At 73.7% G+C, this 57,671-nt stretch carries 44 protein-coding genes; 32 read left to right on the top strand and 12 right to left on the bottom strand.

Annotated elements, in window-relative coordinates:
- Nucleotides 1-177: 177 nt before the first annotated feature.
- The 3 genes from ACFV2S_RS25105 to ACFV2S_RS25115 all read left to right on the top strand — a co-directional run bounded on the left by ACFV2S_RS25105 (nucleotide 178) and on the right by ACFV2S_RS25115 (nucleotide 1,842).
- The gene (locus tag ACFV2S_RS25105) at nucleotides 178-855 is read left to right on the top strand and encodes a hypothetical protein (RefSeq protein ID WP_385563209.1); all 678 of its coding nucleotides are present in this window, start codon (nucleotides 178-180) and stop codon (nucleotides 853-855) included.
- 127 nt (nucleotides 856-982) lie between these two features.
- The gene (locus ACFV2S_RS25110; RefSeq protein WP_385563212.1) at nucleotides 983-1,393 is read left to right on the top strand and encodes a head decoration protein; all 411 of its coding nucleotides are present in this window, start codon (nucleotides 983-985) and stop codon (nucleotides 1,391-1,393) included.
- A 14-nt stretch (nucleotides 1,394-1,407) separates the two neighbouring features.
- Nucleotides 1,408-1,842: a hypothetical protein gene (locus ACFV2S_RS25115; protein WP_385563215.1), complete on the top strand. Its 435-nt coding sequence runs from the start codon at nucleotides 1,408-1,410 to the stop codon at nucleotides 1,840-1,842.
- Between the two features lie 811 nt (nucleotides 1,843-2,653).
- On the opposite strand, the gene ACFV2S_RS25120 is transcribed toward ACFV2S_RS25115, so the two are convergent.
- From ACFV2S_RS25120 to ACFV2S_RS25140, 5 genes are all read right to left on the bottom strand, one after another.
- The gene (locus ACFV2S_RS25120) at nucleotides 2,654-4,042 is read right to left on the bottom strand and encodes a serine/threonine-protein kinase (protein ID WP_385563218.1); all 1,389 of its coding nucleotides are present in this window, start codon (nucleotides 4,040-4,042) and stop codon (nucleotides 2,654-2,656) included.
- A complete protein-coding gene (locus tag ACFV2S_RS25125) occupies nucleotides 4,039-4,848 on the bottom strand; it encodes a serine/threonine protein kinase (protein ID WP_385563221.1) in 810 nt (269 codons plus the stop codon). The genes ACFV2S_RS25120 and ACFV2S_RS25125 overlap by 4 nt, the downstream gene beginning before the upstream one ends.
- 501 nt (nucleotides 4,849-5,349) lie before the next feature.
- Complete coding sequence (locus tag ACFV2S_RS25130; RefSeq protein WP_385563224.1) at nucleotides 5,350-7,386, bottom strand: family 43 glycosylhydrolase; 2,037 nt, start codon at nucleotides 7,384-7,386, stop codon at nucleotides 5,350-5,352.
- Nucleotides 7,387-7,395: 9 nt separating this feature from the next.
- Nucleotides 7,396-8,907 (bottom strand): peptidoglycan DD-metalloendopeptidase family protein, encoded by a 1,512-nt coding sequence (locus tag ACFV2S_RS25135; protein WP_385563227.1) that lies wholly within the window; start codon nucleotides 8,905-8,907, stop codon nucleotides 7,396-7,398.
- Between the two features lie 4 nt (nucleotides 8,908-8,911).
- Nucleotides 8,912-9,901 carry an alpha/beta hydrolase-fold protein gene (locus tag ACFV2S_RS25140; RefSeq protein ID WP_383794982.1) on the bottom strand — a complete coding sequence of 330 codons (990 nt, stop codon included), beginning with the start codon at nucleotides 9,899-9,901 and terminating at the stop codon, nucleotides 8,912-8,914.
- Nucleotides 9,902-10,079: 178 nt separating this feature from the next.
- On the opposite strand from ACFV2S_RS25140, the gene ACFV2S_RS25145 reads away from it, so the two are divergent.
- The 3 genes from ACFV2S_RS25145 (at nucleotide 10,080) to ACFV2S_RS25155 (ending at nucleotide 15,066) form a co-directional block, all read left to right on the top strand.
- Nucleotides 10,080-10,784, top strand: coding sequence for a hypothetical protein (locus ACFV2S_RS25145; RefSeq protein ID WP_385563230.1), 705 nt, complete (start codon nucleotides 10,080-10,082; stop codon nucleotides 10,782-10,784).
- 242 nt (nucleotides 10,785-11,026) lie between these two features.
- Nucleotides 11,027-12,823, top strand: a complete 1,797-nt coding sequence (locus ACFV2S_RS25150; protein ID WP_385563233.1) for a DUF4157 domain-containing protein — start codon at nucleotides 11,027-11,029, stop codon at nucleotides 12,821-12,823.
- Between the two features lie 131 nt (nucleotides 12,824-12,954).
- Nucleotides 12,955-15,066: a DUF4157 domain-containing protein gene (locus ACFV2S_RS25155; RefSeq protein WP_385563236.1), complete on the top strand. Its 2,112-nt coding sequence runs from the start codon at nucleotides 12,955-12,957 to the stop codon at nucleotides 15,064-15,066.
- Nucleotides 15,067-15,376: 310 nt separating this feature from the next.
- On the opposite strand, the gene ACFV2S_RS25160 is transcribed toward ACFV2S_RS25155, so the two are convergent.
- Complete coding sequence (locus ACFV2S_RS25160) at nucleotides 15,377-16,633, bottom strand: hydrolytic protein (RefSeq protein WP_385563239.1); 1,257 nt, start codon at nucleotides 16,631-16,633, stop codon at nucleotides 15,377-15,379.
- 236 nt (nucleotides 16,634-16,869) lie between these two features.
- Between ACFV2S_RS25160 and ACFV2S_RS25165 the strand changes: the two genes are divergently transcribed.
- From ACFV2S_RS25165 to ACFV2S_RS25245, 17 genes are all read left to right on the top strand, one after another.
- Nucleotides 16,870-17,715, top strand: a complete 846-nt coding sequence (locus tag ACFV2S_RS25165) for a response regulator transcription factor (RefSeq protein WP_385563242.1) — start codon at nucleotides 16,870-16,872, stop codon at nucleotides 17,713-17,715.
- A gap of 241 nt (nucleotides 17,716-17,956) precedes the next feature.
- Entirely contained in the window at nucleotides 17,957-21,148 is a 3,192-nt protein-coding gene (locus ACFV2S_RS25170; RefSeq protein ID WP_385563245.1) for a hypothetical protein, read from the top strand.
- A complete protein-coding gene (locus ACFV2S_RS25175) occupies nucleotides 21,145-21,906 on the top strand; it encodes a DUF4255 domain-containing protein (protein WP_385563248.1) in 762 nt (253 codons plus the stop codon). The genes ACFV2S_RS25170 and ACFV2S_RS25175 overlap by 4 nt, the downstream gene beginning before the upstream one ends.
- 23 nt (nucleotides 21,907-21,929) lie before the next feature.
- The gene (locus ACFV2S_RS25180; RefSeq protein WP_385563418.1) at nucleotides 21,930-24,140 is read left to right on the top strand and encodes an ATP-binding protein; all 2,211 of its coding nucleotides are present in this window, start codon (nucleotides 21,930-21,932) and stop codon (nucleotides 24,138-24,140) included.
- A 238-nt stretch (nucleotides 24,141-24,378) separates the two neighbouring features.
- Nucleotides 24,379-25,926 (top strand): phage tail sheath family protein, encoded by a 1,548-nt coding sequence (locus tag ACFV2S_RS25185; protein ID WP_385563252.1) that lies wholly within the window; start codon nucleotides 24,379-24,381, stop codon nucleotides 25,924-25,926.
- 35 nt (nucleotides 25,927-25,961) lie between these two features.
- Complete coding sequence (locus ACFV2S_RS25190) at nucleotides 25,962-26,402, top strand: phage tail protein (RefSeq protein ID WP_352021032.1); 441 nt, start codon at nucleotides 25,962-25,964, stop codon at nucleotides 26,400-26,402.
- Entirely contained in the window at nucleotides 26,399-26,926 is a 528-nt protein-coding gene (locus tag ACFV2S_RS25195) for a hypothetical protein (RefSeq protein ID WP_385563256.1), read from the top strand. Before ACFV2S_RS25190 ends, ACFV2S_RS25195 begins: the two co-directional genes overlap by 4 nt.
- Complete coding sequence (locus ACFV2S_RS25200) at nucleotides 26,923-27,081, top strand: DUF6760 family protein (protein WP_352021034.1); 159 nt, start codon at nucleotides 26,923-26,925, stop codon at nucleotides 27,079-27,081. Before ACFV2S_RS25195 ends, ACFV2S_RS25200 begins: the two co-directional genes overlap by 4 nt.
- A 4-nt stretch (nucleotides 27,082-27,085) precedes the next feature.
- Nucleotides 27,086-30,265 (top strand): hypothetical protein, encoded by a 3,180-nt coding sequence (locus tag ACFV2S_RS25205; RefSeq protein ID WP_385563260.1) that lies wholly within the window; start codon nucleotides 27,086-27,088, stop codon nucleotides 30,263-30,265.
- Between the two features lie 49 nt (nucleotides 30,266-30,314).
- Complete coding sequence (locus tag ACFV2S_RS25210) at nucleotides 30,315-30,740, top strand: phage tail protein (protein WP_383797984.1); 426 nt, start codon at nucleotides 30,315-30,317, stop codon at nucleotides 30,738-30,740.
- Between the two features lie 146 nt (nucleotides 30,741-30,886).
- The gene (locus ACFV2S_RS25215) at nucleotides 30,887-31,612 is read left to right on the top strand and encodes a LysM peptidoglycan-binding domain-containing protein (RefSeq protein ID WP_385563264.1); all 726 of its coding nucleotides are present in this window, start codon (nucleotides 30,887-30,889) and stop codon (nucleotides 31,610-31,612) included.
- Nucleotides 31,609-33,426 (top strand): VgrG-related protein, encoded by a 1,818-nt coding sequence (locus ACFV2S_RS25220; RefSeq protein ID WP_385563268.1) that lies wholly within the window; start codon nucleotides 31,609-31,611, stop codon nucleotides 33,424-33,426. The genes ACFV2S_RS25215 and ACFV2S_RS25220 overlap by 4 nt, the downstream gene beginning before the upstream one ends.
- 57 nt (nucleotides 33,427-33,483) lie before the next feature.
- The gene (locus ACFV2S_RS25225) at nucleotides 33,484-33,801 is read left to right on the top strand and encodes a PAAR domain-containing protein (protein ID WP_383797993.1); all 318 of its coding nucleotides are present in this window, start codon (nucleotides 33,484-33,486) and stop codon (nucleotides 33,799-33,801) included.
- Complete coding sequence (locus tag ACFV2S_RS25230) at nucleotides 33,801-34,223, top strand: GPW/gp25 family protein (RefSeq protein ID WP_383797996.1); 423 nt, start codon at nucleotides 33,801-33,803, stop codon at nucleotides 34,221-34,223. The genes ACFV2S_RS25225 and ACFV2S_RS25230 overlap by 1 nt, the downstream gene beginning before the upstream one ends.
- Nucleotides 34,223-36,190 carry a putative baseplate assembly protein gene (locus tag ACFV2S_RS25235; protein WP_385563273.1) on the top strand — a complete coding sequence of 656 codons (1,968 nt, stop codon included), beginning with the start codon at nucleotides 34,223-34,225 and terminating at the stop codon, nucleotides 36,188-36,190. The genes ACFV2S_RS25230 and ACFV2S_RS25235 overlap by 1 nt, the downstream gene beginning before the upstream one ends.
- Entirely contained in the window at nucleotides 36,187-36,765 is a 579-nt protein-coding gene (locus ACFV2S_RS25240; protein ID WP_385563276.1) for a phage tail protein, read from the top strand. The genes ACFV2S_RS25235 and ACFV2S_RS25240 overlap by 4 nt, the downstream gene beginning before the upstream one ends.
- Nucleotides 36,758-38,902: an NADase-type glycan-binding domain-containing protein gene (locus ACFV2S_RS25245; protein ID WP_385563279.1), complete on the top strand. Its 2,145-nt coding sequence runs from the start codon at nucleotides 36,758-36,760 to the stop codon at nucleotides 38,900-38,902. The genes ACFV2S_RS25240 and ACFV2S_RS25245 overlap by 8 nt, the downstream gene beginning before the upstream one ends.
- A 492-nt stretch (nucleotides 38,903-39,394) precedes the next feature.
- Here the strand turns inward: ACFV2S_RS25245 and ACFV2S_RS25250 are convergent, their stop codons facing one another.
- Together ACFV2S_RS25250 and ACFV2S_RS25255 are read right to left on the bottom strand one after the other, a co-directional pair.
- A complete protein-coding gene (locus tag ACFV2S_RS25250; protein ID WP_385563283.1) occupies nucleotides 39,395-39,922 on the bottom strand; it encodes a hypothetical protein in 528 nt (175 codons plus the stop codon).
- An 82-nt stretch (nucleotides 39,923-40,004) separates the two neighbouring features.
- Nucleotides 40,005-46,208 carry a DNRLRE domain-containing protein gene (locus ACFV2S_RS25255; protein WP_385563286.1) on the bottom strand — a complete coding sequence of 2,068 codons (6,204 nt, stop codon included), beginning with the start codon at nucleotides 46,206-46,208 and terminating at the stop codon, nucleotides 40,005-40,007.
- A gap of 728 nt (nucleotides 46,209-46,936) precedes the next feature.
- Here ACFV2S_RS25255 and ACFV2S_RS25260 point away from each other — a divergent pair.
- The 7 genes from ACFV2S_RS25260 to ACFV2S_RS25290 all read left to right on the top strand — a co-directional run bounded on the left by ACFV2S_RS25260 (nucleotide 46,937) and on the right by ACFV2S_RS25290 (nucleotide 52,927).
- The gene (locus tag ACFV2S_RS25260; RefSeq protein WP_385563289.1) at nucleotides 46,937-47,782 is read left to right on the top strand and encodes a HipA family kinase; all 846 of its coding nucleotides are present in this window, start codon (nucleotides 46,937-46,939) and stop codon (nucleotides 47,780-47,782) included.
- Complete coding sequence (locus ACFV2S_RS25265; protein WP_030686313.1) at nucleotides 47,779-48,162, top strand: DUF3037 domain-containing protein; 384 nt, start codon at nucleotides 47,779-47,781, stop codon at nucleotides 48,160-48,162. Before ACFV2S_RS25260 ends, ACFV2S_RS25265 begins: the two co-directional genes overlap by 4 nt.
- Nucleotides 48,163-48,330: 168 nt before the next feature.
- Entirely contained in the window at nucleotides 48,331-49,092 is a 762-nt protein-coding gene (gene fabG, locus ACFV2S_RS25270; protein ID WP_383795653.1) for a 3-oxoacyl-ACP reductase FabG, read from the top strand.
- Between the two features lie 32 nt (nucleotides 49,093-49,124).
- Nucleotides 49,125-49,892, top strand: a complete 768-nt coding sequence (locus ACFV2S_RS25275; protein ID WP_385563294.1) for an SDR family oxidoreductase — start codon at nucleotides 49,125-49,127, stop codon at nucleotides 49,890-49,892.
- Nucleotides 49,893-50,040: 148 nt separating this feature from the next.
- Nucleotides 50,041-51,618 carry an ABC transporter substrate-binding protein gene (locus ACFV2S_RS25280; RefSeq protein ID WP_383795658.1) on the top strand — a complete coding sequence of 526 codons (1,578 nt, stop codon included), beginning with the start codon at nucleotides 50,041-50,043 and terminating at the stop codon, nucleotides 51,616-51,618.
- 81 nt (nucleotides 51,619-51,699) lie between these two features.
- Nucleotides 51,700-52,383: a uracil-DNA glycosylase gene (gene ung, locus ACFV2S_RS25285; protein ID WP_385563297.1), complete on the top strand. Its 684-nt coding sequence runs from the start codon at nucleotides 51,700-51,702 to the stop codon at nucleotides 52,381-52,383.
- A gap of 70 nt (nucleotides 52,384-52,453) precedes the next feature.
- On the top strand, nucleotides 52,454-52,927 hold the full coding sequence (locus ACFV2S_RS25290; protein WP_385563300.1) for a hypothetical protein: 474 nt from the start codon (nucleotides 52,454-52,456) through the stop codon (nucleotides 52,925-52,927).
- 25 nt (nucleotides 52,928-52,952) lie between these two features.
- Here ACFV2S_RS25290 and ACFV2S_RS25295 read toward each other — a convergent pair whose 3' ends face one another.
- The 3 genes from ACFV2S_RS25295 to ACFV2S_RS25305 all read right to left on the bottom strand — a co-directional run bounded on the left by ACFV2S_RS25295 (nucleotide 52,953) and on the right by ACFV2S_RS25305 (nucleotide 54,810).
- Nucleotides 52,953-53,441, bottom strand: a complete 489-nt coding sequence (locus ACFV2S_RS25295) for a hypothetical protein (RefSeq protein WP_385563303.1) — start codon at nucleotides 53,439-53,441, stop codon at nucleotides 52,953-52,955.
- A 125-nt stretch (nucleotides 53,442-53,566) separates the two neighbouring features.
- A complete protein-coding gene (locus ACFV2S_RS25300; RefSeq protein WP_385563306.1) occupies nucleotides 53,567-54,094 on the bottom strand; it encodes a DinB family protein in 528 nt (175 codons plus the stop codon).
- 98 nt (nucleotides 54,095-54,192) lie between these two features.
- Nucleotides 54,193-54,810, bottom strand: coding sequence for a TetR/AcrR family transcriptional regulator (locus ACFV2S_RS25305; RefSeq protein WP_385563309.1), 618 nt, complete (start codon nucleotides 54,808-54,810; stop codon nucleotides 54,193-54,195).
- Nucleotides 54,811-54,931: 121 nt separating this feature from the next.
- Between ACFV2S_RS25305 and ACFV2S_RS25310 the strand changes: the two genes are divergently transcribed.
- Together ACFV2S_RS25310 and ACFV2S_RS25315 are read left to right on the top strand one after the other, a co-directional pair.
- Complete coding sequence (locus tag ACFV2S_RS25310) at nucleotides 54,932-56,158, top strand: FAD-dependent monooxygenase (protein WP_385563312.1); 1,227 nt, start codon at nucleotides 54,932-54,934, stop codon at nucleotides 56,156-56,158.
- A gap of 60 nt (nucleotides 56,159-56,218) precedes the next feature.
- Nucleotides 56,219-57,124, top strand: a complete 906-nt coding sequence (locus ACFV2S_RS25315) for a Gfo/Idh/MocA family protein (protein ID WP_383799144.1) — start codon at nucleotides 56,219-56,221, stop codon at nucleotides 57,122-57,124.
- A gap of 7 nt (nucleotides 57,125-57,131) precedes the next feature.
- On the opposite strand, the gene ACFV2S_RS25320 is transcribed toward ACFV2S_RS25315, so the two are convergent.
- Nucleotides 57,132-57,575: a nuclear transport factor 2 family protein gene (locus ACFV2S_RS25320; RefSeq protein WP_385563317.1), complete on the bottom strand. Its 444-nt coding sequence runs from the start codon at nucleotides 57,573-57,575 to the stop codon at nucleotides 57,132-57,134.
- Between the last annotated feature and the right edge of the window lie 96 nt (nucleotides 57,576-57,671).

Raw genomic sequence — 57,671 nt, forward strand, 5'->3', positions numbered from 1 at the left:
CGCTCTCGGGCGCTCTGTGTCTGGGGGGGGGTGGGGGGCTTGACTGAGCGGGGCTTCTCCCCCTCCGGCGCGGGTGCGCAGATGCCCCCCCCCCCCGTCGTGCTGTCCGACTCTTCCTCAACGTCGTTAGACTGATCATCGGCGTGGGGGCGCTGGAGACCCGTGGACGGTTCACGCATGACGCGCCCTTCGCTCCCCAACCCGCTTGCCCCGGTCGGGTACCGCCGTGATGGGCGGCCCATCTACCCGATCCTGGGCGCCTCGCCCGAGCACGACCCGAACAAGCCCAACGACGATCCGGCAGCCGACGGTGTCACGCAGGACGACCTCTCCCGGCTGCTGGCCCGGGAGAAGACCCAGGGCGGCCGGGCCGCCGTGAAGAAGCTCCTCGACGGCCTCGGGTTCGCGGACACCGAGAAGCTGACGGAGTTCGTCACCTCCACGCGCGACGCCGAAAGAGCCGCGCTCTCCGAGGTCGAACGCCGAGAGCAGGCCGCCGAGGACAAGCTGCACGCGGCCGAAGCCCGCGAGGCCAAGGCCGTCGCCCGGGAGCGCGCCGCCATCCGCCGTGCCGCCCTCGCCGGTCTCGGGGCCGCGGGGGAGGACCTGGGCGACGCAGTCCTACTGATCGACCGCGCTCTGGACGGCCAGGATGACGCCGACGAGGAGACGGTCGCAGCGGCTGCCGAGCAGCTGGCGGAGCGGCGGCCGGAGCTCTTCGGCACCGGGCGGGTGACGGTGCCGCCCGCGCCGGGTGGCTCGCCCGCCGGGGGGCCGCCCCCGCGCGGCGCGACCCCGCCGAAGCCGGGTGCAGCCGGGCTCGACATGGCTCGCCGGCGCGGCTACATCAGCTGATCGATCCCTCTCCCACCGGCGGGACAAGGCCGGACCAGGGGACCACGCCCCTCCCGCTTCGTGGACGGCGCTACCAGGAGGTGAGCGCGCGGACTCCCGCCATCGCGTCCCTGGGAGGGGCACCTTCATGCTTCAGCCGATCACGACGCAGCGCAGCGTCACGGCGAACACCGAGTGGCTCGGCGGCCGACACGGCACCGATGACACCGACACGATCACCCTCGACATCACCCGCTTCACGTCCGGTACGCACTACGTGCCGTCGACCGACACCAGCCAGCCGTACAGCCTGTTCAAGTCCGGCGTGCCGGTCGGCAAGATCACCGCCTCCGGCCTCTACGGCCCCTTCGACAAGGCCGCCGCCGACGGCCGGCAGGTCCTCGCCGGGTTCGTGCTCGCCGAGACCCTGTTCGAGCCCACCGCCACCAAGGTGCCCGCCGCGCTGCTCTGGCACGGCACCGTGCGCGTTGCGAAGGTCCCCGGCGGCTTCACCCCCGCCGACGTCACCTCGACCAACGCCCTGATCCGGTACGTGTAAGGAGCCGCTGAACCATGACCCTCCAGGACCTGATCAAGGACGTCACCACCCGCGACCTGACCGTCTTCGCCCGAGCCGTGCCGACGCCGGACGAGTGGACGCTCACCACGGGCGACAGCCCCGTCTTCCCCGCCCTCAAGCTCCAGAGCACCATGTGGGAGATCAAGGACTCCGGCCGCTACGTGAACGCGGCCAAGTTCCGGGCGTACGACGCCAGCGCGCCGCTCGCGACCCGCGAGGCGTGGGAGACCACCCGCAAGGGTGGCCTGCCCGTCATCTCGCAGAAGCTCACTGTCAGCGAGCAGGAGATCATCCTCGACGAGATGCAGCGCGGCGCGCACGACGCGGCTTGTCGACGCGCGCCCACCGGCCGCGATCAAGGTCACCGTCGTGCAGCAGCAGCCGAAGGCCCTGGTGGGATCGATGCCGATCACCGTCCATGGCCGTGACACCTCCCCGCAGGAGCTTTCAGGGGAGATCATGCGGCGGCTACGCAACGCGCAGCGTGGGGGGCGAATCTGATGATGCCCCTTGCCGAATGGCAGATCGACTTCGCCGGCGTACATATCGGTCGCGACACCCCAGTAGCTGTATCGAACGTGGAGGGTCTCGGGGCTGCCGAACTGCGCACACAGGATGTGCTGAACCCCGCCGACGACGGAGCATTTCCCGGAGTGGATCTGTACGCACCGCGTACGGTCCGGATCGAGGCGGCCATCCGGACTCCGGGCGACCCGGCCGCCGCTCTGGACAAGCTGGCGGAGATCGAGGCCGTCGCTGCTGACGCGAAGGTCCGGCGTACTGCCGGCGCCCTCGCGCAGCTGCGCCTGCGCTGGCCTCGCCGCGAGACCAAGGTCCTTTTCGGACGCATCCGGCGAGCCGAAGCGGTCTCCACCTCCCAAGCCATCCATGGATGGATCCCCCTGGACCTGGAATTCACCGCCCTCGACCCGCGGATGCACGGCGACTCGATCTCCAGCATCACCCTGCCTCTGGACATCAGCCACAGCGGCGGAGGATTCCGCGCCCCGCTCGTGACACCCATCACCACCGACATCGCAACCCTGAAGCCTCGGCGTTGGTGCGGTTGCTGCGTTGCACGAGCCGTTGCGCAACACCCAGCGGGTACCAGGTCGGGTCTCAATGTCGATGTGCTCCGTCGAGTGGGTCTCGCCTCGACCTCTTCCAGCGCGTCAGGGAACCGTCACTCCGTGGGAACAGGCCTGTGTGATGACACGGCACTCTTTCCCGACGGCCCGATCAGCGCGCGCCCCGGGGGCGCGGGCACCCCGGCAGGGCGGGTCTGTCCTTCGTGCGGACGGCGGGGAGCCAGGCCGCGGGGTAGGGGGAGCCGTGCGGGAGGCGGATGCGGAACCAGAGGGTGGAGGTCAGGTCCTCCTCGTCGATGACGGGCTGTCCGTCGGGGAGCCGGCAGTCGGCGGTGAGGAGATCGCCGTGCCACACCCGGGTCGGGACGACGTTGCCCGCGGCGTACGGCCGGAGGGGATCGATCGCCAGGCCCAGGCTGCACTGCCGCTCCCGGTCCGCCCGGTCCTGGCAGCCGCGCTCCGCGTTGAAGACCGTGACGGCGGCACGCCCCGGGGCGGACCCGCCCGCCCGGACCGCGTCCGAGCCCAGGGCCGCGCCCGCGGTCCCGCAGAGCACCGCCGCGAGGACGGCGGCGCGCCTCCGGCCCCGCGGCCGCCGGGGCCCGGTCCCCCGCGCGTACGGGCCCTCCCCGGCGGCGATGCGGGCGAGGAGGCTCTCGGCCGTGTGCGGGGCGCGTTCCGCGTGGGTCGGTGCCAGACAGTCGGCCGCCAGCGCCCTCCAGAACGGCGGCACCGCGAGGTCCATGCGCAGCGGCGCACGCCCCTCCCCGTACTCCTCCACGGCCGCGCCCCGCGCCACGGGCGTGGCACCGGGGAACGGCGACGCCCCGGAGGCGAACACCTCGTGGATGACGACCCCCAGCGCCCAGATGTCGGCACTGGGCCTGACCTGCACGCCGAGCTCCCCGAGCGGGGCCCTCCAGCGCTCGGGCGGAAGGTAGTCCAGGGTGCCGAGGGGAGGCACGTACCCGTGCGTCCCGGTCAGCTCCGTGGCGAGGCCGAAGTCCGAGAGCTTCACCGAACCGTCCGCGCCCAGCAGGACGTTCTCCGGCTTCAGGTCCGCGTGCACCCAGCCCGAGCGGTGGAGATGGGCCAGGCCCTCGCAGATGCCCGCGATCAGCCGCCCCCGGTCGGCCCCGGACACCCCCGCGTCGAGGAGTTCGCGCAGACTGCCCGCCGCCCGCTCCATGACCAGCACGATCGCGCCGTCCACGGCGGGCAGGTCCGGTGCGGCGAGGACGAAGGACTCCCGGAGGCCGATCAGCCGGGGATGGCCCGCCCTGCGCCCGAGTTCGACCTCGCGGCGCGCCGACTCCACGATCCTGCGAGCCTGACGCGGCGCGAGCCCGGCCGTCGGCATCACCTTGAGCGCGACCTCGCCGGTCCCCGCCTCCCGCGCCGGCCGCGCCGCGTACACCGTGGACCAGCCCCCGGTGCCGATCAGGCCGGTGACCACCCAGTCGCCCACCCGGTGGCCGGGCGGGATCAGCTCCGCACGCTCCTGCCCCGTCGTGTCGGCGCGGTCGCCGGGCGGCGTCATCGCGGTTCCTGCCGCTCCCGCCCGCCGCCCCCCGCCAGGGACGGCAGCAGCGCGAGGTGCTCCTCCCGCACCAGACCGAACCGCAGCGCGAGCCCGACGATCTCCTCCCGCTTGCCGTTGCGGCGCTCGCCCTTGCCGGGCTCCCGGTCGTCGAGGACGCCGATGCGCAGCTTCTCCTCGGCGAGGTAGTCGATGTGCGAGCTGATCGCCCGCGCGGTCGGCGCGCCGCCCGGGACGTGCCCCCGGAGCCGCTCGACGATCTGGGGCGTGGTGGGGACCGCCACACGCGACTGGTCGCGCAGCCGGGGTTCGCAGAGCGCCACGAGCACCAGGAAGTACGTGGCCGACTCGTCCAGGGAGTACGCGGTGACCGTGCGGCTCCCCCAGGGGGCGCCCCTCGCGTCCGGGTCCAGATAGACGTGGTCGGGCGCGAACACCTGGAAGGAGACGGTGAGGTCGCCGCGCGTCGGCAGCACCACGCGCGCGAACTCGAAGGGGACGGGCGCCCCGACGCGCCGGGGCGGGACCCTCAGGTACTCGCCCGCGCCCTCGGGGTTCTCCACCAGGTAGCTGTGGCTGGTGCTGTGGTTCGTCAGCTGCCAGTGGTCGTCGGTCGCGCGGATCTCCCCGGCGAGCCGGGAGATCGCCGCGTCGGCGAGCCGGAGCTCGACCGGGGTCGTCGCCGAGCCCCGGCCGAAGCGGGCGACCTCGCCGGGGCCGAGGCGCAACGTGACCGCTTCACCGCACGGTTCGCCGTCTCCGGCGCCACCGTTCCCCCGCGGCAGATGGACGACTACGCCGCTCACCGCTCCCCCTCTTCGCCCCGTCGCGGTTGTCGGACGAGCGGAACGATACTCACCAGTCAGGAGAGTTCACCGGCGTGCTTCGGCCACTTCGGCAGGGACCGGGCGGGGCCGCCGGAGGGGCGGCTCCGGCGGCGCGCGGAAGCCTCCGCGGGACCCGGTCCTCCGTGCCCGCCGACGCCTTCCGCGAGACGTGCGGCGCTGTGACCCAGGCCACCCGGGTGCCGTGCCGTGGCGGTGATTTGATGCCGTTTCCGGGCCTCTGCGGCGCCGGTCCGCAGGCGGCCGTACGGGGACGCGGCGGCGGCGGACGCGGCGGCGGCGCGCCGCCGCCGGTGCCCCGTACGGGTCGTCCGGAGCGGCGCCCGTCCCACGCGAGGTGGGACAGGTCACCGGCCCCGGAGGGGAGTAAGGGCCGATCCGGGAGGTTCGTGGGGGGCCCGAACCTCCCGGATCACCCGCCGAGCATGGCGCGATCCGTACGCGCCGCTGCGAGCCCCGTACTCAGAGTGCGGGACTGCCCGCGACGAGGGGCGCGATCGCGCGGTCGCCGAAGGACGTCCACGCGAGCCATCCGCCGCCCGGCCGCTCCTGGACCCGGGTCCGCACCCGGCCCCCGGCGGTGACGGCGAAGACGTGCAGGCGCCCGGTGGAGTCGAGCGCGACCGACGGCGTCGCGGCGAGACCGACGCCGGGCTCGCCGAACTCCCCGCCGGAATCCCAGCTCCCGCCCGGCACCGTCTGCCGGCGGTGACTCAGCCGGGCGCCACCGGGGCTCAGCGAGAACGCCTCCAGACGGCCGTCGGCGCCGGCGGCGAGCGCCGGGGCGGCGGCGCTCCAGCCGAACAGCGGCTGCCACTCCTCCCAGCCGCCGCTCGGCACGGCCTGCCGCCGGACGAACGTGCCAAGACCGGACGGGCCGACGGCCGCGACCGTGAGCCGGCCGCTGCCGTCCCGCGCCGCCCTCGGCGCGCCACCGGCCGCCGTACCGAAGGGGTTCCACGCTCCGGTCCAGGCACCGCCGGGGGACTCCTGCCACCGGTGGCGGATCCCGGAGCCGCCGGCCGCGAGGACGAAGACCTCCAGGCGGCCGTCCGCGTTGGCCGCCACCACCGGCGGAGCGCCCGCCGCGCCCCCGAAGCCCGGCTCCCACGCGTCCCAGGCGACCGAGCCGGGGGACCGCTGCCGCCGCCGGGCGAACGAGGCCGCGCCCGGGGCCGACGCGAAGACCTCCAGGCGGCCGTCCGCGTCGCGGGCGACGGCGGGCGCCGCTCCCGCCGGGCCGCCGAACTCCTCCCAGTCGGACCAGCCGCCGTCCGGCCGCTGCACCCGGTGGTGCAGGTTCACCCCGCCCGGGGCGAGCGAGAACACCTCCAGTCGGCCGTCCGCGTTGCGCCCGAGGGTGGGAACCGCTCCCGCGGGCCCGCCGAAGGACTCCCACTCCGACCAGGTGTCGTCCGCCGGGTCGAGCTGGACGCGCCGCAGCATCGAGCGGTCGGCCGCGTCGAGCGCGAACACCGTGAGCCGCCCGCCGGGATCGAGCCCCGCCACCGGGTTCTCCGGGCTCTGCCACGGCGGGGGAGTGTCCCGCCACTCCACGGGCGCGAGGTACAGCCCCGGCCCGAACCAGCCCGCGGCGCTCGCGTACCACGCCTCCCCGTCCGCGAACACCTCCACCGCGTGCCCCGGGACATGGCCGGCGGCGCCGGCCAGGCCGAAGCGGAACGGATCGCGCGAGGCCAGCACGTCGGTGCCGGTGTACCCGTTGCGCGGCCCGATGAACAGGTAGTACCAGCCGTCCCGTTCGACGACGTACGGCGACTCGGTGACCGAGACGGTCGTCTCCGTGCTCGCGTCGGTGAACGCGACGGCCGGCTCGCTCCAGCGCACCAGGTCGGCCGACCGCCGGCAGGCCACGACGTGGTGGCCGCCCGGGGCGGAGAGCTCGGTGTAGTACATGACCCACTCGCCGCCGACCCGCAGCACCATCGGGTCGCGGGCGACGAGCCCCCGGAAGAGCGGACCGGACGGCTCGCGGGTCCAGGTGAACAGATCGGTGGAGGTGGCCAGGTTGATCGCCGCGCCGCGTCCGTCCGCACCCCCCGCGGCGTAGAACATCCAGAACCGGCCGTCCGCCTCCACGACGTGCGGCGCCCACAGGTGTTCCTCGCCGAAGTAGGACGGCTCGACGGTGAGCGCGTCGGGGTGCGGGGTCCACGGTCCGTGCGGGGCCGGAGCCGAGGCGTGGGCGAAGGAGATCTCCGCCGTGCTGTCCGGGGCCTCACCGGGCGCCGCGCGCTCCCCGACGATGCCGAACAGGTGCCAGCGCCCCCGGGCCCTGATCAGCGTGTGGTCGTTGAGGTAGCGCGGTCCGGCGGGGGTGGAGGGGTCGTGGACGAGGGCGAAGGGGCCCGCCCCGATCCACCGGGCGGGCGGGACGGCCGGGGCGGCCGCGGCCACGGCCCGGGCGGTGCCCGGTACCGTGAGCGCGCCCACCCCGGCGGCGCCGCGCAGCAGGTTCCGTCTGCTGATCGGAAGCAAGGTCACTCCTCAGCCGAGTCCGGGTCCCGCGGTGCTGTTGACCCAGACCCAGGACGACCAGCTGGTGAAGCCGGTCTGCCAGATGTGGAACGTGCCGGACGTGCTGGTGCCGAAGACCTCGATCCGGCCGTCGGCGTTGGAGGCGGCGGTGACCTCGGTGCCGCCGCCGCCGAAGGTCTCCCACGGGCCGTACGGGGCGTTCACCCCGGTCTGCCAGGTGTGCATCGCCGTCTCGCCGTTCATGGCGAAGACCTCGACGCGGCCGTCGGCCGTGCGCTCGCTGCTGAGCCGGGAGTCCGCGGGCCCTCCCGTGGACTCCCAGCCGGACCAACTGGCGTTACCCGTCTGGTACTTGTGGAAGACGCCGACCGGGCCCGAGGCGAAGACCTCGATCCGGCCGTCGGCGTTGTGGTCGACCGTGAGGTCCCGGCCGCCGCCGCCGAAGTCGTCCCAGGCGGACCAGCCGCCGTTCGGGGCCGTCTGGTACTGGTGCTGGAAGGTGCGGTCGTTGAGGGCGAACACCTCCAGGCGGCCGTCGGGCGACTTCTCCATCTCGATCCGGCCGTCGACGGGCCCGCCGCCGGTCGGTTCCCAGGCGGACCAGCCGCCGTTCGGCGCCAGCTGGTACCGGTGGAAGACGCCGACCGGTCCCGAGGCGAAGACCTCGATCCTGCCGTCGGCGTTCACCCCGGCCGCGACGTCACGGCCGCCGCCGCCGAAGTCCTCCCAGCCGGACCAGCCGCCCGAGGGGGAGAGCTGATAGCGGTGCCGGAGGGTGTTCCCGTCGATCGCGAACATCTCCAGGCGGCCGTCCGCGTTCGGAGCGATCGCCAGCTCGGCGTTGACCGGCCCGCCGAGCCGCTCCCACTCCGACCAGTCGCGGTTCGCCTCCCGCTGCCAGGCGTGGTGGACGCCGTCCGCTCCCGCGGCGAACAGCTCCAGGCGCCCGTCCGCCGACCGCGCGGCCACCACCCGGCCCGACTCCGCCGGGTACACCAGGGGCCTGGGGTGCGGCCCGCTGCCGGGGACGCAGGGCAGGGTGATGCCGCCCTCCGCGAGGTAGAGCTCGGGGTCGATCCCGTACGAGAAGGAGTCGTCCCCCCAGATCCGCAGGTGGAGGTGGGAGCCGTCGGCGTTGCCCTCGGCGCCCATCAGGGCGATCTGCTGGCCGGCCGTGACGTGGTCGCCGACCGAGACGTCCCGCCGGTACATGTGCCCGTACTCGGAGGTCCGGCCGTCCGGGTGCCGGATGCGGATCCACTGGCCGTAGTCGCCGACGTACCCGGAGATGGTCACCTCGCCGTCGCCCACGGCGTGGATCGGCGTGCCGATGTCGGCGGCGATGTCGACGCCGTTGTGCCCGGGATGGAAGGGCTGGCTCACGAAGCCGATGCTCGGGCAGGCGGTGCCGGAGCCGGTGGCCGCGGCCACGGCGGGGGGCGAGGCGGCCAGAGCGGGCAGCAGGGCGGCCGCCGCCGCGAGAAGCCACGTCAGGGGGCGCCGGGAGAGTCCGCGGAGCACGCGCTCACGCCTTCCTGAGCCGGTCGACGATGCCGTCGATGTCGCGCTGCATCATGTCGTGGCGGATGAAATGGCCGCCGGGCAGCTCGTACCACTCGTGCGGGATGCCCGCGTTGCCCAGGAGGGACCGGAACTCCCGCTGGCCCCAGAGCACCTGGGTCTCGTTGGCCGTGTCGAACCAGTTGATCGGGTCCGGGCTGGTGCCGGCGACGAGGAAGACCCGCTTGTTGCGGTAGCTCTCGATCCGCTGCACCGGGTTGTCCGCGCTGACCCGGGCCTCGTCCCAGAGCGGCGCCCCGTAGACCGTGCCGCCGTTCAGGTCGAGCGCCGCGGAGCTCGCGTTGGCCCAGTGGGCCACGAGACCGTTGTCCCGGCGCAGGCTGGCCGGGCCGGAGTGGGCGCTCACCGAGGCGAAGTGGCCGTAGTACTTGGCGGCGTACTTCAGCGCGCCGAAGCCGCCCATCGAGAAGCCGGACACGGCCCGGCCGTCGTACTCGGCGAACGTGCGGAAGTTCGCGTCGACCCACGGGATGAGCTGCGAGATGTGGAACTGCTCCCAGTTCCGCGGGCCGACGTTGGAGCTCACGGGGTTGGAGTACCACCCCGCGTGCCCGCCGTCGGGCATGACGACGATGAGCGGCCTGCCCGCGGTCCAGGCGCGGACGCCCTCGCGGTCGAAGGTGATGAAGTCCTGGTCGGTGCCGCCGCCGTGGAACAGGTACAGCACCGGGTACCTGCGTCCGCTCCAGTGGTAGTCGTCCGGCAGGAGCACGTTGACGCCGGGGTTCCATCCGATGGCGGACGTCTGGAAGCGGTAATACCACATGCGCGCGTCGGCCTCGTTGCGGTCGACGATGCGGAGACCGAAGCCGTCCCCGACGGCGGCGGCCGGCGAGGCCGCCGCCAGCATGCCTGCGCCGCCCAGGGCCATCGCGGCCGAGAGGCCTCCTGCGGTCTTGAGGATGTTCCGGCGGGTGGGGTTCTGCGCGCTCAACGTGACCTCCGGGTGGGGAGCCTGACGACGGTCCGGACCGTAGCAACGCGACCGCGCCGGGTGACCCCGGAAGATTGCGGACTGACAGACGGGGGCCCTTCGGGTAGGAGAATGTCCGTCGAGGGAGGCGCCGGACCGGGCGTCCGTCGCCGAACCGCACTCGGAACGAGGCAGGACCATGAGCAAGCAGGTCGTCACCGTCTGTCTGCCGCCGTGTGAACCGCACGAGGTGCGGGAGGCGCTGGCGGCGGCGATGGCCCCGTTCGCGTACGACGCGCAGTTCGGCAAGCCGGACGAGGAGTGGCAGGGGGAGTGGGACTACTGGCTCGTGGACGCGTACGGCTGGGACTTCACCGTGCGGCCCGGTCATGAGGACGATCCGCGGATCGTCCGGGACGCGGACGCCCGGCCACGTCCCCGCTCGTTGTGCGACGGGGGTCCGAAGGGCCTGCTCGACCTCGACACGGGCCGCGCCGTCGCCGCCCGGGAAGCCGGAGAGCGGTGGGACGCCTGGCGGGTCTTCGCCGCCGGTTTCCCGCCGAGCCTGCCGTACGCGCACTTCGCGCGGAGGGCGGCCGAGGATCCGGGCTGTACGCAGGACCGGGTGGTGGCGGACTTCGGCGCCCAGCCCGTGATCCGCGCGCTCGACCAGGACCCGTCCCTCGAGGAGCGGTTCACCTGGGACCCCGTGGCCTGGTTCGGCGAGGACCGTGCCGCCTTCGTGGCGCGGGCGGAGGCGGACGTCCTGCCGAGCTTCGCCCTCCTCACGCTCGACGGCGTCTGGCTGGACGGCAGTTCACACCAGGCCAACGTGCGCTTCAACGCCTACGTCGACGGCCTTCCGGACAGCACGCTCCTCGTCCGGGTGATGTACCACTCCTGAGCACTCGGCGGCCGGCGCCGCGCGGGCGCGGTCGGCGGAGGGCAGGGCCGGGGCACCCGGGTCTGCCCTCGTGGACCTGGACCGGACGTCACGGCGGGCGGTAGACCTCGGTCCCACAGAGGGCGGGAACGGCCGAAGGGGGTCCGGTGTCGGCGAGAGCCAAGGGTCGGGGAGGCGCGTCCGCCGAGCGGCCGGCCGGGGTCGCCGCACGGGCCGAGAGGGAGCGTACGGGTCAGAGCCCCGTGCCGGCCGAGGCGACCGGGACGGCCGTGGCGGGGCCCGCCGGCATGTCGCCCCTGCGGGCCGGGGAGCTGCAGCCGGTCATCGGGAACGCCGCCGTGGCCCGGGCGGTGCAGCGGGCCCGGCACACGCACGACGCCGACTGCGGCCACGGCGAGGACACCGCGCCGCGCTCGCTCGTCCCCGAGGTGCTGCGGCGGCCGGGCCGGCCGCTCGCCGAGCCGTTGCGCGCGGAGATGGAGGGGCGGCTCGGCGCGGACTTCTCCGACGTGCGCCTGCACACCGGGGCCACCGCACAGCGCTCCGCCACGGAGATCGGCGCCCGGGCGTACACGTCGGGTGCTCATGTGGTGATCGGGCCGGGTGGGGCGGACAAGCACACGCTGGCGCACGAGCTGACGCATGTGATCCAGCAGCGCGGCGGTCCGGTCTCGGGCACCGACAACGGGGCCGGGCTGCGCGTCAGCGATCCGGGCGACGCGTTCGAGCGGGCCGCCGAGGCCAACGCGAAGCGGGTGATGTCCGGTCCGGCGGTCCAGCGGGCCGCCCACGACGGGCACGACCGCGCTCCGGGCCGACCGTACGGAGGCCACGGGGACGCGCCGGTTCAGCGCAAACTGGGTTTCGAGACCGAGGTGAGCCTGCCCGTGCAGGACGCCGCGGGAGCGAAGTACCCGGGCGACACGGATCTCGCCCAGAGCACCAGCCAGGACTTCAAGGTGGTGTCCGACAAGCGTTCGCTGCAGACCGGCGAAGGCTACTCGAACATCGAGTTCGTGACCGGAGCGGTCGAGGTCGTCGGAGCGAGGAACGAGTCCGGCCGGGAACAGCTGGTCCGGCTGGCCGACGAGATCAAGCGGGTGCGGGACGGCTTCTACGCCGCCGCGGACGGGACGCCGCTGGCCGCCATGCCCCTGGACCTGCAGATCCTTCCGGCGGGCGCGGGGGCGCGCGTGGCACCGGGCCTGCCGTACACCGAGGACGCGGGCCAGGAGGGCCTGGGCGACGGCCTCTTCGTGCACTACTCGGTCGGCGTACCGCTGCGGGGCATGCCCCTGTTCTTCGACCACCTGCGGGAGGCCGCGCCGAACGTACCCGGCGCGACGAGCCGGCGGGCCCGGTTCCGGCTCGGGCAGGCGAAGGACTTCGCCGCCGACGTCCTGGCGCGGTACGAGACCTGGCGGGCGGCGAAGCCGACGAAGAAGCGCAAGCGGGTGGAGACGGACGCCCTCGACGGCTTCGCCCAGCTGTTCTTCATGCAGATCGCGGCGGTGGCCGACTACCTCGCGGAGGACAAGGACAAGGGACAGATCAAGAACCTGACGGCCGTGCTGTCCCGGTCCCGCCTGTCGGACGTACGGGCGCTGCTCGACGAGGAGTTCCGCACCTTCCTGACGGCCGACCACGAGAAGGTCCTCGACCGGCTCGCCGACTATCAGGAGGACTCCGGAGGCGCCAGGAAGCTGCAGTTCCGCGAGACCGCGACCCGGCACATCGAGGACGAGCCGGTCTCGCTCATCGACTTCGCCAACTCGGCGATCCTCGGCAGCACCCGGGTGGACCAGCAGAGCGTGTTCGGCGGGATGAACCAGATCGCCCCGCACCCGGAGGCGGGCGCGACGATGGTGCCGTTCGAGATCCGCACGATCGGGTCGTACAAGAAGACGTGGGACGAGCTGAAGGCCGAGCTGGACCACCTCGCGCGGTGGGCGGACGAGGCCTACCAGCACGACCGCGGTCAGGCCGGCACCGCACGCAGGGCCCGGGGCGAGGGCGGGACCGAGGGCAGTACGGCCTGAGCCGGACGGCCGGAAGGTACGGGCGGCACCCCGGGCCTTCCTCCGGTTCTGCCCGAACGGGCATGGCCGCGCGTGCGGATCGGCGGTATCCATGACGTGACCCACCGCGTCTCCGGAGAGGCAGAGACCCCATGCGCATCCCCGCCCACGGCAAGGACCCGGCCGACGCCTCGAAGGACAGCACCAGCGGGGCCCGGCCGACCCGTCGGGCCGAGGAGCGGCCGGCCGCCGTGTCGCCGCGGGCGAATCCGGCGGCCGACACCCTGCCCGCGCTCCAGCGCGCCGTCGGCAACGCGGCGGTGGCCCGGATGCTCGCGCAGCGCAGGGCCGCCGGCGCCCAGGAGGAGGAGAGCGGACCTGGCGCGGCCGGTGGGGGCCCGTCCGTGCACGAGGTCCTCCGCTCGCCGGGCCGGCCGCTCGCCGAGCCGTTGCGCGCCGAGATGGAGGGGCGGCTCGGCTCCGACTTCGGCGATGTGCGCCTGCACACCGGTCCGGTCGCGCAGCGCTCCGCGGAGGAGCTGGGCGCACGGGCGTACACGTCGGGCTCCCATGTGGTGATCGGGCCGGGCGGAGCCGACAAGCACACGCTGGCGCACGAGCTGACGCATGTGATCCAGCAGCGCGGCGGTCCGGTCTCGGGCACCGACAACGGGGCCGGGCTGCGCGTCAGCGATCCGGGCGACGCGTTCGAGCGGGCCGCCGAGGCCAACGCGAAGCGGGTGATGTCCGGTCCGGCCGTCCAGCGGGCCGCCCACGACGGGCACGACCGCACCCCTGGCCACGACCACCGGTCCGGACACGGCGGCGGCACGGGCGTGGTGCAGCGCAAGGGCCACGAGGAGCTCGGCAAGGGGCTGCCGGCCGGCGGCCCGCCCGCCCCGTCGGGCGGCGGCGGCCTGATGGGACGCTTCAAGGCCTCGTTCAACCGACCGCAGGCCGATCCCGGGGGCGCGCTCGTCGCCCGGGTGCGCGAGGGCATCAGGGCGTACGACCAGGATCCGAACCGGGACGCGATGCACTGTCTGATGGTGCTGACCGAGCTCCAGCACGTGATCGCCCCGGAGGTGGAGGGCGCCGCCGGCGCGACGGCCGAGTTCCTGACCGCGGCCCTGACCGCGGTCGACGGCGAACTCGCCGTGGTACGCGGTCAGATCACCCGTGACGACGATCTGCCCGACGCGGCGCGCGAGCCGTTCCGCGCCATGACCGAGGACGGCATGCTGTGGAACCGCGAGGAATGGGCGGACAGCGCCGCCAGGTTCCGGATGAAGGGGCCGAGCTACTTCCGTGAGCTCTCCGAGATGAACCGGGCCGGCATGGCCAAGGAGATCGGGCAGCAGAGCGACGCGGCCTGGGTGTCCGACGTCCGCACCAAACTGGGCGCGGCGCTGCGGCAGAGCGTGCTCACCCACTACACGCCCAGGGAACGGGCGGAGCAGATGCTGTCCCTGGGCCACATGAAGTCCAAGACCGAGCTCCTGAAGGCGAATCCGGAAGCCGCGAACAACTCGGAGGCGTACGACAAGCACGTGCTGGCCAACGAGGGCTTCGTCTTCTTCTTCCTGGAGGTCCCGGGCAGTCCGTTCCGCGAGACCCGGTTCGGCGGCTCCGAGCCGGCCCGCATCGAGATCCCGCTGGCCGCTTCCCCGCTGATGTCACAGGGCTGGCTGATGCTGAGCGACTTCGCCCAGCGCGAGTTCCCCACCCTGCGGGCCAGGCCCGACGACCCGGCGCGGACGCAGAGCCGGCTGGCCACCCGTACCGACGCCTTCTCGCCCGAGTACAGCCGGTCGGTGCGGAGCTTCGACCTCGGTTCCGCCCGGGGCGGGGCCAAGATGGACATGGACGCCATGATGGACGAGATGGGCTCCGAGCAGGACGCGGACCGGCGCGGCCTGGTCCCCCTGGTGATGGGGCAGGCACTGGCCGACGAGTTCAGCGAGATGACGTACGGGGACGGGGCCCAGGCCCAGGTCCAGGAGGAGCGTTTGCGGTCGAACACCCTGATGGGCACGGACATCGTGCCCGGACTGGTGGAGCGCGGGATCGTCGAGATCCTCCGGATCGAAGGGGTCAACCCGCAGCTCGCCGCCCGGCTCAAGGCGATGTCCGGCGACGAGCTGATGCGCTATCTGCTGAAGGACCTGCTGCGGCCGCAGGCGATGCTGCCGAACACGGTCGACCTCAGCGGCGCGCGGGCCGTGACGGCCTCAGGCCGGCAACTGGGGGTCCCGGTCTCGTAAAGGAGCTGCGCCCGCGCGCGCCGCCCCGTAACGTGGAACGAAACACGCCCGTCACACTCCCGCAATGGCGAGACCGTGACGGGCGTATCCGCTTCTGACATACCTGAGCGCAGGTTTCGGCCTTCCTGCGAGGCCCGCCATGCGCCGGTCGGTGGACCGGTGGAGCCCCTTCCCGGTCGTGCCGTGCGGAACGTACATCTGCAAACAGGACGGGACCGCTCCGCCCGGAAGCAGTCACTTCCGGCCAGCGCGGTCCCGTACCGGCTTGCGAGGGCGTGGAACTCACCGAGGATGGGTGGAGCCGCCCGGGTCACCTGAGGTCGCTGAGCACTCCGCTCACGTTGAGCACCTCATGGCATTGCCGCGCCTGCGTCCCGGTGGCCGGGGTGCCCGGCTTCGCGCAGGTCACCTGAATGGTCACGGTCTGGTTCTCGACGATCTTGATAGGGGTGACCCAGTGGTAGTCCTGATTGCGGAAGGTCTCCAGCGCGATCGTGGTGATCTTCCGGTCGCCGAACCGGATCGTCATCACGCCCTCGTCGCCCTGGAAGTTGGCGACGACGATGTCCGTGATGTCGAAGGCCTTGTCCTTCGGGACGGTGTACGTACCGGTCTCGGTGCGGCCGCCGGCGGTCTCCAGGTCGATCGTGGTCGAGCCCTGCGCGCCGCCGCCGGCCCCGCCGGTGCCGGTCCCCCCGCCGGAGCCGCCGCCCTTGCCGTTGCCGTTGCCGCCGGGCCGGCTGCCGTCACCGGTCCCGGTGGTGGGCGGTGCGACGCTCGGCGGCGCGCTGGGCGCGGGCCGCTTCTGGACGAGTTCGTCGGCGGCCTCCCGCGCGGTGCTGCGCACCGCCGGGCGCACCAGGGCGAACCAGGCGACGACCAGCGCGATGATCAGCGCCAGGAGCGCCAGCAGCCAGCGCGGGAAGACCGGTATCTGGACGAACTCGACATCGAGCGGCGGCCGGGCGAGCGCCGGGTCCCGGGGCTCCTCGGCATCCCGGTCCTCGGTCACGTCCACGGTGAAGGGCAGGGTGACGGCGGTGCCGAACCAGATCGGCCGGCCGGTCGCGACCCGCAGGCCGACCTCGGCCGACTCGCCGGGTTCGAGAGCCTGGGCGGTGGGCCTGAAGTCGAACTTCAGCTCCTCGCCCGGCTGCCCGGCCGCGAAGCCCACCCGCACGGGTGCGTTGCCCTCGTTGCGGACGGCGATCCGGTAGCGCCCGCGAAGCCAGCCGCGCCGACGGCGCGGGACGGCGGCGGTGCGCAGTTCCCGGAACTCCTCGATGTGGACGACGGTTTCGGGGACCCGCACCGCCTCGGGATGCTCGGTGGGCAGCACGCGCACGGCGAGCGGCACGTCGCCGGCCCGCACCTGGGACGAGCGCGGCGGTGCCAGACGGATCGTCACCGTCTCGGAGGTGCCCGGATACAGCGAGACCCGCGCGGGTTCCACCGTCGTCCAGGCGGCGCAGTCGCCCACCACCTCCAGGCTGTACGCCTCGACGATGTCACCGTCGTTGCGGACGGTCAGGCTGGTGAGTGCGGTGCCGCCCGGCGTCACGGACACCCGCGGAATCTCGGGTGCGGGCGCGCCGGGGCTGGAAGAGGCTGCTGGAGACGTCACCCCGGCGACGCTATCGGCGACCGCCCCCGCCGCTCCATGGACCAGAGGGCAACCCACCGGGCAACGGCGGTGCCCCGGTGGACTTCTCCGTGACACGTGAGTCCGCCGCACCGGAACTCATCCGCACCACCACGCATCTCCCTATCCCCCCTCACCTCTCATCCGACAGGGAACGACACATGATCCGAACGCAGCCGCACCGCTCCGGCGGCCCGACCGGCTCCGGCCCGTCCGCCACATCCGATCCGTCTCTCACGTCCTCACCCGCCCCCTCCACCTCATCGATCTCCTCCACCCCCTCCGCCTCGGCGGCCTCCCCGGAGGCCTCGACCCCGCGGATACCCGTCCAGCTCCCCGGCTCGCCCCAGGGCGGCCGGGCGAAGGCGGAGCCCCGTTCGACGCGGCGCGTCTCGGTCGCGGTCTACGCGGCGGACCCGGTGCTGCACGTCGGCGTGGTCCACCAGCTCCGTCAGCGCCCGGAGATAGAGCTGGTCGAGAAGGCGCGGCCGGAGGGCGCGCAGGTCACGCTGGTGACCGTGGACAGCGTGGACGACGAGACCGTGGCGCTGCTGCGGCGGCTGCGGCAGGACCCGCGCACCCGCACCGGTCTGGTGGTCGGCACCTTCGAGTCCGGCGACGCGCTGCAGCGTGCGATCGAGGGCGGGGTCACGGCCGTGCTGCGGCGTGCCGAGGCCGACCAGGACCGGCTCCTTCGGCTGGTGCTCGCGATGGCGAACGGAGAGGGAGTGCTCCCCGGCGACCTGCTGGCCCGGCTCCTGCACCACGTCGGCACCCTGCAGCGCGCCGCGCTCGACCCGCACTCCCCGTCGCTGTCCACGCTGACGGCACGCGAGGCGGACATGCTGCGGCTGGTGTCCGAGGGACTGGACACGGCGGAGATCGCGCGCAAGACCTCGTACTCCGAACGGACCGTCAAGAACGTCCTGCACGAGGTGATCACACGACTGCAGCTGCGCAACCGCACCCACGCGGTGGGCTTCGCGCTGCGCAACGGGCTGATCTGACAGCTCGCCCCCGCAGGCCGGCCGCCGACTCCCCTCGGCGGACCCTTCGTCCGGCCCCGGTGGTGCCCCCTCGTGCGGCGTCCAGGGGCGCGACTGCCCGAAAGCGCACCGCGCGTTTCCCCCGAGTCCGGCCGCCCGGCCCTGCCCGGCGGTCCTTCGAGACCCGAGAGTGGACCTGTCGTACGTCTCGTACGCCGTACGCGATGTGAACGGAACGCACCGGACTGTGAGGTGGACCCTGATGAGCACGGGTGGCTCCGGTGGCCGGCGGTACCGCTGGGGAAGGGCTGGGGCACCACTGCTGCTCCTGGTGCCCCTCCTCGCGGTGACCGCGGCCTCCGACCCGGACCGGGCCGAGGCGGGCCCCCGGGCCGCCGACGCGGGTGATGTCCGGATGGCGTTCGCCGGAACCCGGCACCGCAGCCTCGGCACGGTGGCCTCGGACGAGTCGAGCCCGCCGCTGTTCGGGCCGGGGCCGACCCACATGGACGTGCAACCCGCGGCACTCGGCGACCAGTTGGTGTTCGCCAGTCGCCGTGACGAGCGCGACCCGCAGATCTACCTGCGGACCGCGGACTCCGCCGTGCACCGGCTGACCAGCGGTCTCGACGCGGCGAACCCGCGGCTCGCCCCGGACGGCCGGTCGGTCGTGTTCGACGCGACCGGCCCGGACGGCGGACAGCGCGACATCTGGCGGGTCGGCACCGACGGCACCGGCCTCACCCGGCTGACCGAGACCCCCGCCAACGAGGTCCACCCGACGGTGTCGCCGGAGGGCGGCCGTCTCGCGTACGTGAGCGACGAGGACCCGGCGGCCGGACCCCAGGTGTACGTCCGCGCCCTGGACGGCGGCCCGGCCGCCCTGGCGAGCGACCCGGGCGACGGCAAGGCGTCGGAGCCGGTGTGGAACCCGGTGGACGACGCCGAGAACCGGAACCTGATCGCGTACACCGCCACCGGACCCGAGGGCCCGCGCCTGCGGTGGACCGACGGGACCGTCAGGGGGCCGCTGCTCGCGGGCGCCCAGGCACAGTGGCGGACCCACGGGGCAGCCTGGCTGCCCGACGGGGACGGAGTGCTGTTTCTCAGCCCCGACCGCACCTGTGAGTGCGAGGGCGACTGGGACCACGTCTTCCGGGTCCCCGCGCACTCGGAGGCCACCCCGGATCTGGTGCTCAGCGAGGACCGGGAGGTCAGCGAGGTCACCTGGCTCGGACCGCGCGACGGCGGCAGCCCGGTCGTCGAGCGCATCACCGCGGCCGGGCCGCACAAGGTCACCCTCCAGGACGCCAGACTGGACGGCGCCGATCCGCGCGACCTGCACGTCGAGATCCTCGACGAGGACCCGGCGGCCGACACCAACACCGACCCGACGAAGGACCCGCTGTTCCAGCCGGGTGCCGGGTTCGACCCCTGGACCGAACGGCAGAACTACACCCCGGACGGCCGCCGGATCGTGCTGACCCGGTTCGAGGGTCCCAAGGACGCGCGGATCGAGCGGATCTGGATCGTGGACGCCGACGGCACCAACGAGTCGGTGCTGCCCCTGCAGGGGCGCGGCCCGAGCGACCGGGACACCGACCCGACGTTCTCGCCGGACGGACGGTTCCTGGCCTTCACCCGTACCTCTCCCGGCGCGGACGGGGGCGCGGGCCGGAGCCGCATCCTGATCGCGGAGGTCTCCACCGGGGCGATCACAGGTGAGATCGTGCCGCCGGCCGGTGAACAGGCGGGCGGCGACGCCCAGCCCACCTGGTCGTCCGACGGCACCACGCTCGCCTTCACCCGCGACCTGGTGATCAACGGCAACGGGGCCAACAAGCACGTCTGGACCGTCCCGGTGGACCGGCTCGGACAGCAGAGCGACCTGAGCGCCAGGATCTGCCCGGCCGGCTGCGAGGTCATCGACGACAGCCCGGCCTTCTCACCGGACGGCACCACCCTCGCGCTGAACCGGAAGAGCGGCGGCGGCCGGACCGACGAGCGCAACGGCATCGTGCTCACCTCCCTCACCGGGGACGGCTGCCGGGTGCTGCTGCCCGAGTCGGCCCGTGACGTGCCCGGCGCCTGCGGGCGCGAACTTCCGGAGAACCCCGGACCGTTCCAGCCCCGGGACGCCGCCTGGACGTCCGACGCGAAGAGCCTGATCGTCAGCGTGCGCCCGGAGCGGAGGCCCAACAGCCCGGAGAAGCTGAAGAAGGTGGACGTGGCCACCGGAAAGCTCGTCGCCCTCACCGTCGACCTGCCGGGCCGCCAGAAGGAGCCGACCGTCCAGCAGTCGGTGGACCTCGCGGTCCTCGCGCCCGGCACGGTACCCGAGTTCACGGTCGGCACGCCCGGCACCGTGCGGGTCGACGTGGTCAACCGCGGCCCGGCGGCCTCGCCCGGCACCCGCCTCACCCTCGCGCCGCCCACCGGTCTCTCCGTCACCGGGATCAGCGCGCCCGGAGCCACCTGCGACCCCGCGGCCCTCTCCTGCGTCCTCGGCATCGTGCCGCCCGGCACCACGGTCCCGGTGACCGTCACCCTCACCGGGCTCGTCCCCGGAGACCAGCCCGTCGACTGGAACGTGACCGGCACCGTCCTCGACCCGAACCCGACCGACAACACGGGGCGGACGGTGGTCCCGGTGCGCCCGGCACCGGAACCGACGCCGACCCCCACCACCCCGACCCCGACCCCGACCACGCCGTCCCCCACGCCGTCGACCCCGACGCCCACCGCACCCACCCCGACGACGACCCCGCCTCGGCCGACTCCCGCCCCGCCCCCGCCGCCGGTCCAGGAGGCCGGCCCCGGCCTGCGGATCACCGCCCGCCCCGAGCCGGGCTACGTGGGCGGCCGGGTCGTGGTCACGTACACCGTCAGCAACGGCCGGGACGCCCTCGCCACCGGGCTGCGGCTGCGCGTCGGCCTGCCCGCCGCCCTCCCGCACGACGGGCCGCCGCCCGGCTGCGACGCCGCCTGGTCCTGCGCGCTGCCGGACCTCGCGCCCGGCGCCCGGGCCGTCGTCCAGGTCGTGCTGCGACCCGACCGCGCGCTCACCACCCGGGTCACCGGGCGGCTGACCACCAGCGGCACCGACGCCGACCCGCGCGACAACACCGCGCGGCAGCGCATCCGGATCCTCCAGCCGCGGATCGTCGCGGTCCCGCCGATCGGCAAGCCCGGGTTCGTCACCTCGGTGCGCGGCAAGGACTTCCCGCCCGGCGCACCGGTCAGCTTCACCTGGAAGCCCGGCATCACGGCCGCGGCGGCACCGACCGTGCCGCGCCGCGACGGCACCTTCGTCGGACAGCTGCTGATCCTCGCCAAGGACCAGACGGGTCCGCGGACCATCACCGCGAGCGGCCCCGGCTTCTCACCGGTGACGACCGACTTCCTCGTGGTGACGGGCACCGTGCAGCCGCCGGACACGGTGGCACGCCGGTGATCCACGAAGTCGACGAGGGACTGCGGCGGCTGCTCGCCGAGTCCGGTCTCGAACAGTCGGGCGTCGAGGTGGTCTTCGACGCCCCGACGAGGGACTGGGCGGCCCGCCGCAGCGCCCCCACGGTCTGCGTGTTCCTGTACGACGTCCGCGAGGACCCGGCGCGGCGTGGCAGCGGCGGGGGCGAGGTGTTCGACGCGGAGGGCTTCGTGGTCGCGCGCCGCACCCCGCCGCGGTGGTTCGACCTCACCTACCTGGTGACCGCGTGGGCGGGCCGCCCGCAGGACGAGCACCGGCTGCTCTCCGAGGTGCTGCGCTGCCTGATCGGCCATGACGCCATCCCGCCGGGGCTGCTCGGCGGGAGCCTCGCCGAACTCGGCCTGCTGGTCCCGCTCGACGTCGGCGGCACCGGCGCCGACGCCCCGGCGGCCTCCGACGTCTGGTCGGCGCTCGGCGGCGAGCTGCGTCCGTCGATCGGGCTGCGGGCCTGCGCGCCGCTGGCAGGAGTCGCCCGCGGCACCGCCCCGCCGGTCACCGAGGGTCTGCTGATGCGCTCGGGGCCCGGACTCCGCCCCGGGAGCGGGCCCGCCCTCCGCGATGCCGACGGCACCCGGGGCGGCGACATCGACAGCGACAGCGACGAGCAGCACCGACTGCGGTACGTCGAGCTGGCCGAGCCCGCGCCGGGGGAGGGGTTCGGCTCGCCCCGGGAGCGGCGCCCGGCGCCCGCCCGCCGCCGCCGAGGAGGAAGGCAGCCGTGACCGGCACCGCCCCGCCAGGACCCATGACCCGCACCCCCGGACCGCTGACGGCGCCCGCTCCCGCACCCGCTCCCGTACCCGTAGGGGATCCGGCGACGGCTCCGGACGCGTGGCTGTGGGAGCGGCTCAGGCTCGTCGAGGAACGGGTGCGGATCGCCGTCGCGGCACGGCAGGCCGTCGACCCCGATCCGGACGACCCCTACCGGGGGCAGTACCTGACACCGGAGGCGGTCGCCCGGGTGCTCGATCCGCCGGACCGCCCCGGGCTGCCCGCGCTCGACCCGACCGGCCCGCCGCCCGGTTCGCCGACGGCGGTACTGGCCGCCCGCTTCGGGCTCGCGCCGCTCGACCTCGATCTGCTCCTGATCGCGCTGGCGCCGGACCTGGACGCCCGTTTCGAACGGCTCTACGGCTATCTCAACGACGACCTGACCCGCCGCCGGCCCACGGTCGGACTCGCGCTCGAACTCGTCGGCCGCGCCGGAATCCCCTCGGCGCGGTTCCGGCTCTCCGCCGGCGCGCCGCTGGTCGCCGGCGGTCTCGTCGAGGTGACCGAGCCGGAACGGCCGCCGCTGTCACGGGTGCTCGCCGTGCCCGACCGGGTCACCGCGCACCTGCTCGGCGACGGCACGGCCGACGCGGCGCTGGCCGAGGTGCTCGGCCGGCGGCCCGCGGACCCGGCGGCCGATCCGGTCGTACGGGACCGGGCGGTGGCCGCGCTGCGCACCGGCACCGGCCACGTGCACCTGCGGTCCCGGGGCGGCGACGCCGCCGGACTCGGTGCCGCCGCGCTGCGGGCCGCCGGACTGCCCGCGCTGCCGCTCGACGCGGCGACGCTCGGCCTGGACGAACGGTCCGTGCCCGGCCTGGCCCGTACCGTCGCCCGGGAGGCCCGGCTGACCGGCGCCGGTGTGCTGCTCGGCCCGCTGGAGGCGCTGCCCGACCAGCCGGGGGTACGGGACCGGATGCTCCGCGCGGTGTGCACGGCGCTGCGCGGACTGCCGCTGCTGACCTACGGCGCGAACGGCTGGGAGCCCGCCTGGGCCGCCGACACCCCGGTCACCCTCGCGGTGCCGGTGCCCGCCCCCGGGACCCACACGGAGCGCTGGCGGCACGCGCTCGCGGAGGCGCTGGCCGGGCTCGGCGCCGCCGGCGTGCCGCCCGGGCTCGGCGCCGCCACGGACCCCGGCGGCCCGAAGGCCGACGTCACCGCCACGCCTCCCGGCCGGGGCGGCACCCCCGACACCGAGGCACTCGCGCGGTCCGTCGCCGCCCACCGCCTGGACGCGGGGCAGTTGCGGCGCGCCGCCGGTACGGCCGTGCGCGCGGCGGCCCTGGAGGGCCGGCCGGTCGACGCCGACGACCTGCGCACGGCGGTGCGCGGCCAGAGCGGCGCGGGCCTGGCCCGGCTGGCCCGCCGGGTCGAGCCCGGTGTGGGCTGGGACGACCTCGTGCTGCCCGCGCCCACCCACCGGCAGCTGCGCGACCTCGCCGTGCGCGCCCGGCACCGCGACCAGGTGCTGGGCCAGTGGGGCATGCGGCCCGGCGGCGGTCGCGGACGCGGGGTGATCGCCCTGTTCGCGGGAGCCTCCGGCACCGGCAAGACCATGTCCGCCGAGGTGGTCGCCGCCGATCTGGGCATGGACCTGTACGTGGTCGACCTGTCGACGATCGTCGACAAGTACGTCGGCGAGACGGAGAAGAACCTGGAGCGGATCTTCACGGAGGCCTCGGCGGTCAACGCGGTGCTGCTGTTCGACGAGGCGGACGCGATCTTCGGCAAGCGCTCGGAGGTCAAGGACGCCCACGACCGGCACGCCAACGTCGAGTCGGCCTATCTGCTCCAGCGGATGGAGTCCTTCGACGGCATCGCGGTCCTGACCACCAATCTGCGGGCCAATCTCGACGACGCGTTCACCCGGCGGATCGACGTGATCGCCGACTTCCCGGTGCCCGACGCCGTACAGCGGCTTGCCCTGTGGGAACGCTCCCTGGGCGACAGGCTGCCCCGCGCGGCCGATGTCGACCTCGGCTTCTGCGCGGAGCGCTTCGAGCTGGCCGGCGGCGACATCCGCGCCTGCGCCGTCACCGCGGCCTACGCCGCGGCCGCGGCGGGCGGCCCGCTGACCATGATCCAGCTCGTGACGGCGATCGCGGAGGAGTACCGCAAGCTCGGCAGGCTGGTGCTCGCCGGCGAGTTCGGCGTGTACCTGCCCGAGGTCACCCGGCGCTGAGCACCCCGAGGGCACCCGCCTTGCCCCCGCGCTGGTCCGCGCGCACCTTCCGCCCCCGGCGACCCGCCGGAAGGCTGGACCGGGCGCGGCCGCCCGCAGGTCCGGGTGCCGGTCCCCGGCGCCGGCTTCCGGGCCTTGGCGCCCCGGGCCCGGGCTCACGGGCCGAGCCGGGCACCGCGCGGTCACCGGCCGCACGGATGAACCCGTCACGAACAGACGAACGAACGAAGGAGCGAGCATGCCGACGTACCTCACCCCGGGCGTGTACGTGGAGGAGGTGCAGTCCGGTGCTCGACCGATCGAAGGCGTGGGCACCGCCGTCGCCGCGTTCGTGGGCTTCGCCCGCAGCGGCCCCTTCCACGAGCCCACCCTGGTGACGAGCTGGGACCAGTACACCCAGACCTTCGGAGGCTTCGGGGAGGGCGCCTACCTGCCCCACTCCGTCTACGGCTACTTCGCCAACGGCGGCGGCGCCGCGTACATCGTGCGGGTCGGCCGGTCGAGCGACGGCGGCGCCGGTGCCGTGGGCACCCTGCCGGAGCAGCGGTCCGGACAGCCGGTCGAGATCGGCGGCTTCCTGGTGTCGGCCAGGCCGGGCGTCACCGGGGTGTCCGTGGAGATCGCGGACGTGGAGGGCGACAACCCGCCCGAGGACCGCTTCAAGGTCGTCGTCCGCACGGGCGACCAGGTCGCCGAGAGCTACGACGTCTCCACCCGCAAGAGCGTCAAGGGCTACTTCGTCACCCAGGCCCGCGGCTCGAAACTGATCGAGGTCGCCGAGCGCCGTGACGGCGCCCAGACCCGTCCCGAGAACCGCACGGTCGCCCTGCAGGACGCCGCCGCCCCGGCGGCCCCCGCCGGCGGTGCCCCGGCCCGGCTCGACCCGGCCGAGTACGTCGGCGACGCCGGGGCGCGCACCGGCCTCGCCGGTCTGGAGACCATCGACGAGATCACCATGGTCGCGGTGCCGGACCTGATGAGCGCCTACCAGCGCGGCGCGATCGACGACGAGGGCCTGCGCACCGTCCAGGTCGCCGTCATCTCCCACTGCGAGCAGATGGGCGACCGGGTCGCCGTCCTGGACGCCCCGCCCGGGCTCAACGCGCAGCAGGTGCGCGACTGGCGGATGGAAGAGGCGGGCTACGACTCCCGCTTCGCCACGCTCTACTACCCGTGGGTGCGGGTCTTCGACCCGGCGGCCGGCCACAACACGACGGTCCCGCCGAGCGGGCACATCGCCGGTGTGTGGGCGCGCAGCGACGCCGAGCGCGGTGTGCACAAGGCTCCCGCCAACGAGGTGATCCGCGGGGCGGTCGACCTGGAGCTGCGGCTCAGCAAGGGCGAGCAGGACCTGCTGAACCCGATCGGCGTGAACTGCGTGCGCGCCTTCCCGGGCCGCGGCATCCGGATCTGGGGCGCCCGCACGCTCTCCTCCGACCCGGCCTGGCGCTACCTCAACGTCCGCCGCCTCTTCAACTACCTGGAGGAGTCCATCCTGCTGGGCACCCAGTGGGTGGTCTTCGAGCCGAACGACGACCGGCTCTGGTCCAGCATCCGGCGCAACGTCACCGCCTTCCTCACCGAGGAGTGGCGTCGCGGCGCGCTGTTCGGCCGTACGGCCGCCGAGGCGTTCTACGTGAAGTGCGACCGCGAGAACAACCCGCAGGAGTCCATCGACCAGGGCCGGGTCGTCTGCGAGATCGGCGTCTCGCCGGTCAAGCCCGCCGAGTTCGTGGTCTTCCGGCTGGCCCAGTTCTCCGACAGCACCAGCCTCATCGACGAGTGACCCGCGGGTCCGCAAGGAAAGGTTGACAGACACACATGGCAACGGGCGATGCTCTTTCCACCCATGTCTTCGGCGTGCAGCTCGGGGGTTACCTGGTCGAGTCGATCCAGGAGATCAGCGGTTTCACCGTCGAGGAGGACGTCGTCGAGGTCAAGCAGGTGACCTCGGAGGGCAAGCAGATCATCCGCAAGCAGCCGGGCGCCCGGCAGGCGGGCGAGATCACGATCACCCGCGGGCTCGACCAGAGCAGCGAGTTCACGAAGTGGATCAAGGAGACCCTGAACAACGGGGCCGTGAACGCCGCTCGGCAGAACCTCACGATCGAGATCAAGGACACCGAGGGCAACACGATCCGCCGGATCCAGCTGATGCAGGGCTGGGCCTCCAAGTGGGAGGGGCCGTCCCTGAAGGCCGGCGAATCGTCCGCGGCCACCGAGACCGTGACGATCGTGTTCGAGGAGATCGTCGTCGAATGAGGCGTCGTACGGTCACGGCGGGCAATCTGGAGGAGTTCCTCCAGGCCACCGCACCCGCCCAGGCCACCGCACCCGCCCAGGCCGCGGCCGGAACCGGCGAACAGCCGGCGCCCGCCGCGGCCCCGGCGCCCGCTCCGCGCACGGCCGACCACGGGCTGCGCACCGAGTTCGAGTTCGAGCTGCCGCGCGGATACGTGGACGAGGCGGGCACCGTGCACCGGCACGGCGCCATGCGGCTGGCCACCGCCCGCGACGAACTGCGCCCGCAGATCGACCTGCGGGTCAAGGAGAACCCCGCGTACCTGAGCGTGGTCCTGCTCAGCCAGGTGATCACCCGGCTCGGCTCGATCACCGATGTGCACGTGGGGATCGTGGAGCGGATGTACGCGACGGACGTCGCGTTCCTCCAGGACTTCTACCGGCGCGTCAACAGCGAGGGCCACACCCGTGCCGCGGTGACCTGTCCGCACTGCGAGGGCGGCTTCGAGGTCGACCTCTCCGGTGGGCGCCTGGGGGAATCGTGACGTACGCCCTCCCCCGGCTCCGGGAGGAGATCGCGTACATCGCTTACCACTTCCACTGGCAGCGCGACGAGATCCTCGACCTGCCGCACCGCGAGCGGCAGGAGTGGGTCAGCGAGATCGCACGCATCAACACCCGTGTGAACGAAGGCGGTTGAGCACATGGTATGGCGGGACTGGCTGCGTCGGCGGCCCGTCGGGCCGGAGACCGCACCCGCCCCGCGGGCGACGGCCCCCGGCGCCACGACGGACGCCGTCCCTGGCCCGGGCGCGCCCGGCGGGTCCGGCGTGCCCGCGGACTGGGACGGCGGCTGGCGCGCCACCTCGCCGCCCCTGCTCACCGTCTCGCGCGCCCCGCTGGGCGTGAGCGACGGACTCGTCTTCCGGGACCGCCTGGCCGCGTGGCGCGATCCGTCCTTCGACAGGGGCCTCGCCCACGCCGTGCTGCCGTCCGCGCCGTCCGGCCTGCTCCGTGGGGTGGCCCGTGCCGCCGCCCCGGCCCCGGGCCCCACGGCACCGGGCGGCCCGCTCCTGCTGCGCGCGATCCGTCCGCAGGAGGCGGAGGCTCCGGCCGAGCCGACCGGACCGGCGGTGCCGGAGCGGGCCGTGGGAACGCGCACGACCGGCCCGGCGTACCGGTCCGGAGGGAGTTCGGGTCCCGGCCCGCGCACCACCGGCGCGCCGGTGGTGACCCCCGAGGCCGGGCGCCCGGGGCCGGTGGGCCCGGTCGTGAGCCGGGCCACCGCGCGTGACGCGGACGAGCCCGGAACGGTCGGACGCGCCCTCGCGGGCCGTACGACGCCGGGCGCACCGTCCGCCGCGACGGCCGGAGGCCCGGCCGGGGCGCCGGTGCGGCGGGCGCGGGCCGCGTCGGCGCCGGCCGGTGGCACCACCGGTGACGGAACCTCCGGCGCTTCCCGTGCCGGTGGCGGATCCGCCGCGTCGAGCCGCGCACAGGGCCCCACCGGAGGTACCGGCTCCGCCGCCGCCGGTGGTGCCGCCGGGCAACGGGCCCGCGCGTCCCGGGCGACCCCCGAGGGCGCCGGGGGGCGCGGCCGGGTCGCCGATGCCGAGGCGCCCACGCCACCCGTGCAGCGCGCCCCCCTGTCCGGTACGGGGCCGAACGCGAACGGCCCGGCCCGTACGACGACGACCACGGCGACGGGCGATACGGCGACGACCGGTACGGCCGGTGGCTCCGCGGCGGCGCCGCAGGGCTCCGGCGCGCCCGCCTCCACCGGGCCGACGGGTGGCGGCAACCCGTCCGCCGCTCCGGCGACTCGGGGGCTGGTGTCGCCGACGTCCCCTGCCGTGCTCGGCGCGGTGCAGCGCGCGGCCTCCGCGGAAGCGGGCCGGCCCGGGCCCGTGGCAGGACCGGCGCTGCCCGCGATCCCGCTGGTCCGCCGGATCGCGGTGCTGCCGGACTCCACGGCCGCGACCCCGGCCACGTCCGCCCCGGCCGCGTCCGCCCCCCGCGTGCGGACTCCCGCGCCACGGCCCGCGCAGAAGTCCGAAGCACCCGGTGCCGCTCCTCGCGCCGTCGTACGCCCCCGCGACGTCGGGCGGAACCTGACGGTCGCCGCCCGCGTGCCCGCCGTTCCCGGGCGACGGGTGAGCATCGTCCCGGACTCGGCGTCCACCCCGCCGGCCCCGCGCCCCGTGCAGCGCGCGGCGCACGGACCGGCCGCTGCCGACGACCGGGCACCGCTCGGCGCGACAGCTCCCGGAACGCCGTCGGACGCACGGACGACGACCGGATCCGGGCCCGCTCCGGCGGGAGCGGACGGTCCGGTCGGCCCCTCCGCACCGGTGATGCCCGTGCTCCAGCGCGCGACCGACGCGTCCCCCGGCAACCCGGTCGTACCGGCGCGGCCGTCCGGGAGTCCGGACGCCCCTCCGGCCGGTGTCGTGCCGTCCCAGCCCGTTCTCCGACGCGGCACCGGAGCCACGACGGATGGCCCGGCGGCGCCGGGCCGCCTCGGCATGCCGCTGAGCGAGGTTCCGGCCACGGCGATCCCGGCCCCGGGGATGCCGGTGCTCCGGCGCACGGCGGACCGGGCCGGCGAGGGTCCGGCCACGACCCCGGACCACCCGCGCGGGCCCCTCGCCCGCACGTCCGACGGGCCCGTCGACACCCCGGCCGCGCCCGACCGGCCCCTGCTCCGGCGCACCACGGACCGCTCGGCCGCCGCCGGCCGGAGCGAAGCGTCCGCTGCGGGGCTCGGCGCGCCGATGAGGCAACTGCCGCCCACGGCCCGGCTGCTCACCGACCGGCCGGGCGGCTCTCCGGCCCCGGTCCCTTCCACGCCCGGGATGCCGATGACGCAGCGCCGGGTCGACGCGGGGCAGGACAGCGCGAGCGCCCGGCTCGGTGGGCGACCGGACGTGACGCCGACGAGCGTGCCCCCGGGCGAGCGTTCCCCCGTCGCGCGGGGGTCGGCCACGTCCGGCGGCATCCCGGTCCCCGAAGGCGCCGCGCCTACTCCGGCAGCGTCCCCGGCCCCTTCTCCGCCCCGGCGTCCTGTCGGCCGCGTCGCTGCGACGGGCGCGGTGCCGCTCGTGATCGCCCGCCGGATCGCGGGCCTCGCCGACCGGTCCGGTCCGCCGGGGCCGCACGCGCTCGGCTCGCCGCGATCGCTCCGACTGCTCTCCGACCGGTCACTGACGACGGGTCTGGGCACGACCGGGCCCGGAACCCCGACGGCATCCGCCGCCCGGCCGGCCGCGTCTCGCCCGGTGGTCCCGGCCCGCTGGGCCCACGGGCCCGGTGCCACCGGCACGTCCGGGTCCTTCGGCGTGCCCGGCTCACCCGCCGTGCAGCGCGGTGCGCTCGCTCCGGTCCTTCCCGGGCGGGCTCCGGCGCCCGCTGCCTCCGCCGCGCCGCCCGAGGCGCGGCGGCCGGTTGGTCCGCTGCCCGTCGCCGGGCCGCAGGGGCCGGTCGTCGTCCAGCCGGCCCCGGCCGGTTCCGGTCCGGCGCCGCTGCCGCCGCTGCGCGGTGTGGTGCGGCCCGGCCCGCAGGCCGCCGCTCCCGTGGCCCCCACGGCGCCAGTGGCGAAGCCCCGCGGGCCGGCGCCCTCGCGGGGCGCAGCCGCGGTGCAGCGGGACGTCGCCGCCGTGCCCGCGCCCGGACCGGTGCAGCGGCGCAGCGGCGGCGACTCGACGTCCTCGTCGGTGTCGGCCCGGAACGGCCGGAACGGCGGCGCCGCCACGAACGACACCGCGGCCGACACCGACCTCGACGAACTGGCACGCAAGCTGATCGAGCCCGTCGCCCGGTTGCTCCGGGCCGAGCTGCGGCGAGGCCGGGAACGCGCGGGCCGGCCCTTCGACGGACGCCGTTGAGCAGCCGCCCCCGCACCCGCAGCACGCACGAGAAACGGACCACGGACCGATGACCGACAACATCTTCGCGACCAGCGTGTTCTTCCGGCTGGCGATCGGCGGCAACGACCTGGGCGCCTTCAACACCTGCTCGGGCATGGGCGCCGAGGTCGAGATGGAGAGCTACGCCGAGGGCGGCAACAACGGGTTCACCTGGCAGCTGCCGGGCCGGGTGACCTGGTCGAACATCACGCTGACCCGGCCGGTCACCGCCGACACGGCGAAGATCGGGCGCTGGCTGGACGAGACGCTCCGGAAGGTCGAGCCGAAGGACGGCGAGATCGTGGCGCTGCGGCCGGACCGGAGCCGGATCATCAGCTGGCAGGTGTTCGGGATCGTGCCCGTGCGCTGGCAGGGGCCGTCGTTCGACCCGTCGAACTCGGAGGCCGCGGTGGAGTCGCTGGAGATCGCGCACCAGGGCCTGCTCCCGAGCTGAGCCGGGCCCGGGCCCGCACACCTCGGCACCGTACGAAGCCCCCGCCACCGGTGCAGCCCCCGGCACCGTCCTCGTAACCGGCCCCCGTAACTGCCCCCCGTCACCGTCCCCGTCACCTCCCCGTCACCCCGGAAAGGAGTCCCGCCATGGCCGCATCGGCTCGCGCGAATCGCGCACGGGCGCAGCTCACCCTCAAGGAGCCCCCGGCCTCGGTCGGCGCCAAGCCCGGCGGGACGATCGCCAGGCTCGACCTGCAGTTCAACCCCTCGACGCTGCAACTCGGCAAGACGACCGAGTGGCGGCGCTCACCGTCCCGGATGGCCGGGCAGTCGGCGCTGCCCGAGTTCGTCGGAAGCGGGCCTCGCACACTCAGCCTCGACGTGTTCCTGGACGCCACCGCCAAGCACGACAACTCGGTGGAGCAGGCGGTGGAGAAGCTGATGAAGGCGTGCGTGCCGACCCCGGCGAGCCTCGGCCGCAAGAAGCCGGCCAGCCCGTGGGTGCGTTTCGAGTGGGGCAACGCGCGGACCACGTCGTTCGACGGGGTGCTGTCCAACCTCTCGGTGTCGTACACGCTGTTCGACGTGGACGGGAAGCCGCTCCGGGCGACGTGCTCGCTGTCCATCGAGGAGGCGAGCGTCGATCCGCCGGGCCAGAACCCGACCTCGGGCTCGCGCACCGCGCGCCGTACGCACACCGTGGTGGCGGGCGACAGCCTGGCGATGCTCGCGTGGCGCGAGTACGGGGACGCGACGGCCTGGCGGGCCATCGCGGAGGCGAACGGGATCGACGATCCGATGGCCCTGGTCCCCGGCACGGAACTCGTGGTGCCGGGGCTGAGGGACGCGGACGCCGAGGAGGAGGGCCGATGAGCGGGTTCGACAGCGGAGGGCGGTCCTTCGCGGCCGATCCGATCGTGGAGGCGCCGGGCGAGCTGCCGCCGGTCTGGGCCGCGCAGCTGGTGAGCTGCGTCGTCGACGAGAACGTGGGCCTGCCGGACACGGCGGTGCTGACCTTCCGCGACCCCGACCACGAGTTCCTCAGGACCACCGGGATCACGATCGGCACCCCGTTGAAGGTGTCGGTGGTGACCGCCAAGGGCCAGGCCCGGGAGCGCCTGTTCAACGGCGAGGTCACCGCCCTGGAGATCGACCGCGACCGTACGGGCTCGTTCACGGTGGTGCGGGCCTACTCCCGGGCGCACCGGCTGCAGCGCGGCCGGAAGGTGGTGGCGTTCCGCAACATGACGGCGTCCGCGATCGTCCGGAAGGTGGCCGCTTCGGCGGGCCTCGCGGTCGGCAGGGTGGAGGCGGCGCCGGTGACCTACAGGCAGCTGTCCCAGGCGAACGTGTCGGACTGGGAGTTCCTGCAGTACCTGGCGGGCGAGAGCGGCGCGCAGGTGCGGGTGGACGACAAGGGCGTACTGCAGTTCACGAAGCCGGTGAAGGCCTCGGGCGCGCCGGCGCCGTCGACCTCGGCCACCCGCAGTCCGATGGTCCTGGAGTACGGCCGGAACCTGCTGGCGCTGCGGGCCTCCCTGTCGGCGGGCGACGGCGCGGCGAAGGTACGGGTGCGGGGCTGGGACACCATGACCAAGCGTCCGCTGATGGCGGAGAAGCCGGCCGTCGTGAGCGACACCGTGGTGCCGGGGCTGCGTCCGCAGGCCGCCGCGGGATTCGGCGCACCGGTCGTGACCGTGGCGGACACCCCGTACCGTACGCAGGCGGAGACGCAGGCCGTGGCCGATGCGACGGCCGCGCAGATCAGCGCCGGCTTCGCGGAGCTGGAGGCGCTGGCCGAGGGCAACCCGATGCTGCGGGCGGGCAGGCCGGTGGCGCTCGGCAACGTCGGGCCGGCGTTCTCCGGGAAGTACACGGCGACGGCGGTGCAGCACGTCCTGGAGCCGCACGGCGGCTACCGCACGACCGTCTGGGTCAGCGCCAGCCCGGACCGGTCGCTGACCGGCCTGGTGACCGGCGCGAACGCGCCGGGCCGCGGGCCCCGGATGCCCGGTCTCGCGATCGGGATCGTGACGGACGTGCGCGAGCCGAACGGATCGCAGCGCGGCGCGGTCCGGCTCAGGTTCCCCTGGCTGGACGACACCTACGTCACCGACTGGGTGCGCACGGTGCAGTGGGGCGGCAAGGGCGGAGGCGGGGTGGTGAGCCCCGAGGTGAACGACGAGGTGCTGGTCGGCTTCGAACAGGGCCTGCTGGACAGCCCGTACGTGATCGGCGGACTCTACAACGGGGTCGACCAGCCCTCGCCGCACGACGTACCGCTGATCGACAAGGTCAGCGGCAAGGTCAACCGCCGTTCCGTGGTGTCGCGTTCGGGTCACCGGGTGGAGCTGCTCGACGCTCCGGCCCCCGGCCCGTCCGGGCTGCGGCTGGTGACCGGCGACGAGCGACTCGAGGTGCGCGTGGACGACCGGCGCGACCGGATCGTGCTCACCGTGTTCGCGGGCCGGAACCGTCCGCTGAGTTCGGTGGAACTCGGCAGGGACGGCATCACGCTCGACGCGCCGACCGGCACCGTGAAGGTGAACGGACGGCAGGTCGACATCAGCGGCAGCGCCGGGGTCAGCATCGACGGTCGGTCGGTCAAGGTGTCCGGCAAGACGGACGTCACGGTCGACGGCGGTCTGCTCGGGGTGCTCAAGGCCCGCCTCATCCGCATCAACTGACCACGCGTCATCAGTGGTCCGCACCCTCTTCCCTCCACCCACCCCAAGGAGCCTGTCATGCCAGCCGCGGCCCGTACCGGCGATCCCACCAACCACGGCGGCGCGATCGGCACCCCGCCGCCCGCCGTCGCCAGGAGCGTGGTCACGGTGCTGATCGGCGGGCGGCCGGCCGCCGTCACCGGCAGCCTGCACGTGTGCGTCGTACCGCCCCACGCGGCGCTCGGACCGGGCAACGTGATCATGCCCGACCCGGCGGCCGCCGCCGCCGGACCGGTCCTGATCGGCGGGCTGCCCGCCGCGCGGGCCCGGGACCGGACGACCTGCGGCGCGATGATCCTGACCGGTGCGCCCGACGTCCTGATCGGGGGCGTGTGATGAGCGAACGGTTCATCGGCCGCGGCTGGGGCTTCCCGCTGCGGGTGGGTCCGACCGGCGGCATCGCCCTGGTCGAGCGGGAACGGGAGCTGGAGGAGGCGATCCGGCTGATCCTCGGCACCGCGCCCGGCGAGCGCCCGATGCGCCCGGAGTTCGGCTGCGGCATCCACGAGTACGTGTTCGCGCCGGGCGGCGGCGACACCGCCGGGCGGGTCGCGCAGCAGGTCCGCGAGGCGCTGGAGCGGTGGGAGCCGCGGATCACGGTGGACGAGGTCGTCGTGGCCTTCGACTCCGTGGACGAGGGCACCCTCTACATCGACGTGCACTACACCGTGCGGAGCACCAACGACCGGCGCAACCTGGTCTTCCCCTTCTACACGATCCCCTCCGAGGAGGGGGCCGAGGAAATGGTCGCGGACTGATGGCCCTCCCCTCTCCCAACCTGGACGACCGACGGTTCCAGCAGCTCGTCGACGAGGCGAAGCGCTACGTGCAGCAGCGGGCGCCCGAGTGGACCGACCACAACGTGTCCGATCCCGGCGTCACGCTGATCGAGACCTTCGCCTATCTGGTGGACCAGCTGCTCTACCGGCTCAACCGGGTCCCGGACAAGAACTACCTCGCTTTCCTCGACCTGTTGGGCATCGAGCTGTTCCCGCCGTCGGCGGCCTCGGCCGAGGTCGACTTCTGGCTGTCGGCCCCGCAGCCCGAGCCGGTCTCGGTGCCGGCCGGCACCGAGGTGACGACCACGGCCGGTGACACGGACGAGGCCGTGGTCTTCGCGACCACGGGCGAGCTCCAGATCGTCCCCGCGGAGCTCACACGGCTGCTGACGGCGCCTCGGACCGGGGAGCAGACCGACCGGACCGGGGAGCTGGCCGAGCGGCGCGACATCCCGTGCTTCCAGGCGGTGCCCGAGCCGGGCGACGCGCTGCTGTTCGGCCTTTCGTCGGCGGTGCCCCGCTGTGTGGTCGTGGTGCGCCTGGACAGCCAGGTGCAGGGCGTGGGCGTCGACCCGCGCCAGCCGCCGCTGGTGTGGGAGGCGTGGGACGGCGGCCGCTGGCAGCGCTGCGAGACCGGCGAGGACTCCTCCGGCGGCCTCAACAGGCCGGGCGAGGTCGTCGTGCACGTGCCGGCCGGGCACCGCGCCTCGCTGATCGGCGGCACGCGCGCGGGCTGGCTGCGCTGCCGGGTGACCGAGGCGGAGCCGGGCCAGCCGTTCTACTCGGAGTCCCCGACCGTGCGCGAGGCCTCGGTCTTCACGATCGGCGGCACCATGACCGTCGAGCACGCCGAGACGGTCACGGACATGCCGCTCGGCACCTCGGAGGGCGTGGCCGGCCAGCGGTTCCGGGTGGGCCGTCCGCCGGTGCTGCTCGACGGCGGGCCGCCGATCGTGGAGGTGTCCTCCGGCGACGGCTGGCAGCGCTGGGACCTGGTGGAACACTTCGGGCGCTCCGGCCCCGAGGACCGGCACGTCCGCGTGGACGCCAGTACGGGCGAGTTCGCCTTCCCGCCGGCGCTGCGCGAGCCGGACGGGACCCTGGGCGCGCGCGGCGCCGTACCGCCCAAGGGCGCGCACATCCGGGTCGCCCGCTACCGCACCGGCGGCGGCCCGGCCGGGAACGTCGCGCGCGGCGCGATCTCCGTGCTGCGCAGCTCCGTCCCGTACGTGGCCCGGGTCGACAACCGGGAGGCGGCGCGCGGCGGCGTCGCCGGGGAGACCCTCGACAACGCCAGGCTGCGGGCGCCGGAGGCGCTGCGCATGCAGGAACGCGCGGTGACCGCCGAGGACCACGAGATCATCGCCCGGCAGGCGGCGCCGTCGCTGGCCAGGGTGCGCTGTCTGCCCCCCGTCGGCGGGGCGGGCGCTGGGGGCGCGGTGCGGGTGCTGGTGGTGCCGGACGCCGTCGCCGACGAGGGCGACCGGCTCCGCTTCGACCAGCTCATCCCGTCCGAGCAGATGCTCGGCTCGATCACCCGCGCCCTCGACGAGCGGAGGCTCATCGGCACCCGGCTGGTCGTGGAACCACCGGTCTACCAGGGCGTCACGGTGGTGGCCCGGCTCTCCGCGCCCGCCGCCGACGCCGACCGGGTCCGGGACGCGGCGCTGGCGGCGCTGTTCCGCCACCTCAACCCGCTGCACGGCGGGCCGCAGGGCAAGGGGTGGCCCTTCGGCCGGCCGGTGCAGTACGGGGAGCTGTTCGGCGTGCTCCAGCGGGCCGTCGGGGACGTCCTGGTGGAGGAGATCCGGATGTTCGCCGCCGACCCGATCACCGGCCGGCGCGGCGCGCCGGCCGAGCGGATCGACCTCGGTTCCGGCGCGCTGGTCTTCTCGTACCAGCACCAGGTGGTCGTGACCCCCACGGATCCGGAGGGCCGGGCATGAGCCGGGCGGCCGTCCCCGGCCTGCCCAGCCGCTACCCGATCGGCGGGCAACTGCCCGCGCTGTACCACGAGGACGACTTCGCGCAGCGGTTCACCGCCGGTCTCGACACGGTTCTCGCGCCGGTGTACGCGACGCTCGACAACCTGGCCGGCTACTTCGACCCCCGGCTCGCGCCGCCCGACTTCGTGGCGTGGCTGTCGGGCTGGGTCGGCGGCTTCGACGACCCGGCCCGGCCGCTGGAGCTCCGCCGGGAGGCGGTGGCCCGTGCGGTCGAACTGCACCGCATGCGCGGCACCCGGCGCGGCCTGACCGAGGCGCTGCGCCTCGTCCTCGGCGTCTCGGCCGACGTCAGCGGCGACGGCGGCGCCACCTGGTCCACCACGGCGGGCGGCGCCCCGCCGCCGCCGGACGTGGACACGGTGCTCGTACGGGTCTGGCCGGGCCGCACGGCCGAGGTCGACGCCGACCGCGTCGAGGCCCTCGTCCGAACCCTGTGCCCGGTCCACACGGCGTGCCGTGTGGAGGTCCTCCCGGGCCCGCCTGCCGATCTCGAAAGGAGCGACCCGCATGCGTGACTGTCCCGTGTGCGGGGCGTCGAACGCCCCGACGGAAGACTTCTGCCACAACTGCGGCTCCTATCTGGGCTGGTCGGACGAGGCGCCGAGGCCGGGCCGCGGCGCCACCGCGTCCGGCGGCCCGAACCCGTTGGACACGCTGGACGAGCCGGGGGACCCGGCGAGCCCGGCGGAACCCGGCGGCGGTGCGCCGCCCTCGGCAGGGGCGGAGGCGGCGGCGGCTCGGGGCGGAGCCGCCGAGCCGCCCGGCACGGCCCGGACAGCGCCGCGCACCTCGGCCGAGAGCGGGGACGGACGTACGGCGGCGCCGCCGGGGACCGGAGCGGGCGCACCCGCGGAGCCGGGCGTGCCGGAGCCCGGACGCCCGCTGAGTGGTCCCGGGCGGCAGGACGCCGACGGGTCCGCGAGGACCGGCGGACCCGCGACCGGGGCGTCGGCGGGCGCGGCGGCGGGGCCCGGCACCGGTGTGCCGACAGGACCCGCGGGGCTTCCGCCGCACGCGCCGGCCGCCGGCGGACCGGCGGCCGACACCCCGAGCACGGCGCCACCCTCCGCCGACCGGACGGCGGCCGCGCCGTCCCCGGCCGCGCCGTTCAACACGCCGCCGTCCACCGCGCCGTCCACCGCCCCGCCGTCCCAGGCCGTGCCGGGGCCGGGCTTGCCACCAGGGGGCGCACCACACGCGCCCCCGGCCGGGCAGGCGGGCACCGGCGCCGTCGGGAGCGCGGCGCAGACGGGCACCGGCGCCGTCGGGAGCGCGGCCGGCACGCCGTCGACCGGCCGGCCCGGCGGCACGCCGCCGCACGGGGCACCGGTCGAGTCCGCCACGCCGGACCAAGGGGTCCCGGCGCCGCCGCGACCGCCCGGCCTCGCGTACGGCCCCCGCCCCGACGACGACGTCGCCGGGCCCGCGCCCGATTCCGCCGCCGACGCCCCGGAGCCCGGCGGCTCCCGCCACCCGCGCCGCCGGGACGCCGGGCCCGAGCCCGCTTCCGAAGCCGGGCGGGAGAACACCGAGATGGCCCGGGAGGGGGCCGGCTGGCTGCGGCAGGCGGCGCAGCGGGTCGGGCTGATACCCGATCTGCCGACGGTCACGCCGCCGCGCCTGCCGTCGGTACCCGGCCTGCCGCCGACGCCCCCGGGCGACCCGCGCGCGGACCGGGGAGAGGACGAGAACCACGGATCGCGGCAGGCCGACGACGACGATGTCGTCGAGTCCTCGTCCTCGTCCGCGGCCCCGTCCACGCGCCCGGAGTCGCAGCCCCGCGCCGCCGACCCCCCGGCCCCGGTGCGCCCCGGCGCGCCGACGCCTCCGCCGCGCCCCCGGAGCCCCGCGTCGCCACCGGCGCCGGTCGGGGGATCGCCCGGGCCGGTGCTGCCCGCGAAGGCGGTGGCCGCGCGGCCGGTCGTGCGCCAGGCACCGGTGGACGAGGACGCGGTGGGTGCGCCGTGTCCGGCCTGCGGGACGCCGAACGCGCCCGGGCGGAACTTCTGCCGCAGGTGCGCCGCGCCGCTGACGTCGGCGACGGCCCCGGAACGGCTGCCGTGGTGGCGGACGGTCTGGCCGTTCCGGCGGCGGGTCCGCAGTGGTTCGGGACGGTTCGCCCGGTTCCTGACCGTGCTCGTCGTGGTCCTCGCCCTGTGCGCGGGAGGCTTCCTGCTGCTGCCGGCCGGACGGGCCCTCATCGAGGACACCCGGGACAAGCTGGGCAAGGCGAAGCCGGTGACGGCGACCGGCGTGCGCGCGAGTGCCGAACTGCCGGGCCACGAGGCGACCGAGACGACCGACGGACTGAGCAACCGCTACTGGGGCGCTCCGCGTTCGGGTGCCTCCGTCACGTACCGCTTCGCGAAGCCGTTCCGGATGGTCGATGTGATCGTCACCAACGGCGCCTCGGCCGATCCGGAGGCGTACGCGTCACAGGGCCGGGCGCTGCGCATCGAGATGGAGGTGACCTCGAAGGACGGCGAGGTGGTGCGCAAGACGCTGAACCTCAGCGACAAGCCGGGCCCGCAGACCTTCCCGACCGGGATCAGCGACGTCCTCACGGTCCGGCTGGCGCTCGAATCGCCCGTCGGGCTGACGGGCGGACGGCATCTGGCGGTGTCGGAGGTGGAGTTCTTCCAGCGCGGCTGAACCGCGCCCCTGGAGCGAAGACGGCTTCCTTGCCGAACTTCGCCGGAGGATCGAACGCCGTGGCCTTCGCCTTCGGCTCCGCCGAGGCCGGAGGCTCGGCACCGGCGGAGGCGCCCGGGACCCCGGCGTCCGCCCCGGACGTGCCGTCTGAACAGCCCGCCAGACCGGTCAGCGCGGCCGCGAGCGCCAGATGCATGACGTGCCGGTGGGTCGCTCGCACAGTGATCTCCTCCGTTGGGGCAACTCCGGTGCAGCCTGGTGTCGTTGTCCTCGCGGCGCGCTCGCTCAACTTGCTCACCCAGGACGGGCCGCGGGGCGCGTGCTCGCGCAGCAACGCCCACCGACGCACGCGAAGCTCCTGGCAGAAGCGGGTGGTCTTGGTCGAGAACCCGTCTGCCAGGAGCTTCGTCGTTGCGGATGCGGGCCCAGCTCACGGTCGGCACCGTCGGCTCGGAAAGGGCTCGGTACCCGGGAGAAAGGGCCCGCGGTGAGCTACGCCTGAACGGCGGGATCGATCGCTCTCACCACGTGACCGTCCGTGCTCCCGCCCGTGCACGTCCAGACCGGGGTCTCGTGGACGTAGTCCACGTGCAGACCGCGGCCGTGCTCGCCGCACACGGGCCAGGTCACGCGGTGGTGGCTCATGACGAATTCCTGCACCCCTTCCGCCACGGCGCACAGAACCTCCGCCGCATCGGGTGTGGAGACCTCCGCCGACTTGATGCGGACCACGCCGACCGGTCCCTGGTCCGGGTCCCGCGTGTAGCTGATGTAGTCGTAGTCGTCGCCGGTGGTCGCTTTCCCGGTGTCCTGCTCCGCCGATCTGGTGACCGTCTCGAACGCCGATCTCGCCATGGAGAAGGTGCGCGCGGTCCAGGAGTCACAGAACTCCGATTCCGAGATCTCCCCACGCTCGCCGTACAGCTCGGCCATCCACGTCCGTACCTCCTCGGGGAGCTGCTCCCCGTGCCACCAGACCGCTCTCAGCATCCGGTCCCGCCAGTCCGGGAGATTCGACATCGTTCCTGCCTTCCGAGGGAAACGAAGCCGGGGGAGGAGTGGCTGCCCACTCCTCCCCCGGCGGTGATCAACCCGAAGGGTCTCAGGTGAAGAGGCCGTAGACGTTCAGGGTCGGGTTCCGGACGCAGATGTTCATGACGGTGAACTTCCCGCTGAATTCAACGTTGTCCGTCCAGTCGAACCAGAAGGTCATGCCCATGGCCCTGTACTTCCCACGGTCCGACTCCGGTCTTCCCCTCCCGTTGGGGACACCCCAGGAGCCGTGGAAGACGTAGCTGCCCGACTCCAGGTGGCCGTAGTTCTGGTTCTTCTTGGCGTTGTACAGCGGAAGGACGATGCTGTACACGAACTTCAGAGCGCCGTACTTCTTCCAGATGCTCTTCAGCTTCACGTACCAGGTCAGGCTGCACTTGGACTTCCCCGTGCAGTTCCTGCTGATGCCGATGGTGTAGTTCTTCGTCTTCTTCGTCTGCGTGCGGTAGTTCAGCTCACCGCTGGTGTCCGACTGGCCGATGGGGTCGGCGGGGTAGACGTAGGAGCTGGTGTTGCCGCCGTAGACCGGGTCGTTCTGGAGGAAGCGGCCGGTGGTCGGATCGTAGACGCGGACGCCCATGAGGGTGTACCCGGCCAGGCCGTCGGTGGCTCTCTGGTAGGCGCCCAGGGACCCGTACTTCGCCGCGGCGGCCGTGGCGTCCAGCGGGTTGCCGTACTCGTCGTAGCGCTGGACCGTGGCGGCGGACGTCGCCAGGTCCAGCCGGACGGAGATGTCGCCGTGCAGGTTGGCCAGGTGGAGGACCGCGCCGCCGGTGGCGCCGGTGGTGGCGGCCAGTCCGCCGGAGAGGTCCGGGACGTTCCGGCTGACGGTGGAGGCGGAACCCGCGGTGGTGACCGTCCAGGACGGGGTGTCGCAGCCACAGCTGTAGTGGTTCACCGTGGTGCTCGTGGTGGACCAGGTCGCGCCGCCGTCGCCGGTGGTCGCGGTCGCCGAGGACGCCAGGCGGCCGGAGCCGTCCAGGCCCCAGGTGGTACGGGTGGAGCCCACCGTCTCACCGGCCACCAGGTCGTTGGTGTAGTAGGCCAGGGACTTGCCCGCCACCTGGGTGGTGCGCCCGAAGGCGTCGTAGGTGTAGCCCCCGGCGACGAGACGACCCGCGGTGTCGTGCGCGTACGCCGTGCTGGAGGTGGTGGGGGTGGCGCCCGCGGCCGTGACCGTGGTGGTCAGCGAGGTGCGGTTGTCATCCGTGTCGAAGGCGTAGGCGCGCGAGGTCGTCGTCGTGCCGTCGTCGTCGGTGGCCAGGGCCAGGCGCCCGGAGGCGTCGTAGCCGTAGGCGGTGGACAGGGTTCCGCCGTCGGTCTGGGTGTGACCGGTCTGCTTGCCGTGGATGGTGTAGGTCGCGGAGTCGGAGAGCACGGTGGCGCCCGAGGAGTCCGCGTAGGTCACCGACGTCTGGTTGCCCGTCGTGTCGTAGGTCGTGGCCAGGGTGTAGCCACCGGGCAGGGTCTCACCGGTGAGAGCGCCGTCGGCGTCGTGGGCACCGGCCCTGAACGTCCCGGCGACCGAGTCGGTGATGGACTTGGCCTGGCCGGTGGTGGCGTCGTAGGTGTAGGTGGTGGTGGACGGCACCGAGTCGGACGCCGTCACCGGGCGGTCGAGGATGTCGTAGGTGAAGGAGCTGGTGCTGCCCGACCCGTCGCTGTAGGTGAGGGTCCGGCCCAGGGCGTCGTACGTCGAGGTGGACGTCTTGCCGTTGGCGGTGGTGCCGGCGACCTGGCCGGTGGCCCCGTCGTAGGTGATGGTGGTGGCCGGAGTGCCCGATCCGGTGCCGCCGGTGACGGTGGTGCCGGTCGGACGGCCGACCGCGTCGGACGCGGTGGTGGTCGTACGGGTCACGCCGTTGGCGGTCTCGGCCTTGGTGACGACCTGGCCCCACCGGCCGTAGGTGTAGACGGTGGTGACGCCCTCGGTGGGGTTGCTCCCGCCACCCGTGATGGCCGCGGCCGGGGCGGTCCTGCAGAGCAGGCCGTCCCACTCGGTCGAGGCGCAGGCGCCGGTGGCGTGCGCGTCGTAGTAGGTGTACACCAGCGTGCCCGCGTCCGAGCCGGACGATTTCGGGGTGCGGGTGGTGGCCACACGGCCCGCGCCGTCGTAGCCGGTCACCTGGCCCGCGGACTCGCCGCCGCCGGTGGTGGCCAGTTCGGAGCCCGTGGACCAGTCGTAGGTGGTGGTCGTGGTCTTGGCCTCCGCGTCGGTGGCGTAGCCGGCTATGGCCGCGCCCGTGGTGGAGGAGGTGACCAGGTCGGAGACCGCCGCGTCGGCCGGGGCTCCCTCGTCGTAGGCGTAGGAGGTGTGGGCGCGGGCCGGGATCACCGTGCCGGCGGCCAGGGTGGACTCGGGGGTGGTGCCGGTGAGTTCCGAGGCCAGGCTGATCTGGTGCAGCGGACCGTACTCGTCCGTCACACGGGTGCCGTCGGCGGAGTACTCCAGCACGGTGGCCAGCTGCTGGGCGCGCTCGGCGGTGGACAGATCGGCCAGGCCCAGGGCGGCCAGTTCCGTCGCCGCGTTGGCGGAGGTGCCCAGGGCGAGTTCCCGGTTGCCGGCGGTCAGGTCGGAGGACTCGTTGCCGAGCAGGTCGTACTCGGTGGTGGTGATCGCACCACCCGGGCTCGCTGTGTTGGTCTCCGCTCCGTTCGCGTTGATGTAGCTGATCGTGGCCCGGGCGTAGGCGCCTGCTGTGAGGTCGCCGCCGGTGCTGGAGGCCGGAACGCTGTCGGCGGGGAAGAACGCGGTGGCGTCGGTGGGCGCCTCGTCCTGTCCCCAGGCAGCGACCGTCGCGGTGTCCATCTGGTACGGGGCGGCGGTGCCGGAGACCGGGACGTCGTAGACGACGGTGGTGGCCGCCGTGCCGGACGTGGTGGTCGCGGATCCCGCGGCGAGCGCGGCGCGCGACACCTTGAGGAGCATGCCGGACCCGGAGGTCAGGGCCGAGCCGGCCGTGCCGTAGGTGAAGGTCCAGGGCAGCTCGCCCGGCTTGGTGTACGTGGCCACGCGGCCGTCGGTGCCGTAGGTGTACTCCGTCTTCAGCGACGGGCTGATGCGCGGGTCCCACACCTGGCGCAGCTGGCCGGAGGCGTTGTAGGCGTACGAGGCGAGCGTCTCGGCGGTCGAGGCGGAGGCACCGGGGCTGGTGGCCCACAGCTTGACGGCCGAGACCTGGTTCAGATAGTCGCCCAGCGTGCTGGAAGTGGCCGTGGTGGCCGGCGCGTAGACGTACTCCAGTACCCGGCAGCCCTTCGTGGACGGGTTCGTCTGGCAGGTCGTCGCGGTCGCCGCGCTCGTCGGCGAGACCACGTACCTCGGACGGGCCAGCTTCTTGCCGCCCGCGTCCACCGTCGTCGAGAAGACCGTGACCGTCGAGTCGTCGACCGCCGAGGCCGACGAGAACACCGTCCACGTCGTCGAGGCCGGGTCCGCCTTCGCGAACACGACCGTGTTGGCGTCGGTGTCGGTCAGCGTGAACATGGTCGTGGTGGCCGAGTAGGTCAGTGCCAGGGACTCGGCACCGATCTCCGGCTGCCAGCCGCCGCTGCTGGTCTTGGTGAACGCGATCGCGCTGCCGTCGCCGGCCAGTACCTCGACGGACGAGCCGGAGGTCTCGCGGATCTGCGTGTAGTCGCTCGACTCGGCGGAGACGGTCGACACCCAGCCGGGGCCGAAGATCTGCGCCTGGCCCTCGGCGTCGGTGCTGTTGGTACGCGAGGAGAACGTGCGGTCCACGCTCGCGGCGAACGCGGAGGCGTCGGTGGCCGACAGGGTGAAGTCACCGGTGAGTTCGTTGACCTGCCCCGGGCCGATCTGGTTCGTGAGGGCGGCGCCCGCGTCCCGGTCGAGGGTGATCTCGGCAGTCTGCGAGTAGCCGGTGGTGGTGCCGTTGGTGAACGCGGCCCGCAGCTGGATCACGCCGTCCTCGGCGAGGGTGGAGACGGTGTTCCACACCAGCTTGGTCGCGTTGCCGCCGCTGACGGCGACGGGCCAGGCGGAGACGGCGGAGCCGGAGGCGGTCACGGCACCGACGGGCACGGTGTGCCAGACGTCGGTCTCGCCGCGCCGGTACTGCCAGGTCACGCCGGTGTAGGTGGTGAGGCCCCTGGCCGCCAGGGTGACCCGGCGGGCGGTGGTGTCGCCGTCCTGCGGGGAGAGGATCGCCGCGCCGTCGGCGCCGACTCCGAAGCTGTAGGCGGTGCTGGCGGTGGAGAGGTTGCCGCCGGAGTCGACGGTGCGCGCGTACAGCGTGTGCCAGCCGCCTGCCGGGTTGATGCTGATGGTCTGCGCGTCGCCGCCGGTGCCGTTGGTGGTGTCCAGCTTCGTGTTCGGCAGGGACGCGTCGTCCAGGCCCCACTGGTAGCCGGCACCGTCCGTGGAGGAGGTGACGAGGGTGCAGTTCACGGCGGTGGAGGCCTTGGCGGTCCAGCTGCCCTGGGTGTACGTGTCACAGGTGACGGTCGGTGCGACCGGCTTGGCCGTGTTCAGCACGAACGGCGTGTAGCCCGACCACGACCCGAAGTCCGTCCCGTCGTACGCCCGCGCCCGGTAGCGAAGATGGCTGCCGGAGGGGAAGGGGGAGGAGGAGGGGACGGCCAGGGTCGAGGTGGAACCGGAGGCCACGGTCTTGCCGTACGCCGTGAGGGAGTACGTGGTGTCCGCGTACGCCGGGTCGGCGGTGATCTCGTACTGGGCCTGGACGTTGGCTCCGTCCGGGTCGGTCACCTTCGACGACAGGGTCGGGGTGAGCGAGGTGACGTAGCGCTTGCCGTTGTAGGCGTTGACCTGCGAGGGCGCGATCGCCGTCGAACCGGGCACCGCGGGGTAGGAGTTGTACGTCACGGTGAGGTGCGGCTCGGTGGAGCCGTCGCCGGAGACGTAGTTGGCGGAGCGGTAGCGGCGCCAGGTGGTGGAGTCGGTCTCCGAGGCACCCGCGATGCGGACACCGTAGTTGGTGGAGCCGTCGGCCCAGGCCTGCACGATGGCGTCGACGTCGAAGTTGACGGTGCCGGCCGGGCAGGAGCTGTCGTAGCCCTTGGCCGCCGTGCTGGTGACCGCGCCCGTCGTGGTGGTGGCGGGCTGGTCGCCCCAGGTGATGCCCGAGGTGGTCCACGACCCGGTGATGCGCCGCACCTGCGTGCCCGCGCCGGTGGTGGCACAGGTCGAGGAGTAGTACGAGTACAGGGCGAGGTTGGTGTCGGTGATGTGCTTGCCCGTGAAGGCCGACACGTCGAACTTCAGGTAGGCGCGGGCCTTGGTGGTCCCCGCGTCGTACGTACCGGACTTCAGCTCCTCCGAGGAGACCTGGGAGTCCGGGTAGTTGGTGGCGACCCAGGTGTCCGCGGAGGCGGCGAGCGTGCTGGTGGGGTCGACGGTGACCGGGTAGGTCAGCCGGTTGTCGGTGAAGTAGCTCGCGTCCGGGGTGAGGACCAGGGTCTGCGACCCGTCCTCGGCCGTCTCCACCTTCGTGGCGACGGGGGCCTGGTGCTTCGACTCGCCCGACGTGCGGTCCTTGGAGGAGTCCCACATCATCGGCGCGGGCGCCTCGGCGACCAGCTTCCCCGCACCGTCCTTCAGCAGCAGGTGACCGGATGCGGCCTCCGACAGCTCAAGTCCCTTGAGCCGCATGGGTATCCGGTACTCCAGCGGACCCTCGGGCGCCTTGTCGAGGACGACGTTCTGGCTGAACCCCTGCGCCAGCGCGGTGACCGTCAGGGTCTCGCCGTCACCGAGGGCGTAGGAGGCGGTGTCGTCCTTCACCGAAGGCGTCGGAAGGTTCGACTCCCAGCCCATCCCGAACGACTTCGTGCCCTTGGTGACCGAGGCGAGCGCGGTGTCCCCGCCGTCGGAGACCGTGATGTCGGCGGCGGCGACCTCCGGCTCCAGCGCACTGCCCTCGTCGGACAGAGCGGTGTCGATGGTGCGCCAGACGCCGTCGACCTTCTGCCGGATCGGTGCCGCGTACGTGGACGTCTGCAGCTGTCCGTTGGGCAGGGCGTACGTCGTCGAGTTGGCGGAACGTTTCGCCACCACCTCGATCCTGCGGCCCTGCAACCGGGCCATCAGCAAGGCGGCGGCCGTCGAATCGGCCGAGGAGGCCGTCGACCTGGCGGACTGGCCCACGGCCGTCGGCCGCGTGGTCGCGGAGTCCGCGGCGGCGAAGGCCTGCCCGCTCCCCAGTGACACCAACGCGGCCTCGGCGACCAGTACGGCGGCGACGGCGAGGGCGGTGCGGCGTGGCGACATGCCCGCGACGCGCGCCCTTCCCCGTGGTCTGAATCTCAACACGACTCCTGGGATCACGCCATGACGCCTGATGCGCCATGGGCTGCGTGATCCTAAGGGGAGGGAAGCGGTGAAGATCTCCAACGGTGCGGTCACTCCGGGCGGAGCCCTCGCGATCTTTACGTCATCTTGCCCTTCCCTGGCTTGACCTGCATGGATATGGGCCACATAAGCGCTGGGAGGGTGGTGGATCTTCGCGCGACGGCCAGGCTTCCCGCGTGCGCATGTGCGGCGAATTCCGGCAAAGGGCCGACGGTCGCCGGTGGGGGACCCGGCCGCGAGCCGCCGGGTGCGTCGGTATGGAAACGTGATGTGGAGCAACGGGGCTCCCGGCGGATCCCCTCTCCCCGAACGACGTCGCCGGCCGGGGGGTTTCCTGACCCTGGTGGCCGACGCGCGAGCCATGCGATACCCCACCCGCCGGTTGCGGTGCGCGGCCGTCTGGCCGGTGCGGGGGCGCGAACACTCGTCGCCGACGATCACTCTCGGTTACTCTGCTCACTCAAGCCGGAAGCCGGCAGCGAGGGGCGCGGCACCGTCGACGGTCTGCTGGAGGTACGGGGACGACCGGCCCGTCGGCCGGGACTCCCCGGATTCTCCCCAGCGCAGTCCACCGGTGACCTGCGCCCCTCAGCTCCGGAGAAGCGGTCCGTGGACTGCAAAGCTGCAGAGATGGGTGGCCTGGGAAAGTGTTGAACGAGGTCGTAGCGACCCGCTATGTCACGCCCTTGCGTGAGGGCGGCTCGCTCCCCGGGATCGTCGAGGCCGACGACCTCGGCACGTACGTCATGAAATTCACCGGCGCCGGCCAGGGCCGCAAGACCCTCGTCGCCGAGGTCGTCTGCGGGCAGCTGGCCCGCAGGCTCGGGCTGCGGGTGCCGGAGCTCGTCACCCTCCAGCTGGACCCGGTCATCGGGCTCTCCGAGCCCGACCAGGAGGTGCAGGAGCTGCTCAAGGCGAGCGGCGGGCTCAACCTCGGGATGGACTTCCTGCCCGGCTCGCTGGGCTTCGACCCGCTGGCGTACGAGGTCGACCCCCGGGAGGCCGGCCGGGTCGTCTGGTTCGACGCGGTCATCAACAACGTCGACCGGTCCTGGCGCAACCCGAACATGCTCGTCTGGCACGGCGACCTCTGGCTCATCGACCACGGCGCCACCATGATCTGGCACCACAACTGGCCGGGCGCCCAGGCCTCCGCCGCGAAGCCGTACGACGCCTCCGACCACGCGCTCGCCCCCTACGGACCCGACATCGCCGCCGCGGCCGCCGAGCTCGCCCCGCTCGTCACCCGCGAACTCCTGGAGGAGGTCGCCGCCGACGTCCCCGACGAGTGGCTCGTCGACGAGCCCGGCTTCGACAGCACGGACGAGGTCCGCGCCGCGTACGTCTCGGCGCTGCTGCCGCGCGCCGCCACCATCCACGAGCGGATCACGCTCGGGCCCCGCACCGAGAGCCGGCCGCAGCAGCCGCCCGGCTGGCTCGCCGAGCGCCTCGCGCCCCGGACGCACACCACCGAGAAGGACAGCACGACGTGACCGACCGCGATGTCTTCGAGTACGCGCTGCTGCGCGTCGTGCCGCGGGTGGAGCGCGGCGAGTGCTTCAACGCCGGGGTGGTCGTCTACTGCCGCGCCCGGTCCTTCGTGGCGGCCCGTACGCATCTGGACGAGGCCAAGCTGACGGTCCTCGACCCGGCCGCCGACGTGACCGGGGTCCGGGCCGCGCTGCGCGCCGTCGAGGGGGTCTGCCTGGGCGGCGACGCGGCCGGCCAGGCAGCGCGCGACGACGCCGGGCGGCGCTTCCGCTGGCTGATCGCGCCGCGCTCCACGGTGGTGCAGCCGGGGCCCGTCCACACGGGCCTGACCGCCGATCCCGAGGCCGAGGTGGAACGCCTGCTCGACCTCCTCGTCCGGTAGCGGCCGGGGGAGTGACCTGGTGCACCCGGTGGGCCGTTGACACCGGGTGCCAGGGCTTCTAGCGTCTCGTCTGCGGACGATACTAAGCGGTCGCTCATGTGCGGGACGCAGGAGCGGCGGAAGGTTCGCCCGCGACCAGGGACGATCCAAGGGCGAGGAGAACCAAGCATGTCCACCACCGAGCAGCGCGTAGCCGTCGTCACGGGTGCCGCGCGGGGCATCGGCGCGGCCACCGCGCTCCGCCTGGCGGCCGAGGGCCGCGCCGTCGCCGTACTCGACCTCGACGAGGCGGCCTGCAAGGACACCGTCGAGAAGATCACCGCCGCGGGCGGCACCGCTCTCGCCGTCGGCTGCGACGTCTCGGACGGCGCGCAGGTGGAGGCCGCGGTCGCGCGGATCGCCGCGGAGCTCGGCGCGCCGACGATCCTCGTGAACAACGCGGGCGTGCTCCGCGACAACCTGCTCTTCAAGATGTCCGAGTCCGACTGGGACCTCGTCATGAACGTCCACCTCAAGGGTGCCTTCCTGATGGCGAAGGCCGTCCAGAAGCACATGGTGGACGCGGGCTTCGGCCGGATCGTCTCGCTCTCCTCCTCCTCGGCGCTCGGCAACCGCGGCCAGGCCAACTACTCGGCCGTCAAGGCGGGTCTCCAGGGCTTCACGAAGACCCTCGCCAAGGAGCTCGGCAAGTTCGGCGTCACCGCCAACGCCGTCGCGCCCGGCTTCATCGTCACCGAGATGACCGCGCAGACCGCCGAGCGCGTCGGCATGGGCTTCGAGGAGTTCCAGGCCGCCGCCGCCTCCATGATCCCGGTGCAGCGGGTCGGCCGCCCCGAGGACGTCGCCCACGCCATCGCCTTCTTCACCGGCGACGACGCGGGCTTCGTGTCCGGCCAGGTCATGTACGTGGCCGGCGGCCCGCTCAACTGACGACGACCGGCATCGAAGAGGAGGAGACGCGCATGAGCGCTCAGGAACGGCCGGAGCCGTCCGGCAAGGTCGCCCTCGTCACCGGCGCCAGCCGGGGCATCGGCTACGGGATCGCGGAGGCCCTGGTCGCCCGCGGCGACCGGGTCGTCATCACCGGGCGCGGCGAGGAGGCCCTCAAGGAGGCCGTGGAGCGCCTCGGGGCCGACCGGGCGATCGGTGTCCCCGGCAAGGCGCACGACGAGGCCCACCAGGCCACCGCCGTCGAGGCCGCGATGGACGGCTTCGGCCGTCTGGACTTCCTGGTCAACAACGCCGGCACGAACCCCGTCTTCGGGCCCCTCGCGGACCTGGACCTCGGGGTGGCCCGCAAGGTCTTCGAGACGAACGTGATCTCCGCGCTCGGCTTCGCCCAGCGGACCTGGCACGCCTGGCAGAAGGAGCACGGCGGGGCGATCGTGAACATCGCCTCGATCGCCGGCGTCTCCGCCTCGCCTTTCATCGGCGCGTACGGCATGAGCAAGGCCGCCATGGTGAATCTGACCCTGCAGCTGGCGCATGAATTCGCTCCGGTCGTACGGGTCAACGCGATCGCCCCCGCCGTCGTGAAGACGAAATTCGCGCAGGCGCTCTACGAGGGCCGTGAGGCGGAGGCGGCCGCCGCCTATCCGCTGGGCCGGCTCGGCGTGCCCGAGGACATCGGCGGCGCCGCCGCCTTCCTGACCTCGTCCCAGTCGGAGTGGATCACCGGCCAGACGCTCGTCGTCGACGGCGGTATTTTCCTGAACGCCGGAGTCGGCTGACCGATAATCGGACACTTTCCGGATTTGCTGTCCGGATTGAGCCCGGTTGTACATCGAATGCCTCAAGTGCCCCGTCAGACTCGAACATTGACCTGACGGGGTGCTGCGGTATCGTCGGCCGACCCATGGCTGAACGAGGAGCGTGCACGTGTTCAACCGGACCAGTCTGCAGGCCGCTGCAGCCCTTGTGTCCATATCCCTGGTAACCGGATGCGGTGTCTTCTCGGACAGTGAATCCGCCGGGGATCAGAGAATCGTCGTCGGCACGATGAGTTCTCCCACCACGCTTGATCCGGCCGCCGCCTGGGACAATTCCTGGGAGCTCTTCCGGAATGTCTTCCAGACCCTGGTGGCTTTCCCGACGGGCAGCACCACCCCGCAGCCGGACGCCGCCGACTGCAAGTTCACGGACACCTCCAGCCGGGTCTTCGAGTGCAAGCTCGTGGAGGGGCTGACCTTCTCCAACGGGCACAAGCTGGACGCCCAGGCCGTGCAGTACTCGATCGAGCGCATCCGCACGATCAACCACAAGGGCGGCCCCAACGGGATGCTCGGCTCGCTCGACAAGATCGACACCGTCGGCGACCGCACCGTCGTCTTCCGGCTGAACAAGTCCGACGCCACGTTCCCGTTCGTCCTGGCGACCCCCGCCATGTCGCTGGTCGACCCGGCCGAGTACCCGAAGGACCGGCTCCGCAAGGACGGCAAGATCACGGGCTCGGGCCCGTACGTCCTCGACTCGTACACCGAGCGCGAGACGGCGGAGCTGACGAAGAACCCCACCTACAAGGGCTTCGCCGACCGCAAGAACGGCGGCGTCACCATCAAGTACTTCGACGACTCCGAGGCCATGGTCAAGGCCCTCCGGAAGAACGAGATCGACGCCACCTACCGCGGCCTCACCGCCGAGGAGGTCGTCAACCTCCAGGAGGACACGCCGGAGAACAAGGGCCTCCAGATCGTCGAGTCGACCGGCGCCGACATCCGCTACCTGGTCTTCAACACCCAGGACGAGTCCGTCGCCAAGCTTCCCGTCCGCAAGGCCATCGCCCAGCTCGTCGACCGCGACGAACTGGTCAACAAGGTCTACCAGGGCACCGCCGAGCCCCTGTACTCCATGGTGCCCAAGGGCATCGCGGCTCACACCACCAAGTTCTTCGACCGCTTCGGCACGCCGAGCAAGGCGAAGGCGGAGCGGATCCTCCGCACCGCCGGCATCACCGAGCCCGTCGAGCTGGACTTCTGGTACACGACCGACCGGTACGGCTCCGCGACGGCCGCCGAGTTCGCCGAGCTCAAGCGCCAGCTGGAGGAGTCCGGACTCTTCAAGGTCACCCTGCACGGCAAGCCGTGGAAGGAGTTCCAGGCGGGCTACCAGAAGGGCGAGTACCCGGTCTTCGGCCGCGGCTGGTTCCCCGACTTCCCGGACCCGGACAACTTCGTCGCCCCCTTCGTGGGCAAGGAGAACGTCCTCGGCACCCCGTACGAGAGCCCCCGGATCACCAAGGAGCTCCTGCCCAAGTCCCGGCGCGAGAGCGACCGGGGGACCGTCACGGACGAGTTCGTGGAGGCCCAGGAGATCATGGTCCAGGACGTGCGGCTGCTGCCCCTGTGGCAGGGCAAGCTGTACATCGCGGCCGGCGAGGACATCGGCGGCGGCGAGCGCGCGCTCGACCCGCAGACGGTCATGCAGATGTGGGAGCTGAGCCGCCGGGCCAGCTGGTAGGAGACCTGCGGGGGCCACTGTCAGTGGCCCCCGATAGGTTCTCGGACGGAGAAACAGGAACGTCCACCGGAGGTTGTGACCGTGACCGACACCAGCATGCTGCCCGAGTCCTGGCGGGGTGTCCTCGGCGAGGAGCTGCAGAAGCCGTACTTCGCCCAGCTCGCCGAGTTCGTCGAGGAGGAGCGCGCGAGGGGGCCGGTCTTCCCGCCGAAGGACGAGGTCTTCGCCGCCCTCGACGCCACCCCGTACGACAAGGTGAAGGTCCTGATCCTCGGTCAGGACCCGTACCACGGCGAGGGGCAGGGCCACGGCCTCTGCTTCTCCGTCCGCCCCGGAGTGAAGACCCCGCCCTCCCTGCGCAACATCTACAAGGAGATGCAGGCGGAGCTCGGCCACCCTGTCCCGGACAACGGCTACCTGATGCCGTGGGCCGAGCAGGGCGTCCTCCTGCTCAACGCCGTCCTGACGGTCCGCTCCGGCGAGGCGAACTCGCACAAGGGCAAGGGCTGGGAGAAGTTCACGGACGCGGTCATCACCGCCGTCGCCTCCCGGCCCGACCCCGCCGTCTTCGTCCTGTGGGGCAACTACGCGCAGAAGAAGCTGCCGCTCATCGACGAGGAGCGGCACGTGGTGGTGAAGGGCGCGCACCCCTCGCCGCTGTCGGCGAAGAAGTTCTTCGGATCGCGGCCGTTCACCCAGATCGACGAGGCCGTCGCCGCCCAGGGGCACGAGCCGATCGACTGGCGCATCCCGGACCTCGGCTGAGCCTCGGCCCGATCCGGGCCGGGTGCGGCTAGCGTCGTCAATCCCAGTGGGTGAGCGGGTGGAGATCGCGGTGACCGAGCAGCAGCAGGTGTCGGACGACGGTGTCATGACCAGGATCGGGCAGGCCATGATGCTGCTGCACGGTGGCGACCGCGAGGAGGCCAGGAACCGCTTCGGCGTGCTGTGGCAGCAGATCGGCCCGGACGGCGACCCGCTGCACCGCTGCACCCTCGCGCACTACATGGCGGACGCCCAGGACGATCCCGACACCGAGCTGGCCTGGGACCTGCGGGCGCTCAGCGCGGCCGAGGGCCTCGCCGAGGAGCGGCTCGCCGCGCACGACTCGGCGGCCGCCCTGCGGGCACTGTACCCCTCGCTCCAGCTGAACCTGGCCGCCGACTACGTCAAGCTCCAGCGCCCCGACGCCGCGCGGGTCCATCTGGACCGGGCGCGCGCGGCCTCGGACCACCTCGACGACGACGGCTACGGGAACGGGGTGCGGGCCGCGATCGAGCGCCTGGAGCTGCGGCTCAGGGACGCGTGACCCGGACCGCCGCTCCGGGAGGGGCTCACCGGCCGTAGGCCCCCTGGCAGATCCTCGCCTGGTCGCTGCCCGGGGCCCAGCCCCCGTACCGCTCGCCCAGGTCGCAGACGTCGACGTGGGTGACGGCCGGGTGCCCCGGCAGCCCCGTGAGCCGCGGAAGCCCCGGCGGGTCCGGCCGGGCCGCCGGACGCGGCCGCTCGCGCCGCTCCGGTACGGACGCGGGGTGCGGGGCCTGCGCGCGGGGCGGCACGGCCGTCCGCCGGTGCTGCCCCGAGGGGGGCGTCGCGCGGGGCGCGGGGGACGGCGGGCCCGTGGGGAGCGCCGCTTCGAGGGCCTCGCGGGCCGGGCCCTCGACGATCTGCGGCGCCGCGTCCCGCGCGGGACGCACGGTGTCGGGCGCGGGCGCGGGGGACGGGGTGGGCACCGACGGCGGGGCGTCCACCGAGACGCAGCCCGCCAGGGCGGCCACCGCCGCCCCGACCAGGATCTTCGCTGTTGTTCGGGTTCCATGCACCCGCGCAACTCTGCTGTTCCGCCGGCGGTCTTCGCGCCCCTACCGGCGGGGAATGCCCCGCACGGGTGAGGTGCGCTCCGCTCTTGACCGGGGGGCCGGGCGGAGCCGCTCCGCCCGGCGGCGGGTCAGTCGCCGGTCGCGCCGTCGATCCGCTCGCGGATGAGGTCCGCGTGGCCGTTGTGGCGGGCGTACTCCTCGATCATGTGGAGATAGATCCAGCGGAGGTTGAAGCGTTCGCCGCTGCGGTGGTCGCCCGCGCCCAGGACGTCCAGGTCACGCCCGGCGGCCAGCGTGCGCGCGTGCCCGATCTCGGCCTGCCAGGTGGCGTGGGCCTCCGCGTAGGTGTCCTCGTCCGTGACGTGGATGTCCCGGTCGTGGTCCTCCGGCGTCGAGTAGATCCACGGCGCCTCCTCGCCGGCCAGGACGCGGCGGAACCAGCCGCGCTCGACCTCGGCCATGTGCCGTACCAGGCCGAGGAGGTTGAGGTCCGACGGTGGGGCGGACGGGGTGCGCAGCTGGGTGTCGTCGAGCCCCTCGCACTTCATCGCGAGGGTCGCACGGTGGAAGTCGAGCCACTGCTCCAGCGCCTCGCGCTCGCCCGTGAGGGTGCCCGGGTCGACGCGCGGGGTGGATTCGGTCTTCTCGGTGGTCATGGGCGGCATCGTCCCCCATGATCGCGGGCGGCGCCAGGGGTTTCGGCCGGGGCCCGGGCCCCGGGACGGCCGCTCGGGCCGGGGGCGGCTCGTCCGGTTCAGGGCCGGTGGCCCAGCATGCCGCGCAGCAGTTCGTCGAAGCCGGTGCGCAGGTCCGCGCGGCTCGGGACGGCCGCGTGGAAGGAGCCGGCGGCGCAGGAGAACATCATCCCCTCGGTCCAGGCGATGAGGGAGAGCGCGTGCCGCTCCGGCTCCGGCGATCCGGCCGCCGTCATCATCGCGATCAGCGGGGTGTGGAAGGCCGCGCCCGCCGTGTCGAAGAAGCTCCGGAGCTCGGGGCGGCGGGTCGCCTCCAGGGCCAGCTCGTAGCGGGAGACGAGCAGCGGGCGGTGGTCGGTCAGATAGCGGTGCAGGGAGAGGGCGAGGGCGTCCACGAGCGCCTCGCCGCCGCGCTCCGGACCGGGCAGTTCGTGCGGGGTGAGGACGGCGGCCTCCCGCTCGACCAGGCGCCGCACGGCCGTCTCCAGGAGCGCCTGCCGCGTCCGGGCGTGGTTGGACGTCGAGCCCTGCGGCAGCCCCGCGCACTCGTCGACGGCGCGGTGGGTCAGGCCCCGCATCCCCCGCTCGGCCAGGAGGGCGAGGGCGGCGTCACCGATCCGCTCGGCGCGGGACGGGAGGGACTCCGGGGCCGGGGTCCCGGCGGGGGCTGCGGTCATGGGGGACAACCTACTACCGGCCCCTACCGGGGTGACTACACCTGTAGTACGGTCGCGGTGTCGCCCTCACTACAGCTGTAGTGAGTGGTTCGATCCGACCGTCCCGGACCGAGGAGCAGCCATGGAACAGCACCGCGCCGTCGTCGTCGGAGCCGGCATCGGCGGACTCGCCGCAGCCGTCGCCCTGCACCGGCGCGGCTGGCAGGTCACCGTCCTCGAACGAGCCGCCGACCTCACCCCCGTCGGCGCCGGCATCGCCCTCGCCCCCAACGCGCAGCGCGCCCTCGACGTCATCGGCCTTGGCGACCGCGTCCGCGACCTCTCCGCCTGGCAGGGCGACGGCGGCATGCGGACCCCCGGCGGCCGCTGGCTCGCCCGCACCGACGCCGAGGCCGCCGCCCACCGCTTCGGCGGACCCCTCGTGCTCCTGCACCGCGCCACGCTCGTCGAGATCCTCACCGCGGCCCTGCCCGAGGACGCCGTGCGCACCGGCGTCTCCGCCGCCGTCACCGACCCCGGCGACGACGACCGACCCGCCCGCGTCACCGTCACCGGCGCGGACACCGCGGCCGGAGGCGAGCTGGAGGCCGCACTCGTCCTCGGCTCCGACGGCATCCACTCGGCCACCCGCCGGACGCTCTTCCCCGGCCACCCCGGCCCCCGCTACTCCGGCAGCACCAGCTGGCGCGTCGTCGTCCCCGCCCCCGCGCGGCCCTTCGCCCCGCACGAGACCTGGGGAGCCGGCCGGCTGTGGGGCAGTCAGCCCCTCAAGGACGGCCGGGTGTACGCGTACGCCATGGCCCTCGCCCCCGCCGGCGCCCACGCGCCGGACGACGAGAAGGCCGAACTCCTCCGGCTCTTCGGGGACTGGCACCACCCCGTCCCCGAGATCCTCGCCGCCGTCACCCCCGACCGGATCCTGCGGCACGACGTCCACCACCTGCCCGACCCGCTGCCCGCCTTCCACCGGGGCCGGGTGGCCCTCCTCGGTGACGCCGCGCACGCGATGATGCCGAGCCTCGGCCAGGGCGGTAACCAGGCGATCGAGGACGCCGTCGTCCTCGCCCACCACGCCGGCGACGCCGCCGGATTCCGGCCGGGCCGCGCGCTCGCCGCGTACACCGCCGACCGGCTGCCGCGCACCACCGCGATCGTCCGCAGGGCCGCCCGCACCGGTGCCATCACCATGCTCTCCGCCCGCCCCGCCGTCGCCCTGCGCGACGCCGCGGTGACCGCCGTCTCCCGCTTCGGGCCCGGCCTCGCCCTGCGCGGCTTCGACGGCATCTGCGACTGGCGGCCGCCCGTCGGCGCGGTCCCTCCGGCCGGGCGCGTGATCCACCCCGCGTAAGCTGACCGGCGCGCGAGGCCCGGACGGCCGGGGCCGGCGAACGACGACAAGGGAGACCCCGTGAAGGTTGGCTGCATCGGACTCGGCGACATCGCCCAGAAGGCCTACCTCCCCGTCCTCAGTACCCTTCCCGGGGTCGAGCTGCACCTCCAGACCCGCACCCCCGCGACCCTGGAGCGGGTCGCCGACACCCTCCACCTGCCCGCCGGCCGGCGCCACACCGACCTCGACTCGCTGCTCTCCGCCGGCCTCGACGCGGCCTTCGTCCACGCCTCCACCGCCGCCCACGCCGAGATCGCCGGCCGGCTCCTCGACGCCGGCGTCCCCACGTACGTCGACAAGCCCCTCGCGTACGAGTACGCCGACTCCGAGCGGATCGTGGAGCTCGCCGAGAAGCGTGCCGTCAGCCTCGCCGTCGGCTTCAACCGGCGCCTCGCGCCCGGCTACGCCCAGTGCGCCGAGCACCCGCGCGAGCTGATCCTCCTCCAGAAGAACCGGATCGGGCTGCCCGAGGACCCCCGCACCTTCGTCCTCGACGACTTCATCCACGTCGTCGACACCCTGCGCTTCCTGCTCCCCGGCGAGATCGAGCACGTCGACGTGCGGGCCCGGATCCGCGAGGGGCTCATGCACCACGTGGTGCTCCAGCTCTCCGGCGACGGCTTCACCGCCATCGGCATGATGAACCGGATGAACGGATCCACCGAGGAGATCCTGGAGGTCTCCGGCCAGGACGCCAAGCGCCAGGTCCTCAACCTCGCCGAGGTCGTCGACCACAAGGGGCAGCCGACCGTGCGCCGGCGCGGCGACTGGGTCCCCGTGGCCCGGCAGCGGGGCATCGAGCAGGCGGTCCTCGCCTTCCTCGACGCGGTACGGGAGGGCCGGGTGCTCAGCGCCCGCGACGCCCTGCTCACCCACGAGCTCTGCGAGCGCGTCGTCCGCGAGGCGCTGCTCCAGGCGGGCTGACCGGCGGTCAGGTGCGGCGCCAGCGTTCGTCGACGACGACCGAGGTGAGCCGCCAGCCGTCCGCGGTGCGGCGCGCCGCGAACGCGTAGCGCCCGCCGCAGACGAAGTCCTCGCCGGAGGTGAACCGCATCGGGTTGACGTAGTCGGCGCCGACGTCCGCCCGGTCCCCGGTCTCCGGGTAGCCTCCCGGCTCCCGGAACCGCACCCGCCGGTTCACGATGAGGTGCTGGCGCACGGGGAAGAGGGGCAGCGTCGCGGCGAGCCACTCCGCGACCTCCGCCGCGGGCCCCTCGATCCCGCCCGAGCCGCGGTAGTCGGCCCTGCCGTCCGGGGTGAACAGGCCCCGGTAGTCGCTCCAGTCACCCTCGTCCACGGCCGCCGCGTAGCCGGTGATCAGGTCGTCGAGGGCGAATCGGTCCATCACGGTCGCGAGGTCCACGCGCTGCGTCATCGGCTCAGTGTCGGCCAGCGGACGCCAGGGGCCAAGGGCCGTGCGCGCCGGATGTGCGCGGGTTCGGCGGGCGGCCCGGGGCGGACGGGCGCGAGG

The organism is Streptomyces sp. NPDC059695 (assembly GCF_042733785.1).
Lineage (GTDB): Bacteria > Actinomycetota > Actinomycetes > Streptomycetales > Streptomycetaceae > Streptomyces.

Coding starts and splice junctions, on each gene's coding strand:
- ACFV2S_RS25105 (WP_385563209.1), top strand. CDS start 178: ATGACGCGCCCTTCGCTCCCCAACCCGCTTGCCCCGGTCGGGTACCGC.
- ACFV2S_RS25110 (WP_385563212.1), top strand. CDS start 983: ATGCTTCAGCCGATCACGACGCAGCGCAGCGTCACGGCGAACACCGAG.
- ACFV2S_RS25115 (WP_385563215.1), top strand. CDS start 1,408: ATGACCCTCCAGGACCTGATCAAGGACGTCACCACCCGCGACCTGACC.
- ACFV2S_RS25120 (WP_385563218.1), bottom strand. CDS start 4,042: ATGACGCCGCCCGGCGACCGCGCCGACACGACGGGGCAGGAGCGTGCG.
- ACFV2S_RS25145 (WP_385563230.1), top strand. CDS start 10,080: ATGAGCAAGCAGGTCGTCACCGTCTGTCTGCCGCCGTGTGAACCGCAC.
- ACFV2S_RS25155 (WP_385563236.1), top strand. CDS start 12,955: ATGCGCATCCCCGCCCACGGCAAGGACCCGGCCGACGCCTCGAAGGAC.
- ACFV2S_RS25165 (WP_385563242.1), top strand. CDS start 16,870: ATGATCCGAACGCAGCCGCACCGCTCCGGCGGCCCGACCGGCTCCGGC.
- ACFV2S_RS25170 (WP_385563245.1), top strand. CDS start 17,957: ATGAGCACGGGTGGCTCCGGTGGCCGGCGGTACCGCTGGGGAAGGGCT.
- ACFV2S_RS25180 (WP_385563418.1), top strand. CDS start 21,930: ATGACCCGCACCCCCGGACCGCTGACGGCGCCCGCTCCCGCACCCGCT.
- ACFV2S_RS25185 (WP_385563252.1), top strand. CDS start 24,379: ATGCCGACGTACCTCACCCCGGGCGTGTACGTGGAGGAGGTGCAGTCC.
- ACFV2S_RS25190 (WP_352021032.1), top strand. CDS start 25,962: ATGGCAACGGGCGATGCTCTTTCCACCCATGTCTTCGGCGTGCAGCTC.
- ACFV2S_RS25195 (WP_385563256.1), top strand. CDS start 26,399: ATGAGGCGTCGTACGGTCACGGCGGGCAATCTGGAGGAGTTCCTCCAG.
- ACFV2S_RS25205 (WP_385563260.1), top strand. CDS start 27,086: ATGGTATGGCGGGACTGGCTGCGTCGGCGGCCCGTCGGGCCGGAGACC.
- ACFV2S_RS25210 (WP_383797984.1), top strand. CDS start 30,315: ATGACCGACAACATCTTCGCGACCAGCGTGTTCTTCCGGCTGGCGATC.
- ACFV2S_RS25215 (WP_385563264.1), top strand. CDS start 30,887: ATGGCCGCATCGGCTCGCGCGAATCGCGCACGGGCGCAGCTCACCCTC.
- ACFV2S_RS25220 (WP_385563268.1), top strand. CDS start 31,609: ATGAGCGGGTTCGACAGCGGAGGGCGGTCCTTCGCGGCCGATCCGATC.
- ACFV2S_RS25225 (WP_383797993.1), top strand. CDS start 33,484: ATGCCAGCCGCGGCCCGTACCGGCGATCCCACCAACCACGGCGGCGCG.
- ACFV2S_RS25230 (WP_383797996.1), top strand. CDS start 33,801: ATGAGCGAACGGTTCATCGGCCGCGGCTGGGGCTTCCCGCTGCGGGTG.
- ACFV2S_RS25235 (WP_385563273.1), top strand. CDS start 34,223: ATGGCCCTCCCCTCTCCCAACCTGGACGACCGACGGTTCCAGCAGCTC.
- ACFV2S_RS25240 (WP_385563276.1), top strand. CDS start 36,187: ATGAGCCGGGCGGCCGTCCCCGGCCTGCCCAGCCGCTACCCGATCGGC.
- ACFV2S_RS25245 (WP_385563279.1), top strand. CDS start 36,758: ATGCGTGACTGTCCCGTGTGCGGGGCGTCGAACGCCCCGACGGAAGAC.
- ACFV2S_RS25250 (WP_385563283.1), bottom strand. CDS start 39,922: ATGTCGAATCTCCCGGACTGGCGGGACCGGATGCTGAGAGCGGTCTGG.
- ACFV2S_RS25255 (WP_385563286.1), bottom strand. CDS start 46,208: ATGTCGCCACGCCGCACCGCCCTCGCCGTCGCCGCCGTACTGGTCGCC.
- fabG (WP_383795653.1), top strand. CDS start 48,331: ATGTCCACCACCGAGCAGCGCGTAGCCGTCGTCACGGGTGCCGCGCGG.
- ACFV2S_RS25275 (WP_385563294.1), top strand. CDS start 49,125: ATGAGCGCTCAGGAACGGCCGGAGCCGTCCGGCAAGGTCGCCCTCGTC.
- ACFV2S_RS25300 (WP_385563306.1), bottom strand. CDS start 54,094: ATGACCACCGAGAAGACCGAATCCACCCCGCGCGTCGACCCGGGCACC.
- ACFV2S_RS25305 (WP_385563309.1), bottom strand. CDS start 54,810: ATGACCGCAGCCCCCGCCGGGACCCCGGCCCCGGAGTCCCTCCCGTCC.
- ACFV2S_RS25310 (WP_385563312.1), top strand. CDS start 54,932: ATGGAACAGCACCGCGCCGTCGTCGTCGGAGCCGGCATCGGCGGACTC.
- ACFV2S_RS25320 (WP_385563317.1), bottom strand. CDS start 57,575: ATGACGCAGCGCGTGGACCTCGCGACCGTGATGGACCGATTCGCCCTC.